Genomic DNA, 42,178 nt, shown 5'->3' on the forward strand with positions numbered 1-42,178 from the left:
CCCGACAACCCCCCCGTTGGCGTCGCCCGCCTGTTCTCCACGTTGGAGGAAACGGCACACATCGGCCGCATGGCTATTCTTCCGGCACACCGGGGCAAGGGTCTGGGTGAAGTCCTGCTACGCCATCTTGTCTCCGAAACCGCAGAGCGTTTCACCGAGCTGCAACTTTCCGCCCAGGAACACGCCATCCCCTTCTACCAACGCTCGGGCTTTCACGTGTGTTCCGACCTCTACGACGACGCCGGAATCCCCCATGTCGACATGCGCTGCCTCGCTCCGAAGCTGATGAACGACGCCTATTCAACCCGTGAGAATCCCATGTTGTTGGGTGAAGATCGGGACGCCTGGCTGTTTGACCGCGAGAGCACCATGGTAGATTTGATCGACTCCCTGACTGGCCAGGCGCGTCAGCGGATCTGGCTGTATGACCGGGTGCTGGACCATGATCTCTATGACCGCCTGCGCTTCCGGGAACTGATATCCGGCCTGGCCCGTCGACATCGGCTCAGTGACGTGCGGCTTCTGATTCACGATGACAAGCCGCTGGTCCAACGCCGTCACCAGATTGTTGAATTGATGCGCCGCCTGCCCAGCCGGATTGAACTGAGGCTGGTGAACGAGGATTATCCGGTGGACGACCAGCCCTTCCTGCTCGCGGACCGCGAGGGCGTGGTTTACCGGCATGACTTCTACAAGCCGGAAGGCTTTGCAACGTTTGCAAACAGCGGCCGGGTAAAACTTCTCGCTGAGTCGTTCCAGCGCATGTGGGATGCAGGAAGGAGTTCTCTGGAACTGCGAGAACTACCGCTCTGAGTGGCGGATACCGGGCACCCCGGTGGATTCAAACTGTGCTCCGAACGGGGCAAATTCCGCGTCTACCTCTTCCGCCACTTCGGCAATCAGCTTACGTAACCACTGGTGATCCGTGTTGTGTTGCAACAGCGGGCTCCAGGCCATTTTGAGCTCGAACGGCGGTATCTCGAACGGTGGCACTTTAACCACCAGGTTGGCGTTGTCTTTCTGCAACCAGGCCGCCCGGCATGGCAGCGTGGCGATCAGGTCGTGCTGCTCCGCCAGCAGCATCGCCACCTGGTAATGCCGCGTAAACACGGAAATCTGGCGTTTTCGGCCCATCAGTGACAAGGCCTCGTCCACCCACCCCAGGCGCTGGACGTCTTTCGGGTTCACCCCCACCCCGACACCAAACCCGGTCTTGCTGACCCAGATATGACTGGCGTCCAGGTAGGTATCGAGGGTAAACGGCTCCTTGAGTATCGGGTTACGTGCGTTCATCAGGCAGGCAAAGTACTCCGTCCACAGAGTTTTCTGGTGGAACGACTGGGGGATCTTGTCAAAACGGTTGATCGCCATATCGAGGCGCCCCTGCTCCACGTCGAGGAAGCTCACGTCACTGGGGGTAAGAACATCCAGAGTCACATGAGGCGCTTCCTGACGAATCCGGCGAAGTACCCGTGGCATCAGGCAGGATTCCGCGTAGTCACTGGCCATGATCCGAAACACGCGCTGACTTTCCATAGCCGCGAACGCGGTTTTCTCATGAACCGCCTGCTCAATATCGGACAGAATGCTCCGCACCAGTGGCTGTAGCTCAGTGGCACGCTCGGTTGCGGTCATCCCCTCACTGGTACGAACCAGCAGCGGGTCTCCGAACAGGTCCCGCAGTCGGCGCAGGCCGTTGCTCATCGCGGGCTGGGTAATCCCAAGATGATTGGCGGCTTTGGTGACGTTCCGCTCCCTCAACAGTACATCGAGATAAACAAGCAGATTGAGGTCTACCCGGGAAATGTCCATGACGTGGCCCCTATCGGAAGTAACACGTAAACGGCTTTTATTCACTAGAATAATGGTCAACAGGGTATCAATTCATCGGATTGATATGAAGCTGCAATCTTTCACATTTCAGAACGGAATCATCCGGGGTTTTCTGCTAATCTTCCGTATACTTGCTGGATTTCTCCGGATTTTTTCTGTGGCCGGAGCTGCCAGTGGCCTGTCCATTCAGCCGGAGTGTTTGCAACAAGATGGATACCACAATGATTGTGCTGCTACTGGCGGCTGTCGTTACCGTTTCGATCATTATTATTGTGGCCAGTCAGATGCGAGAGCGCGCACGTATCGAGCGTATTCGTAAAACAACGGCTCTGGAAGACAGCTACAAAAGAGCCGGCCGCCTGCTCTCCGAAATCCCGGGCCAGTATTTCACTGCAGATTTGAAACTGCTATTGATCAAGCGGATGGAGGAGTCTTGCAAAGACCTCCAGGCCCTGAAATCTGATCAGCCCGTTGAAGAACGACTGAGTGCTGTACAACAGCTGAAAAAGTCCGTAATGGACGGCGAAGACAAGCGCACTCCGATCAAGATCGACTCCCCCGAAAAGTCCACCTATGTCCAGGAGCTGCTGCAAAATCTGTTCAAGATGATCGAGGGCATGCACAAGGCCGGCAAGATTGATAGCGCCACCGCCAAGAAAAACCTGAAGTTCGTGTTGTTCCTGGTGCACAAGACCCACGCCGACCTGCATGTGTTCCAGGCACGCGATTATGTGAAGCAGAACCAGATTCGAAAGGCCATTCACGCCTATCATCTGGCCAGTACCGAAATGGGCAAGTCCAGGGACAACCCGATGGCCATGAAAGCCGTGAAAAGTTTCCGTACCCGCATCAAGGAACTGGAAGCCATCAAGGGGGACGAAGAACACAGTGCCGCGGCCGCGGGCCAGTCAAGCCTGGACAAGGAATGGGATACGTTCCTCCACGACGATGAGTGGCGCAAGAAAGCCGACTACGACGACTAGGCGCCAACTGGCGCCCCGCGAAAACCACCGAAACGTTACAACAGGGACCGTGAAACGCCGTGACAACTGCATTCCAAAAGCGGCTATCCTATCGCCTGACCCGTGACACCGTTTTAATCGCAATGGTATTGGGCCTTGTGCTCAACATTGTCCAGGTCACTCTCGATTATTTCAGCGCCAGGGACTCCATGGAGCAGGAGATCCGTGCGCTCATCGAAATCAGTCACAGCCCCGCTTCGCAGATCGCCTACAACATCGACATCCGGCTTGCGGAAGAGCTTCTTGATGGCTTGCTTCGCCATCCCGCAACCATCGACGCCCGTATTATCGATAACAATGGCCAAACCATGGCTGCGGCGAGCCAAAGCAGCCCGGATTCGCGCTATCGGTGGATCAGCGACCTGCTCTTTGGTGACAGCCGCGTATTCAGTCAGGAACTGGTGGTACCGCAGCTGAGTGACCTCTCCCTCGGGAGCCTCACGGTCACCATCGACACCTACCACTACGGCCTGCTGTTCCTCCAACGCGCGGGCTATACCGTCATCAGCGGCCTGCTGAAAAGCCTGGTGCTGACTGCTGCACTGCTGTTCATTTTCTTCTTTGTGCTGACCCGGCCCATGCTGAACGTCATCGGTGCTCTGAGCCGGGTCAAAGCTGAAACGCCTGAGAAGGTCCGGCTTCCTGTGCCGGAGAATCATCGTGAAGATGAGATCGGGCTGATGGTGGGTGTCATCAACCAGCATCTGGAAACCATCGATTCCAGCCTCGCACAGCTCAGGATGGCCGAAAGTGCGATGAAGAACTACTCCAGCCAGCTGGAACAGGAGGTGGAAGACCGCACTCGGGAAATTTCCGAGAAGAACGATGCCTTGCAGCGAGGCAACCGCGCCCTGGTTCGCGCCAAAGAGGACGCTGTACGCCGTGCCAGGGCCCGTGCCAATTTCCTCGCCAGCATGAGCCATGAGATACGCACACCACTCAACGGTGTTCTGGGGATGTTGGGCCTGGCGCTGGAAGGCGACATGGAACAGGCACAACGAAACCGGTTGGAAATTGCGCTCAATGCCGGCCAGAGCTTGCTCGGTCTGTTAAACGACATCCTGGACATCTCCAAGGTCGAAGCCGGGAAATTGAGCCTGGAGAACATCCCGTTTTCACTCCGCAACCTGGTGGAAGAATGTGCGACACTGCATGCCCAACAAGCCAGGCGCAAGAATATTGACGTTGTGGCGGACATCGACTGTGACCTGCCCGAAAGCTTTCTTGGCGATCCCACCCGAACTCGGCAGATCCTGAACAACCTGCTCAGTAACGCTATTAAATTCACCGAGCAAGGCTTCGTCCGCATCCACGCCACCCGCTACAACGGCAACGTACGCATTGACGTTGTCGACACCGGTATCGGCATGTCCAAGGAAGGGCTGCACAGGATATTCTCACCCTTCTCACAGGCTGACAGTGACACTACCCGGCTCTATGGCGGCACTGGTCTGGGCCTGACACTGTGTCGTCAACTGGTGGAGCGGATGCATGGCCAGATCCTGGTAGATTCCGAGGAGCACGAAGGCACACACTTCACTGTGAACCTGCCCCTGCCGGTTCACGATGAGCAGGAGAGCCAACCGTCGATGCCGGCTATTCCAGGCCTACTTCAGCAGGTAGGCGTCGATATCGGGATGCCCCGGGACTATCCGCACCGCACGCCCATCGAGCATCAACTGAGAGCCTGGGGCATTCCACTGCGCGAGGCGGCACCCGACGGAGAGGGAATTCTGATGATCGCCGCCAACGAAAGCGACGAGACCGCGGCACAACTGGCATCGTCCTGGTCCGGCACCGGCATTATTCTGGTGGACCGGGACGGCTCCGCCCATCCCACCAAAGATCGTCAGATACTGTCGATGCCACTCAGACGTGAGCAGTTGTACCGAACACTGTGCAGGGCAGCTGGGCTGGACACCGGGGACAGGGCAAGAATCATCGAAACCCCGGCTGGCGTGTCACGCACGCTGAATCTTCTTCTGGTCGAAGACAATCAGGTTAATCAGGTGGTCGCCAGCAGCATGCTGAAAAAGCTGGGCCACACTGTCACCCTGGCCGAAAACGGCAAGCAGGCACTGGAAGCCTTGCAGCAAAGCGAAAGGAGATTCGATATTGTACTGATGGATTGCCAGATGCCGGTGATGGACGGCTATGAGGCCACCCGCAATATTCGTGAAAACCCTGAGTGGCAGGATCTGCCAGTGATCGCGGTCACCGCCAACGTCATGCAGGGAGACCGGGACGACTGCCTCGAGTCCGGCATGAATGACTACATCACCAAACCTTACAATCGTGCCGACCTGAAATCCATTATTGACCGCTGGGCGCCTCCCCAGCCTCCAGAAGACTGAGGACAGATCGCAGCTCTTCCCTCAATTCCACAATGCGCTCCTGATCAATGCCCGTACCACACAGCAGGCGGCCGGGAATGTCCCGAGCCTGCTGGCGCATGGCACTGCCCTTCTCAGTGGGGGCGACCGTAACCACTCGCTCATCGGTGGTATCCCGCAAACGGGTGACCAGATCACGCTCAGCCAGACGTTTGAGCAGCGGCGTCAGGGTTCCGGAATCCAGGCGCAGTCGTTTACCCAGGTCAGACACCCTGACCGTCTGTCCGTTCTCCCCGGCTTCCCACAACACCAACATGACCAGATACTGCGGATAGGTCAGATTCAGTTCCGCCAGCAGCGGACGATAGCGGGCGGTTATTGCCCGGTTGGCGGCGTAGAGGGCAAAACAGAGCTGATTATCCAGCGCCAGGACGTCGTCTTCGTCAGTCATGGTTCACAGTAACGCTTCAATGTCGGCGCGAATGGCAGACGGCTTGGTGGTCGGCGGGTAACGACGCACCACCTCACCCTCACGATTCACCAGGAACTTGGTGAAGTTCCATTTTACAGCTTCCGATCCCAACAGCCCCTTGGCACTGTGCTTCAGGTACTCAAACAGCGGGTGGGCATTAGGGCCGTTGACGTCAATCTTTGCGAACATGGGAAAGTCCACGCCGTAGTTAAGGCTACAGAATTCGCTGATGGCCTTGTCGTCCGCCGGGTCCTGATTCCGGAACTGGTTGCAGGGGAAACCGAGCACTTCGAGGCCTTTTTCTTTCAGCTCGACGTACAGGGACTGCAAACCCTCAAACTGGGGAGTGAAACCGCATTTGCTAGCCGTGTTTACGATCAACAGAACTTTGCCACGGAACTCATCCAGGGAATGCTCCTCACCGCGAATATCGGCCGCGTTAAAGTCGTAGATGCTTTGGGTGCTCATTACATTCCTCCCTTGTATTTTTCGCTATTATATTTTGCACAACCCTATTTACAACTGATTCCGTCACGGTTGCCACGCTCAGTTCATGGAATCTGTGAGCTTTGGGCGTTAAATCTCCGCATTTGTGCCACAATTCATCACAATTGGCCTGTTGCCGCCGGCCGTTGCTCCGCTAGAATACAGGCTTGTCTTTGAAACATGGCACTTGTCATCTTACCGATCTAAGGAAATACCGGGCTTATGCAGAACTATCTCAAATCCGCCAAACTGGATAACGTGTGTTACGAGATACGTGGCGTGGTTCTGCGTGAAGCCCGTCGGCTGGAGGAAGAGGGCCACCGGGTTCTCAAGCTCAATATCGGCAACCCAGCGGCTTTCGAACTGGACGTTCCCGAGGAAATCCAGCAGGACGTTATTCACAACATGCCCCTGGCCCAGGGGTATGTGGAATCAAAGGGGTTGTTCTCTGCGCGTAAGGCGGTGATGCACTATTGCCAGCAACGTGGCATCGACAAGGTGGATATCGACGATATCTACCTGGGCAACGGCGTCAGCGAAATGATCGTGATGTCCATGCAGGCCATGCTCAATACCGGCGACGAGGTTCTGATCCCGGCCCCTGACTATCCGCTCTGGACGGCCGCCGTGACCCTGTCCAGTGGCAAGCCGGTTCACTACCGATGCGACGAGCAACAGGACTGGTTCCCGGATATCGACGATATCCGCAAAAAAATCACCCGCCGCACCCGGGCTATCGTGCTTATCAACCCCAACAACCCCACCGGCGCCGTGTACTCCCGCGAATTGCTGGAACAGGTGGTGGAACTGGCGCGGCAGCACAACCTGATCGTGCTGTCAGATGAGATCTACGACAAAATCCTGTACGACGGTACTGAACACGTCCCCACCGCGTCACTGGCGGATGACGTGCTGTTCTTTACCTATAACGGCCTGTCCAAGAACTATCGTGCCGCCGGTTACCGTTCCGGCTGGATGATTATCAGCGGCGCCAAACACCGCGCGCGGGACCTGATCGAGGGCATCGAAATGCTCTCCAACATGCGCCTGTGTGCCAACGTACCGGCACAGCTGGCCATCCAGACCGCACTTGGGGGCTACCAGTCAATTGAAGACCTGGTGGCACCGGGCGGTCGCCTGTTCGAACAACGGGAAACCGCCTGGAACCTGCTCAATGATATTCCAGGCGTCAGCTGTGTGAAGCCCAAAGGCGCTCTATATCTGTTTCCAAAGCTGGACCCGAAGCGCTTCCCCATCGTCAATGACGAAAAGCTGGTACTGGACCTGCTGCTGCAGGAGCGCATCCTCCTGGTTCAGGGTTCCGCCTTCAACATCGACGACAAGCAACACCTGCGCGTGGTCTTCCTACCCCGCGAGGACGCCCTTGAGGATGCCATGAAGCGTTTGGCACACTTCCTGTCGTCTTACCAGTTGTGAAGGGGGCTTGATGGCGGACATTCATATCGAAGAGTTCTACAAGGACGCCGCAATCGCCCTGGTTCAGCTCTACAATGCCTTTCCCCGCCGGGTGAACCTGTTTGTGGAAGACATTGCTGGCCCCGACGAACCAGACGAGTTCGGGCTCCACAGCAAGCGGCACATGGCCTGCTTCGGCACCCTGCTCTGGTTAGCTGAGGAAGGCCTGCTCCGCTACGTGGATACCATCCGCCAGGAAGCCCTGGACCAGGCCGTTCTGACCCAGCGGGCGTTCGTGCGCCTGAGTTCGCCTGCCAGCCCAGATCTGCATGAAGAAAACAACTCTGAAAGCAGCCAGAACCTGCCACCGGCTATCCGCGAGGATTTTTCCACGCACATACACATGCTTCGCAACGCCCTCCGAAGCGGTAGCTCCGCAAAAATCAGCCGCGTAATGCAGGCGACGTTCTTTTGCGACCGGTCCGATCATTAAATTGGCGTAAACCTGTTGAACATGGCCACACTGGCCACATATAAATACCCAGACACAAACCGCGGTCTGCGGCCGACGATTCAACAAGGGATTCAAGATGCGTATTCTGCTGTTTCTTGCCACCAACCTGGCCGTCATTCTTGTCGCCAGTTTTACCCTGAAACTTCTGGGTGTTGACAGCTATCTCGCCCAGAACGGTATCCAGTACGGTTCGCTGCTTGCCTTCGCTGCGGTCTTCGGCTTTGCCGGCGCCATTGTATCGCTGCTGATTTCCAAGCCCGTGGCTAAGTGGAGCACCAAGGCAAAGGTGATCGAGTCGCCGCGTACGCCGGCTGAGCGCTGGCTGGTAGACACCGTTCGCGAGCTTTCAGAAAATGCCGGCATCGGTATGCCGGAAGTCGCCATTTTCCCGGCTTCACAATCCAATGCTTTTGCCACCGGTTGGAACAAGAACAACTCGCTGGTAGCCGTCAGCGAGGGGCTGCTGCACCGCTTTAACAAGGAGGAAATTCGTGCGGTCCTGGGCCACGAAATAGGCCACGTGGCCAACGGCGACATGGTAACCCTCGCGCTGATTCAGGGTGTGGTGAACACGTTCGTGATTTTTGCGTCCCGCGTGATCGGCTCGTTTGTTGACCGCGTGGTGTTCAAGAACGAAAGCGGGCATGGTATCGGCTTCTTCGTGGTCAGTATCGTGGCGGAAATCGTGCTGGGCATTCTTGCCAGTACCATTGTGTTCTGGTTCTCGCGTCGCCGGGAATACCGTGCCGACATCGCTGGCGCGCAACTGGCAGGCCGTGGCGCCATGATCAACGCCCTGGCGCGGCTGAAACAGGAAAGCGAAGTGCCTGATCAAATGCCCGACAGCCTGCAGGCGTTTGGCATCAATCGAGGTGCAAGGGCGGGCATCAGCGCCCTGTTCATGACACACCCGCCGCTGGCCAGCCGGATCGAGGCTCTGAAGAGCGCGCAGCTGTAATCGGCGCGAACAGGCGCGTTCGAAGGAACGTCAGAGCTTCAGTTTGAAGCCAAGGGCCCGGAAAGTATCCTGCATGGATTTACTGGTGCCCTTGAGCTGGATCTTCAAACTGGAAAACTCCCGCCGGACCGGATAATCCCGGCGCAACCGGTCAAAGGCCTGCGCCCGATCCTCCGGCGGCAACGCCATTGCCAGCCGCATGCGAGCGTCATCCTGGCGCGGATCGTAGCAGGACCGTATGGCAATATTGGCTGACGCCATTTCTTCTGCAGCACTGGTAAAGGAGAGTTTGCTCAACGCTGGTTCTGGCAGGAATTGACCAGCCTTCTTGCGGGCGGGCAGTCCCATATAGCGACTCAGCGCCTGGTACACCACCTCACTACCCTGCACCTTGCCCTCCAGGCTATAGCCTGCGATATGGGGAGTGACAAGCCATACTTTTTCCACCAGTTCAGCGTTAACCCGGGGCTCATGCTCAAAGACATCCAGTACCACTGTAGGCGCGTTTGGCGCTTCCAGACGCGCCAGCAAGGAGGAGGTTTCAATAACTTCGCCCCGGCTGGTATTGATCAGCAACTGGTCTTCAGTCAACGAAGACAATCGTTCCTGCCCGAACATATGAAGCGTTGCATGCTCTCCCTCGCGGGTCAGTGGCGTGTGCAGTGTTACCACGTCGCACGCCATGGCCTCGTCAAGACTGACAAATTTCTCGCCTTCGTCGCCTTCCCTTTCGGCCCGTGGCGGGTCACAAAGGCGCACATTGAAACCGAGCCTGTCCAGCTTGCGTGCAAGCTCTCCACCTACATTGCCGGCACCCACGATACCAACACTGAGTTTTGACCAATCCGCCACGCCACGCTTTTCCGCGTGCAGTGAGATCACTGACAGCACGTACTCAACCACACTGTTGGCGTTGCAGCCGGGCGCCGCCGAAAACGCGATCCCACTGGATTCAAGCCATTTCTGATCAACATGGTCGGTACCGATGGTACAGGTTCCAACGAAGCGGACCCGGCTTCCTTCAAGCAACGCCTGATTGACCCGAGTGACTGAACGCACCAGCAGGATATCCGCATTCTGAACATCCGCAGCAGACATCGTGCGCCCGGACACTGGTCGTATCTCGCCGATATCGCCAAAAAACGATTCCAGTAAGGGTATGTTCTCGTCCGCTACTATCCGCATGATCCTGCTTCCCAACCTGTTAGTTCCTGCGTTGACGCTGGTTTCCGCCACGTCCACCCTGGCTGCGGTTGCCTTGGGGACGCCGGCCACCACGCTTGCGAGTGATCGGCGGTTTGGCGAGTTCGGTCATCAGCGCTTCATCCGGCACCGCCGTGGTCAGTTTCTGGCTGATGTAGGACTCGATAGCCGGCAGTGAAAAGGCATCGTCCTCACTGGCAAAGCTGACAGAGACACCGTGCTTCCCTGCCCGACCGGTGCGTCCGATACGGTGAACGTAATCCTCAGCGTTGTCCGGCAGATTATAGTTGAATACGTGGGTTACACCGTCAACGTGGATACCACGACCGGCGACATCCGTGGCAACCAGCACCTGAATGCTGCCATTCTTGAACTGTTCCAATGTCTTCAGCCGCTTGTTCTGGGCGATTTCCCCTGACATCAGCGCGACCTTTACGCCCTGGTTGCGAAGGTCCTCATCCAGGTCACGACACTGGTCACGACGGTTCGCAAAGACGATGGCTTTTTCCACCTCGGGGCGCTGAAGATAGTTGACCAGTACCGGCAGTTTTTCATCCTCGCCCACCAGGTAGACAGTCTGCTTAACTCGCTCGGCGGTCTTCTGTTCCGGTTCGATCTCGACGAATTCCGCACTTTTGGTCCACATCGAGGCGAGGTTGAGGACGTCCTGGTTAAAGGTGGCGCTGAACAGCAAGGTCTGACGCTCTTCCTTTGGCGTGCACTTGCGGATAATGCGCTTCACATCAGGAATAAAGCCCATGTCCAGCATCCGATCCGCTTCATCCAGAATCAGGATGTCGAGCTGGTCGAGAAAAACGTCCTGAGAGCCCAGGAAATCAATCAGCCGGCCCGGGGTTGCCACCAGTATGTCAACGATCTCGTTCTGGAGCTGATCGCGCTGTTTATCGTAGTTCATACCACCCACCACGGTGACCACATTATGGCCCGTGTAGCCGCATAGTTGCTCGGCGTCCTTGGCGATCTGCATGGCCAGTTCACGGGTTGGCGCCAGGGCCAGAACCCGGGGTTCCGAGGCGAACCGGTCCTCTTTCGGAATCGGCGTTTCCAGCATGCTCTGGATAGCAGTGATCAGGAATGCGGCGGTTTTACCGGTGCCAGTTTGAGCCTGGCCGATCAGGTCCTGGCACGCCAGGGTGAACGGAAGAGTCTCTGCCTGGATGGGTGTGCAATGCTCAAAACCGATATCGGTGATGGCATCGAGCACTCGCTGGTCAAGGTTGAGATCCTTGAAGAAGGTTTTGCCGGCTTCGGGTGCGTCAGATGTCATGTTGCTTCAATCTACCTCAGTGTCTGTGGCGGAATCGTCGGGCATCAGGCGCCTGGTCTCTTTCTTCCAGACTTCGTTAAAATCAGCCGCGGTTCCGTAAAATGTCTTGAGCGTCTCGAAAAACAGGCCCGCGCGGGCCGGCATGCCGTGCTCAAGGTAATAATCTGCCTGCGCCCGCACATTCCTGCGAAAGGCGTTCTCATCCCATGCCCCGCAACCGGAGAGATTGTCGACGCTGATGTGGAAACGTGTGCCCGATGCGGCAGAGAACAGCCATTCCAGGGCCTGCGGCTTGATTTCAGCCTTTTCAAAGGCTTGCTGCTGCGCCTCGTCGCGGCCATCGGGACAGTACCAGTAGCCAAAGTCCCGAAGTGTGCGCCGGTGCTCACCGGCGATACACCAATGACTGATTTCATGCAGAGCACTGGCATAATAACCGTGAGCAAAGATAATCTGTGCGTAACTGCCAGACGCCGTTGCGGGCAGGTATTCAGGCTCATCGCTGCCCTTGACCAGAACGGTCCGGTAATCCTCCCGGAACAGGTCACTGAACAGCATGATAAGATCATCAGGATCGTGTTTCATGGGACGGCTATTGTGCGACTTTAGACCGTTCAATACCAGAGGGAACTTTTGCCTGACAAATGAGTCCATTGCAACCTTGGGATGCAGGGTTTCAACAGACACTGAGACCACGCAGATATTTCCAGAACCAGCTACGGTAATCCATTGACTATGACCGGCAACAACACAGCCTCACGCAGTAGTGCTCTCCATCGGGTGCTGAGCCGCTTTTTAGTGTTTCTGGCACTGTCCGCCGTATCGCTGTTCGCGTCCGCGGCAGGCAATTCGCTGTTCGGCGGCAGCAACGATTTCCTTCCGGTGGACGAAGCCCTGCCGTTCAATTACACCGTCGATACCGGCGCTATTGTGCTGTCCTGGGACGTCACCCCTGAACACTACCTCTATAAAGGCCGCATCCAGGTAAGCAGCAAAACAGACGGCGTCACCCTGGGTGAACCTGATTTCTCCTACACAGGTACCGATACGGAGGATGAGTTCTTCGGCAAGGTCACGGTCTTCTACGACCCGGTTCAGGCACGCGTCCCGGTCAATCTTCCGGAAGGCGTCCGCGAGGCGGAGCTTCAGGTTACCTACCAGGGCTGTGCCAAGGCAGGCCTGTGCTACCCGCCGCAAAGCCGTGACGCGCTGTACTACGCCAGCGCCGGAAGCAACGACGCCCCCGTTCCTGCCGGCATGTCCGGCTCTTCGGGGTCATCAGGCAATGCCCAGTCATCGTCAACAAATGCACCCACGGATACATCCTCGGCGACTGGGCTCGCCGGCTTTTTGGCCAACCAGTCTGTCCTGGTCATCGCGGCCCTGTTTCTGCTACTTGGGCTGGGGCTGACCTTTACACCCTGCGTCCTACCCATGGTGCCAATCATTTCCTCACTGGTGTCCAGTCGCAACACCAGCACCACCGCCCACGCGCTGCTGCTTTCCGGCAGCTATGTCCTGGGTATGGCACTGACTTATGCCGCAGCGGGTGTGATTACCGGGTTACTGGGTGCCAGTTTCAACCTTCAGGCACACCTGCAGTCGCCGTGGGTGCTGAGCGTTTTCGCGGCACTGTTCGTGGTATTTGCCCTCTCCATGTTCAACCTGTTTGAGATCCAGCTTCCCCGGTTTATCCGGGAACCGCTCAACGATGCCAGCCATCGCCTGACCGGCAGCCGCGTGGTCAGCATCTTCGGCATCGGCGCGCTGTCAGCACTGATCGTTTCACCCTGCGTGTCGGCACCGCTTGCTGGCAGCCTGCTTTACATCAGTACCACCCAGGATGCCGTCATTGGAGGCGTTGCCCTGTTCGCCCTTGGGCTCGGCATGGGCATTCCCCTGATACTCGTGGCGGTGGGTGGCCGCAAACTGTTGCCTTCCACCGGTCCCTGGATGAACGTGGTTAAGGCCTTCTACGGCGTCATGCTGCTGGCGGTTGCAATCTGGTTGGTGGAACGGCTGGTACCAGCCTGGCTGGCGCTGACACTCTGGGGGTTACTGATTGCCGTGACTGGCGTGCAGCTCGGAGCCTTCGATGCCGCAAAGGCTGGCTGGGAGCGCACTCGCAAAGGCCTCGGCCTGGTGATGTTTGCCTACGGTATTGCGCTCTTGGCCGGCGCGGTGTCTGGCGCCAATGATCCAATGAAGCCATTAGCGCCGTTCACGGCAGCCAACCCGGCGGTTGCGGGTGGCTCTGCCTCCCAGATGGCCCACGCCCAGTTCCTCCGCCTGGAATCGCCCGCCGATATTCGCAATCAACTGGCCCAGGCCAAACGAAACGGCACCCCGGTCATGCTGGACTTCTACGCCGACTGGTGTATCTCCTGCAAGGTTATGGAGCGGAACGTTTTCAGCAATGACTCTGTGATCCAGGCGCTGTCACCCTACACACTGCTGCAACTGGACATGACGGACAACACGCCCGCCCAGCAGGCACTGCTTGAGGAACTGGGGCTGTTCGGCCCGCCAGCCATTCTGTTCTATGGCAACGATGGGGCTGAGCTGGAAACCGCCCGGATACTGGGCGAAATGGACCGCGAACAGTTCCTCGGCCATCTGAACGCACTGGACATGTCGGGCGGCTCCTGACAGCCTTCAGTCACTCCCCTCGTCGGATGAAGTAAACAAACTCCTGGTCATCCTCGGCGCTGTACACCAGCTCGTGATTCAGGAACTGGCAGAACCTCGGTATATCCCGGGTTGTTGACGGGTCCGTGGCAACCACCTTCAAGACGCCCCCTATACTGATATCCACGATTCTATTATGCAGCAGCATGACGGGTTCGGGGCAAAACAGTCCCCGGGCGTCCAGCTCTGCATCGTGTTCCGGTTGTCCCAATGTTCTTCCTCCTGCGATTCCACCTGAATTTTGGAAAATACGTGCTAAATTATTGTTTATAGATGTCAAAAAACAAAACGAGGTAAACAATGATCCGGGTGCTGATTGAACGTCATATTGCTGAAACACTCGAATCCGCCTACGAGGACAGATCCCGCAAGGTCCTTCAGAACGCCGTAAGCGCCCCCGGCTTCGTTTCCGGTGAAACGCTGGTCGATACCCACGACTCCAACCATCGCCTTACCCTCTCCAACTGGCGCTCCGAAGCCGACTGGCAGCGCTGGTTCCTCTCAGAGGAACGCCGGGAACTGATGGCGGAGCTGATTCCAATGATGGACCGGGACGAGATTATCACCGTGTGGCAGCATAGCTAAAGCACGCTATTTACAGGCGCTCAGTCCCTGCGTTCTATGAAGCAGGTGATCTCCTCACGATCGTGGTAGAGGTGACGGGCCCTCAGCAGGAAGTTCATTTCCGTCTGTGCAAGGCCTTCTTCCAGGATGTCCTTGCACACCAACCACTCGTCGTATCGTTTTTTCATCGGTAGTTTCAGATTGAAAACGGTATAGCGACAAAGCTTGGCAGACAGCCAATGCACGACCATCTCCGAGGTTCGGCGTGGATGGTCGACGATATCGCACACCATCCAGTCCACACCGCGCCGGGGCCTCCATTGATAACCATCTGCCTCAACATGCTCTACGTGTCCGGAAGCCATCAACTCAACATTCATGGGCCCATTATCAACGGCGGTCACCATCATACCCTGCCGGACCAGTTGCCAGGTCCAGCCACCGGGAGCCGCGCCCAGATCCACAGCCTGCTTGCCGCTTCCCAGGTAGTCCAGTTCCTGGCCCGGGGGCAGGAACACCTTCCACGCTTCTTCCAGTTTCAGCGCCGATCGGCTGGGGGCGGACGCGGGCAGTCGAAGCCTTGGTATACCACTGACGTAACGCGCACGATTGCTGGCCAGGCTGAACCCGACGATGGCGCGTTCAAACCCCGTCAGCAACACTTCAAGCCGTGCCGGCGACTCAGCTTTCGAATCCTTCTCCAGTAACCCGGCGCCCCTGAGCGCTTTCGACAGTGGGGAAACCCATTTGCGGGCGAAGTTGCCGAGGTCTGCGTCAGCGTTGTTTTCGGGAAGACGAATTTCAATACGGGCACAGACAGGAATCGCCCCATCAACGGACCGCAATGCGTCAATAACGGCGCCGACGCGATCCGACGTGGGCAGGGCTACGTCCGCTAAAACCACAAACCAGTCCCTGACAAACACCAGCTGGTCGATGGACAGCCGCTGGACCAGCATCTCCACCTGCCCGGGCCCCGGGCAGTGAAAGGTCAGAAATCCCTGGTTTACAGAGGGCTCGAAGTAACCATAGACCCCGCCGCTGGCAGCCGAGTCGGTTAACTCCCGCCCCGCTTCCGTCTCGAACCCGGGACGACAAATTGCAATCAGTTGTTCCATTAGGCACCTGGACAGGGCTTCTCACCAGAAACCCCAAATTTGAATCTATTTAACATATACACAGCCCGCATTTGTCTACACTATTGGGCTTTCCGCTGGCAGGAATACCTTAATGCCGCTGTACCTGCGCTTTCTGTTCCCACTGATCGGGCTATTACTGGTCACGGACCTGTCACTGGCGACCCATCCGGGAACGACACCTCATTGCCCGGCGCTGGACGCCAACGATCCGGTGCAACGGGAAGCGCTGATGAACCATGTCTGCTTCCTGAGCGCAGCACCCGACACGCCCGCACATCGGGCCGAATCCCCCCGTGAACTGCCGGCGGATATTCAATGGACATCCGCCAGGGGACACGATCTGGTATTCAGCCACACCGATTCGGTGTACTGGGTTCGCCTCAATGTTCGGAATTCCGACGATAGCCAGAAGCTCTGGTACCTGAAGCTCAATTACCCACTGCTGGATGAAGTAACGTTCTGGCGCTCCAGCGAACTCGTTGAACCAGCCTTGACCACGGGGGACCAGCACCCCTTTCTCTCGCGGGGCATAGATTACCGGTATTTCCTGCTCCCCGTCACGCTCGGCGCTGGCGAAACCCAAACCATCACCTTGCGGATTCAGAGCAGCGGGGCATTGAACGTTCCGCTGTCGCTGAAAACGCCGGAAACGACGATCGCGGAAAGCAACCACCTTACCCTACTGCACGGCTTCTTCTATGGGGCGTTGCTGGTCTTTGCGGTATTCAACCTGCTGCTCTTTTTCAGTTCCGGCACCGGCTACTACTTCTACAACGCCTTTTACATGGCATCCCTGGGGCTGTTCCTGTTCGCCATGGGCGGTTTCGCCAACCAGTATTTCTGGCCCGACAGTACCGGTTTCGCCAATACATCGATTCCCATGCTGATGTCGATCAGTTCGCTGGCCATGACCCTGTTCGGGCGCTCATTCCTCGAAATCCCCACCAACACGATTGCGAACAAGGTGTTGACGGGGCTTGCCCTGACCAGCGCAGGCCTGTTCATCATGGCATTCCTGTTGCCCTACAACAGATCCATCGTATTGAATACCGGGATTGCACTGCTGATCATTGCCTGCCTGTTTATCATTGGCATCATCCGCTGGCGCCAGGGATATTCTCCCGCCAAGTGGTACGTAGTGGCATGGTCTGGCATGTTGGCAGGCGCCCTGATCTATTCAATGGCTGCCTTTGGTTACCTGGCTGACTTCCTGGCACGGGAAATCTTTATGCAGGCCGCCGTTGGAGCGCAGGTTATTCTGCTCAATTACGCCATGGTGCAGCGTTGGCGGCTATTGAATAAAAAGCTTCTGGACGTAGAGCATAACGCCAGAACCGAGCTCGAGTTAAAGGTGCATGAACGCACCGCGCAGCTTCGCAGCACCATGAGAGAGCTGGAAAAGGCAAACCGGCAGCTGGCAACCCTAAGCCTCAATGACGCTCTGACCGGGCTCCATAATCGCCGTCATATGGACAACCTGCTGCCGGAACTCTGTGCCGAAGCCCGACGTACTGGTCAACCCCTGACCATTGCTCTATTGGATGCCGACCACTTCAAGGCTGTCAACGACTCCTGGGGGCACGAGTTTGGTGATCGTTGCCTGCAACACATTGCCGACATTCTCAGGCGCCACGTCAAACGACCCCGTGATGTTGCTATCCGCTTTGGCGGAGAGGAATTCGCCATCCTGTTACCCGGCACCGACGCGAATGGCGCTCTGGGTGTCTGTGAAGGGATTCTTGAGGATATCGCTGCGATACGCGTGCCTGCGGACGATGGCACACCGGTTACGCTGACCATGAGCGCCGGTACCGCCACGTTATCCCAGGGGGATGATGAGCGAGATCTGTTCCGGCGTGCCGATGAGGCGCTCTATCGTGCCAAAGCGTGCGGTCGAAACCGGACTGAGCAAGCGACGCCCGAGGTCTCCTGACTCATTCCTGCCCGATCATAAACCTCGCAGCTGCTGCCGCCGCCTGCTGAATCAGATCTTCCCGGCTCTCACTCTGTCGCGCCAGGGGCCGATAATCGTGGTCTCCACCTTCCAGCCACGCCAAATTTACGTTATCCAGGGTGTCCAGTGCACGCGCCTCAACCTCTGCCTGTTTGCCGAAAGGGTCCCGCGTTCCCTGAATGATCTGTATTGGCCGGCACAGTGACTGGAAATGATCCGTCCGCCACCGATCATTTTTGCCAGGAGGATGAAAGGGATAGCCGAAACACACAGCACCACGCACCGCGTCGTCAATGCCGGGCTCAGCAGCCAGAATGCTGGCCATTCTTCCCCCCATGGACTTGCCTCCGACAAAAACGCCGGCCTGCCCGTCGATGCCGGCGCAAGTTTCTGCAATGACCGTGCGGAAATGCCCAAGTAGTGTTGGCTGGCGGTCTGGTGGCCGCTTTTTGCCATCCTCCCGCCGCTTCTCCATATAGGGGAACTCAAACCTGACGATCGTCACGCCCTGCGCTGAAAGCGCTGCCGCCAGGAGCTCCATGAACGGCGAATCGGCGGGTGCACCTGCGCCATGTGCAAGGACAAGCACCGGCGCTGCCACACTACTTTTCGCCCTGGTTTTGAATACGGTTACAGAATTCACCAAACCTCCGAATTATGACTATCATTAGTGTTCCGGGAAGCAATGCATCAACCGAACATCAAAAACCGCTTTTGGAGCATTCGTGATTACCCTTGTAGATTCGCCATGTTACTGATTTAGACCCAGTTGACAGAGTTTCAGAGTTGATCTACGTCATTGCAAACAGCTAATCGTTTCTCCATACTTGCGCCCGCATATTTTCCCCACTCTAAACCCATTGGTAAGGCTATGAGCACAGTAAATGCTAACCTGACATACAACTACAAGGTGGTGAGACAGTTTGCCATCATGACGTTGGTCTGGGGCATTGTTGGCATGGGCATGGGTGTGCTGATCGCATCCCAGCTTGTTTGGCCCTCGATGAACCTGGATTTCTCCTGGACTCACTTCGGTCGTTTACGGCCGCTCCACACAAACCTCGTCATCTTCGGGTTTGGTGGTTCGGCACTGTTTGCCACCTCCTATTACGTTGTTCAGCGTACCTGTCAGGCGCGACTGATCTCCGATGGGCTCGCGGCGTTCACCTTCTGGGGCTGGCAAGCCGTGATGGTTGCGGCGATCATTACCCTGCCAATGGGCCTCACCTCTTCCAAGGAATACGCAGAACTCGAGTGGCCAATTGATATCCTTATCGCCATTGTCTGGGTGTCCTACGCACTGGTTTTCTTTGGCACAATCATGCGGCGCGCCACTGCCCACATCTATGTGGCCAACTGGTTCTACGGCGGTTTCATCCTGACCGTGGCCATTCTGCACATTGGTAACAACCTGGCCTTACCGGCGGGCGCCTTCAAATCCTACTCCGCCTACGCGGGCGTGACAGACGCGATGATGCAGTGGTGGTGGGGCCACAACGCGGTCGGTTTCTTCCTGACTGCAGGCTTCCTGGGGATGATGTATTACTTTGTTCCCAAACAGGCCAACCGCCCTATCTACTCTTATCGCCTGTCCATCGTTCACTTCTGGGCGCTGATTGCGACCTACGTATGGGCGGGTGGCCACCACCTGCACTACTCGGCGTTACCGGACTGGGCCCAAACCGCGGGCATGGTAATGTCTCTGATCCTGCTTGCACCCTCCTGGGGCGGCATGATCAACGGTATGATGACGCTGTCGGGTGCCTGGCACAAACTGCGTACCGACCCGATCCTCCGCTTCCTCGTGGTGTCTCTGTCGTTCTACGGCATGTCCACGTTTGAAGGCCCGATGATGGCCATCAAGACGGTTAACGCGCTGTCGCACAACACGGACTGGACCATTGGCCACGTACACTCCGGTGCACTGGGCTGGGTTGCCATGATCAGTATCGGCGCCATCTATCACCTGATTCCCAAGCTGTGGGGCCTTCAGGCCATGTACAGCGTCAGCCTGATCAACGTCCACTTCTGGCTGGCCACCGTGGGCACCGTACTCTACATCGTTGCCATGTGGGTGAACGGTATTATGCAGGGGCTTATGTGGCGCGCCGTCAACGAAGACGGAACCCTGACCTACAGTTTTGTCGAAGCCCTTGAAGCGTCCGAATCAGGCTATTTCGTGCGATTCCTTGGCGGTGTGATTTTCCTGACCGGTATGCTGGTGATGGCATACAACGTATACATGACCGTGCGTCAGAAGGAAGCCGTTGCTCAGGACAATACAGCAGCGCAAGCGGCGTAACGGGAGACAGAATCAATGAAACACGAAATTGTTGAAAAGAACCTGGGGCTGATGATCGTACTGATCATCTTCACCATCAGTGGTGGTTTCCTGGCAGAAGTGGTTCCGCTGTTCTTCCTGGACGAGACCAACGAGCCGGTTGAAGGCCTTGAGCCCCTGTCAGCACTGGAACTGGAAGGCCGGGACATCTATATCCGTGAAGGCTGTCACGTCTGCCACACCCAGCAGATCCGTCCGTTCCGCGCTGAAACCGAGCGCTACGGCCACTACTCCGTTGCGGGCGAGTTTGTCTACGACCGTCCGTTCCTGTGGGGCTCCAAGCGCACCGGTCCTGATCTGGCCCGTGTCGGTGGTCGCTACTCCGATGCCTGGCAGCGCCAGCACCTGTACGATCCCCGCAGCGTAGTGCCTGAATCCAACATGCCCGCTTTCCCGTGGCTGTTCGAAAATCGTATTGATCACACCAGCACCGAGTCCAAGCTGGAAACACTCCAGACTCTGGGCGTGCCCTATACCGACGAGCAGGTTGCCGGTGCGCCCGACGAAGTCAGGGGCAAATTCGAAATCGAAGCCCTGGTGGCGTACCTGCAGCAGCTTGGTACCGTGATTTCAGATAAACGGTGATCCCCATGGATATTAACGAGTTACGTGGCATTCACTCACTGGTCATTATGGCCATGTTCCTTGGCATCATCTGGTGGGCCTACAGCGCCCACCGGAAGAAGCCCAATGACGAGGCGGCCCATCTGCCCTTCGAGGATGACGACGTGGAAAAGCGTACTCTTGAACAGGAACAAACGGAGAAAAAGCAATGAGTACCTTCTGGAGCATCTGGATCAGCGTGATCGTGCTCGGTACCGTGTTTGGCTGTTGGTGGCTTCTGTATGCCACCCGCAAGGGCCAGACCACCGATACTGAAACCAACAAAACCGTTGGTCATTCGTTCGATGGCATTGAGGAATACGACAACCCGCTGCCCAAGTGGTGGTACTATCTCTTTATCGCGACCTGTGTTTTCGCACTGGGCTATCTCGCCCTGTACCCGGGCCTGGGTAACTACAAGGGTCTGTTGGGGTGGACTGCGGAGAACCAGTGGCAGGCCGAAATGCAGCAGGCCGATGCCCGTTACGGCGAGCTCTACGCCAAGTTCGGTGACACACCGGTGGCCGAACTGGCTGAGAACGACGATGCCATGAAGATGGGCCAGCGGCTGTTCGCCAATAACTGTGCCGTCTGCCATGGCTCCGCCGGGCGTGGTTCCCTCGGGTTTCCCAACCTGACGGATGACGACTGGCTGTATGGCGGCGACCCGGACACCATCCTGACCACTCTGCACCAGGGTCGTAACGGCAACATGCCCGCCAAGGGCACCATGCCGGGTATGACCTCTGAGCAGGTTGACCAGGTTGTTAACTACGTGCTCAGTTTCAGCGACCGGGCAAAGGACGAGGAAGCCGCTGCCAAGGGTGAGCAGGTATTCGCACAGGCCTGTGTGGCCTGTCACGGTCAGGACGGCAAGGGCAACCAGGCCATGGGCGCTCCGAACCTCACCGACAATACCTGGCTGTACGGCTCCACCTACGAGTGGATCAAGGAAACCGTGGTGAACGGTCGTGCGAACCAGATGCCCGCACAGGGCGACCGGCTCTCCGACGACCAGATCCAGATTCTGGCTGCGTACGTCTACAGCCTGTCCAACTGAGTAATCGGCCGGGATTCTGTCCCGGCCAGGTCTTCTCAAGCCTTGGCCTGCAGCTGCTGGCCAAGGCTTGAGAAGATCGCCTGCCCACAGTCAGCTGTGAATGAGGGCGCCACATCATCGGGAGGTAACGATGAGCAGTGAGATTCCGGTCAAACAGATTGACCCATCCTCTGACACCTCCGACAACAATAAAAACACCGGAACTGTCGAGCTATACGCCAGCCGCAAAAAGATCTACGTCAAAGGGGTCAAGAATGGCTTCTTTCAGCGTATCCGGAATATCAGCCTGACAGCCCTTATGGGCATGTACTTCCTGTTTGTCTGGTTTACCGTGGATGGTCAGCCCCTGATTCTTTTCGATCTCCCGGCCCGGGAATTCCACCTCTACGGAACCACATTCTATCCCCAGGATTTCATCCTGCTGTCGGGTATGCTGATCATCGCTGCTTTCGGCCTGTTCTTTGTCACCACGCTGTTTGGTCGGGTGTGGTGTGGCTACACATGCCCTCAAACCGTTTGGACGTTTATATTCATGTGGGTGGAGGAGCGTATAGAGGGCAGCCGCAATAAGCGGATGAAACTGGACAAGGCGCCCCGTTCCGCCGAGAAAATTGTCAAGAAATCCGTAAAGCATTCCGCATGGTTGCTGATTGCGCTGGCCACCGGCCTGACCTTCGTGGGTTACTTCTACCCCATCCGTGAACTCATCAGTGACCTGTTCACCCTGCAGGCCAACGGTTGGGCCTATTTCTGGGTGGCTTTCTTTACGGCTGCCACCTATCTGAACGCGGGTTGGCTACGTGAGCAGGTATGCCTCTACATGTGCCCCTACGCCCGCTTCCAGTCCGTCATGTTCGACCCCGACACCCGTGTGGTGTCCTATGACCCCAACCGGGGAGAACCCCGCGGCGGACGCAAGAAAGGCACTGAACCTTCGGAACTGGGTCTCGGTGACTGCATCGACTGCGGGCAGTGCGTTCAGGTATGCCCTACCGGCATCGACATTCGCGATGGGCTGCAGTACGAGTGCATTGGCTGCGCGCTGTGCATTGATGCCTGTGACGAGATCATGGACAAGATGGAATATCCGCGCGGCCTGATTCGCTATACCACTGAAAACGAACTGGAAGGCAAGACCTCGAAGCTGATGAGGCCACGCACCTTTGGTTACGGGTTGGTACTGTTGCTAATGATTGGCGCGATTGTATTCACAATTGCCACCCGGGTTCCGGCGCAACTCGATGTCCTGAGGGATCGAGGCGCCCTCTTCAGCTTTAACGGTGAAGGCCGGGTAGAGAACACCTACACGCTGAAGGTCGACAACATGTCGGAGGTGCCGCAAACCTTTACGATTTCGGTTTCAGGCCTGGAAGGCATCCGGCTGCTGACCGAGAACACCCTGACCGTGGCGAGCAGTGAAAACCGGGCACTGCCGACGGTGGTGGATGTCGCACCCGAGAACATCTCGGAAAGCAACAATGCCATTGTCTTCACGCTTGAATCACAATCCGATGAATCGCTCGTTCTTGAAACCGAAAGCCGGTTTGTCGGTCCAAATCGCTGATTCCCTGACACCAATCAGGGAAACCAGCCTTGAGAGACAGCACTATGAATGAAAACGCACCCATCATTCCCTGGTACCGGCAACCCTGGCTGTGGTTTCTGCTGATATTCCCCGGCGCCGCTATCATCTGGTGCTCCATTGCCATCACAGTCGCGATAAATACCGACAACTCCATGGTAACCGATGACTATTCCAAGGAAGGTCGCGGGATCAACATGGCGATCGCTCGCGACCAGAAAGCCGAGGACCTGGGCCTGACGGCGGACATGACATTTGGCGAACGGGAAATCACTCTCTCCATGGATACTGCCACCGGTCCTGCAAACTACCCTTACCTGATACTGAGCCTGTATCACCCGACCATGTCGGAGTTCGACCGCACCATACAGTTCCGGTCGATCGGAGAGGGGCTGTACAGCGCCACGCTGAATCAGCCGATTGAAGGCCGCTGGTATTTTGACCTGCGTGGCCCCGACAACCAATGGCGACTGAAGGGTGAGTCCAGCCTGCCATCGCAACGCTCCCTGAGCCTCAGTGCGGTCACAGAAGACCGCGGGTGACCCCCTTGGATTGTTATCATTGTGGTGAACCGGCACTCGGAGCACCAGCCATCACCCTGGAACTCGAAGGGGCGTTGCGACACTTCTGCTGTCTTGGTTGCAAGGCGGTCTGTGAGACCATTCGTGCCGAAGGGTTAACCGGGTTCTACCAGTTCCGTACCGAGCCGGCGGTCACTCCGAAGGCACTCAGCGATTCCGAGCGGAACCGGATCCTTGAAGTGGATCACCCCCTGGTTCAGAAGTCGTTTGTCTCTCCCGTTACCGCAGGCCAGGAAGCCACATTGCTGGTAAGCGGCATCACCTGTGCTGCTTGCATATGGTTGCTGGAGAACCACATGGCCAGGCAACCGGGCGTGGTGTCATTTTCCGTCAATCACAGCACCCAACGCGCGCGGCTGGTCTGGAACCCGGAGCACTCCAGACTCAGCCAGTTACTGATTGCCGTCCATGAATTGGGCTATCGTGCCCGCCCCTATCAGGCCGATGAGGCCGAAAAGGCTCTAAAAGCCGAACATCGCTCCGCGTTGATCCGCCTTGCCGTCGCGGGCATAGGCTCGTTCCAGAGCATGATGCTGGCCTTTCCGCTGTATTTCGAGCTGGTGAATGACCTGTCGCCAGAGTTTGTCAGTTTTTTCCGCTGGTTCAGCCTTCTGGTCGCCACCCCCGTTGTGTTCTATAGCGCTCGCCCTTTCTTCGCTAACGCGTTCAGGGATATTCGCAGCCGCCACCTGACCATGGACGTGCCGGTGGCCACGGCAATTGGCCTGGCCTATATTGCCAGCGCCTGGGTGACGGTGTTTGGCGGCGAGGAAGTCTATTTCGAGTCTGTCTGCATGTTCACCTTTTTCCTGCAGCTTGGCCGCTACATCGAAATGCAGGCCCGTTACCGCGCCGGGCTGACAGGCAACGCGCTGGCCGGCTTCCAGCCCATGGTCGCCAACCGCATCCAGGGGAACGGCAGTGATATCGTCGCCACCCATGACCTGGCTGCCGGCGACGTTATTCGCATCCGGCCTGGCGAAACATTGCCCGCAGACGGCGTCATCGTCAGCGGCCACTCCACCCTTAACGAAGCGGCTTTGACCGGTGAATATCTGCCGGAAACCCGTAGCGAGGGTGATCCCGTCCATGCTGGCAGCATCAACGGCGAGAACCCGTTGGAGGTTGAGGTTCGCCGCGCCGGCACACAGACCAGACTGTCCGGCATTTTGCGGGTACTGGATCGGGTGCAGGCTGAGAAGCCACCCGTTGCGCTGGCGGCCGATCGAATTGCCGGCGTGTTTGTCAGCCGTGTGCTGATCCTGGCCCCACTCATCTGGATTGGCTGGTGGATGGCCGGCGCCGATAATGCCTTCGACATTACGCTCTCGGTACTGGTAGTGACTTGCCCCTGCGCCCTGTCGCTCGCCACTCCAACGGCAATAACGTCGGCAACCATGAGACTTCGCAAGCTGGGCTTCCTTCCAACACGCGGACACACTCTGGAATCCCTGAACACCATCGACACGGTGATTTTCGATAAAACCGGCACCCTGACACGAGGTGAACTCAGCCTGGTGGATACCCGAACCTTCGGCAACCTTGATGCGGATCGATGCCGGCAACTGGCAGCCAGCCTGGAGAAACATTCGGAACACCCGATCGCCAGGGTATTCCACCAGATACCCGGTTACGCCGCCAGGCAGGTACAAAACCACTTGGGCGGTGGTCTCTCGGGACAGGTAGACGGGGCACCCCTCTATATTGGCCACCGGGATTTTGTGGAAGAGAAGGTGGGTAGCCCGGCGCCGGAAGCCGACACCTCCAAAGGCATGGAGATATGGCTGGCCACGGACCGTGGCTGGATGGCCAGGTTCACACTGGACGACGAGCCCAGACCGGATGCAAGAGAAGCCGTCCAGGCCCTGCAAAATGCAGGACTGCGCACCATTCTGCTCAGCGGCGACCGCTCAGGACACGTTGAGCAGATAGCAGGCAGACTCGGCATTGATGAAGCCATCGGCCAGGCCTCACCGGAAGAGAAACTCCGCGTACTGGAGAACCTCCGCGACCAGGGCCACCAGATCATGATGGTGGGTGATGGCCTCAACGACCTGCCCTCCATGGCCGGTGCTGGTGTGTCCGTGGCCATGGGAAGCGCTGCCGATCTGACCCAACTCAAGGCCGATGCAGTGCTGTTGAGCGGGCAGTTAACGCAACTGTCCGAAGCCCTGAAAGCCAGCCAGGACACACGCCGCGTCATCCGCCAGAACATGGCCTGGGCACTGGCCTACAACGTCTGCGCCCTGCCCCTGGCGGCAGCGGGTCTGGTTCCACCCTGGCTGGCGGCCATCGGCATGTCCCTCAGCTCACTGGTGGTGGTACTCAATGCCATGCGGTTAGGTAGGCAGCGAGGCAACCCGGTATCCCACGCCCCGGCGGTTGGCGCCGAAGCAACGTCCTGATACCGTGAACACTGAATCACCCAATACGTTTGAGGTAGCCCTGTGCAAATCGTAATGATCCTGGTTCCGGTCATGCTGATCCTGGTGGCACTAGGCATCCTGCTGTTCTCCTGGGCCGTCAAGAACGGCCAATACGATGACCTTGATGGACCGGCCCATCGCATCCTTTATGACGATGACAAAGACATGATCCCGGACGACGCCAAACAGCACAAGCAGGATGCCAACTCTGCCGAGGAGCCGGGCGACAGCCACAAATCCTGATGGGCGAAGAACTTTACCTGAGCTATTCCAGCGCCTTCCTGATTGGCCTGCTCGGCAGCACCCATTGCCTGAGTATGTGCGGAGGGATCAGCGCGTCACTGTCCATGGCACTGCCTGTTGGCCGGGGCTTCCGTGTTCGCCAGACCGCCATGCTGCTCGCCTTCAATGGCGGGCGGATTGGCAGCTACGCAGCGATTGCCGCCCTGATCGCGCTGCTGAGCACCAGCGCCTCGGCCTATTGGACGCAACTTGGCCCGATACTTCGAACAATGGCAGGGATACTGCTGATCCTGATGGGACTGTCCATGGGGCAGTGGTGGCAAGGCATCCGCTACGTGGAACGCATCGGTGCCCCGGTCTGGAAACGTCTGTCACCGCTCACCGCCCGAGTGCTCCCGGTGCATCATTTCCACCAGGCGCTCATCCTTGGCGCACTCTGGGGCTGGTTGCCCTGCGGGCTGGTCTACAGCACCCTGGGCTGGGCTGCCCTGCAACCCTCGGTGGGCAGCGCGGCCACCACCATGTTGTTCTTCGGCCTCGGTACCCTGCCATCCATGCTGGCCACCGGTTACGCCGCCACCTGGATCCGAAAACTGCGGGACCACCAGCGCTTTCGGCAGATCGTCGGACTGCTGCTGATTGGTTTCGGTATCTGGACCCTTCCTGTCACCGCCTTTTTGCATACCGGTCACGGATAGACAAGGGCTGGACTACCGGCTCGAACCGATCAGATATTAAGCACGTCCAACCGTCCGAAATCGGGTGTTTGGGGCTCGACCGTCCCGGCACTTTGGCCCGGTTCGGAATGGCGGTGACCCTCACGGAAGTTGTACAGGGAGGTATCGGCGAGGTGTGACGGCTCAACGTTACACATGGCCCGAAACATGGTTTCCAGGCGCCCCGGGTGCTGCTTGTCCCAGGTCTGGAACATGTCCTTGATCACCTGACGCTGCAGGTTTTCCTGGGAACCGCAGAGGTTGCAGGGAATGATCGGGAACTGGCGCAAGCTGGCGTAGCGCGCAATGTCTTTCTCCCGGCTGTATGCCAACGGGCGAATCACCGTGTTCCGGCCGTCGTCGCTGTGCAGAACCGGCGGCATGGATTTCAGCTTGCCACCATAGAACATGTTCAGGAACAGCGTTTCCAGCAGGTCATCCCGATGGTGCCCCAAAGCAATCTTGGTAACGCCGTGTTCTTCTGCAAAATTATAGAGAATTCCGCGACGTAGGCGGGAACAAAGTCCGCAGGTGGTCTTCCCTTCCGGTACTTTTTCCTTAACAATACTGTAGGTGTCCTTCTCGATGATGTGATACTCAATATCAAGAGCCGAAAGGTACTCAGGCAGCACTTCTTCCGGGAAGCCGGGCTGCTTCTGATCCAGGTTCACAGCAATCAGCTCAAAGCGCACCGGCGCGCTTTTCTGGAGATTCAGCAGGATATCGAGCATGGCGTAGGAGTCCTTGCCGCCAGACAGGCAGCACATGACTTTGTCACCAGCCTCGATCATCGAGAAATCAGCAATCGCCTGCCCCATTTCCCGGCGCAGGCGCTTCTGCAGCTTGTTCAGTTCCAGTTTCTGCTTGCGCTCCGCTTCAGGAGCCTGGGCGGTTTCGGAGTTGGCAGTTATTGCTTCGGGCATAGGAAAACGTCGTTCATAAGGTCAGTGAGCGTCGGATTATACGCGTGCAAAAGTTCCAGGGACAGGATACAGACATGGATATGTTAGACACAAAACCGGAAGCCACCGGTAAACGGGAATTCAACCGTATTCGCAACCGCAGTGCCATTCTTGACGCGGCGCGGGAGTGCTTTCGGGAACGGGGGTACGACAACTCCACCATCCGCGATATCGTACGCCGTACCGGCCTGGCGGCAGGCACCTTCTACAATTATTTTTCCAGCAAACAGGACATTTTTGCAGCTCTGCTGACAGATTTCCTAAGCGGCCTCAATCACAACCTTACCGAGTGCCGAAAGTCCGCCAATTCCGCTGAAGACTTCATCTACTTTGCATACCTTTCGCTGTTCCGGGCCACCGCCAGCGACCCCCTGGTTTATGAGCTGGCGCATCGTAACGATCGTGCCATCCGTGAACTGTTCGGCTCAGACATTCTCGGGCTTGCCATGCTCTCCCTGGAGGACGATGTCAGGAACGCCGTTGAGCGTGGCCTGTTGCCGGAGATGGACGAAGAGTACCTGTGCGCCGCTTTCTTCGGGGTAGGCTACGAACTCAGCTTGCGCCTGGCCTACCGTGCCCACAATCGGCCCGCCGAGGCCGAGGCCGAAGCCAGAAATGCCACCCGGTTCGCGACCAACCTGTTCCTGAAGGGGTTGGAGCGGGACATGCCTCTTCCGTAACGGCGCCCTGTCGCCTACCATTGGGGCATGAATCAACCCGATACCGCAACACAGGACGCCAAGGCGCTGGATGGTGAAGCGCCCAATGAGACGCTGAATTTTCAGATTCAGCACCTGCTGGTTGCCACCGAGCATATCCTTCGTCGGCACCCAGCCGGAATCAACGAGCTGGGCCTTATCAAAACCCTGCAAAAGCCGCCCTGGGAGCTGATTGGCGAGGTCAACTTTGGCGAACCGGACAAGCTCTATCCGGTCCATTTCCTGCTGTTCCATGTGCTGTACCGGCTACGGGATCAGCTCGCCACCGGCGGAGAAACCCTGACCATTTCGCCACTGGTGATTCAACTCCGCAAGAGTTCTGTGGTGGCGGGCGCAGGTGTGCCCGACCGCATGGACGAACTGCGGAATTTTTACCTGGACCTGTCCAAGTACGAACTGCCGGAAGACGCCATAAACCGGATGATGGACGATTTCTGGGCCGGGCGCAGCGGCAACCGACCCGCCGCCACAGAAGCGAGTGAAGCCGCAGCCGTCCTCGGTTTTGATGCCATTCCCCCTGGCTTTGACGACGTCAAACAACGCTTCCGGCGGGCAGTTATGCATGCGCATCCGGACCGGGGTGGCGAAACCGAAACCATCCAGGACCTAAACCAGGCCTTCGCCGTGCTCAAGGCACACTTTCGGACCTGATTGCACCGGAATTCCCGATTTCAAGGACACTCCAATGGCACCAAGAATGATGACCCGATCTCTCCTTCTCCTGCCCATCACGGCATTCACGCTGACTGCCAATGCCGATCTGGTAGTGCTTCAGTACCACCATGTCAGTGACTCGACGCCGTCCTCCACCAGTACCTCAGTGTCCCTGTTCCAGGGACAACTGGATATGATTGAGGATCTGGGACTGGAGGTCGTTCCGCTTGAATCGGGAACCCGCGCAGCACTGGCGGGTGAGCTGAGCGACAGGTCCCAGGTTGCCATCACCTTTGATGATGCCTACGAATCCGTCTACTCACAGGCAGCGCCAGCCCTGCAAGAGCGGGGGTATGAGTACACCATATTCGTCAATACCGAGGCCGTGGGCAGCCATGGCTATATGACCTGGGATCAGTTGCAGGAAGTCAGAGACCGCGACGGCGTGACCATCGCCAACCACAGCAAAGACCACGGCCACCTCGCAAAACGCCCAGGTGAATCCGATAACGATTGGGAGGCACGTGTCGATCGCAGCCTGGATGAGGCCCAGGAAACCCTCTCCGAAAAACTGGGGACCAATGTTCCGATGTTTGCCTATCCCTACGGCGAGTTTGACGACGCGTTATTACGCAAGATTGAGGCACGTGGCTGGCTCGGCTTTGGACAGCAATCCGGCGCCATCGGGGAGACTTCCGCCGCCACACGTCTGCCCCGATTCCCGGTGGCGAACGCCTACGGACAACTCAACAGCCTTGAAGACAAACTACGTAGCAAGGCGCTGCCAGTCGATGCCAGCCAACTGCCGGACGGCGTTATCTCGGAAAACCCGCCTACCCTTTCGTTTACCGTACCGGAAACCATCAGTGTCGATCGACTAAGCTGCTTTGCCTCAGGCCAGGGGCGCGTAGACTTCCAGGTATCAGGTGGAGATAACGTCATTCTCAAGGCGCCGAGAAGCTTTAACAGCCGCCGTTTTCGCTACAACTGCACCCATCCGGCCCCCGATGGCAGCTATTATTGGCTGTCACAGCAATGGCTTGATCTGAGCCAGCCGGAAGACTGAACGTCACTCGCCAGCCCGGGAGAGACTGAGTTCACCGGTACGGGTGTGCGGGATGGCCTTGGGCCCGTACTTGTCCTCGACAACCGTCTGCCCCGCCAGATCCGCCTCGCGCGTGAAGATCACCATCCAACGCTCACCCCGGCTCGGGAACACCGGAATGTAGGAGTGGAGGTAGCCGTACTGGTACCAGGATTCAGGGACATAGCTGGCCACCAGGTCGGTCACGATTCGAACCGGGGCGAACGAGGCATCAAGAAACGCCACCGAGGGCACAAACATTCCTTCGTGATTGAACGACCTGAGGTGGAGGATGAAGTCGGTAATTTGCTCCGCCGGCGGCAGTCTGACCAGACGGTAATGGCTTTCACCCGTGCTGAATGAATGGCGGGGGGCCTTGTCACCCATGGACACCCCGAATTCACGACCTTCCTGCCATTGCTCAGGCTCCGACCGTTCCAGCGCCTGACAGCATTGCCCTGCCCACTGCTGGAAAAAACGTTCCTCTCCGGGATCGATTCCCAGGACAGCCATGGCTTCGGGGTCAGCATCTTCCGGCAGGCCCGGCAGCCCGACCGTTTCTCCCGGTTGGTGGATACTGGCCTCCGTCAGTTGAATCGGCGGCTTGATGCGCCCCTTCTCGACAGCGGTCCGGGTATCCGGCTGGTAATAGCTGACACGAATATTGCCCTGGGCATCACGCCAGGTGAAATAAGGCTTGGGTTCGCCCGGACGAACATAGCCGTCTTTTTCGAGCTGATTGGCATCGGGATAATTTTCGAGATTGAATTCTTCGTGGTACCCGCTGGAAGAAGCATCCCCGGAAGCCGACGAGTCCGCAGAGCCAGTTGGGGGAGCATCCTCAGCGTTTGCCTCCTTGCCCTCGCCCTTATCTCTCTCACCGGTGCTCTGCGGTATTGGCGACTGTCTTACCCGCCCCTGCTCGTCCACCCAGGTAAAATAACCCTCGCGGCTGCCAGAGGCGTCGGGGCCAGACAACTGGCAGCCACTTATAACGACAGCCAGACAAGCGATAACCATAAAATGGCATTTGGACATCGGGGCGAAACACCCTGTTCGTAAACGCGTTTGCGTCAGAATTTGGTACGGAAACTGAGACCTGCCGTGACAACTCGTAGCGAGGTTTTCACATCCAGCCCCGCATAGGGGTTGTAGATGATATTGGTAATATTGTCACAGTTTAGGTTACAACTGCCGTTGGCAGGAACCGTTTCTATGGATTGCAGATAGCTCAGGTTCATGTCGATCTCAGTATCCTTATCCCACCGATACCCCATACCAATACTGTAGAGGTTTGCACCGCCGAACGGCGCCATAATCTGGCGCTGGTCATCGGGAATTACCGAATCCCGGATTTCCATACCCGCGCGAAGGTCCAGACGGGACGACGCATGGAACTCCAGCCCAAAACCCCAGTTCCACTGATCGGTAAAACCGAGAGGCAACCTCAGTGTGTTGGGAGTGGCGTTCTGCGGTGACAGAATCCGCGCGGCGTTCAGGAATTCCAGGTTACGATCGAAGCGAAACACAAACGCGTCCCACTGCTTGTAGTCCGTCCAGCCCACATCCACATTGACCGTCAGCTTGGGATGGACATCCAAGCTGATGCCGGTCTGGAAATGCTGGGGATAGGTCAGGTCCATGGAGACGTTGCCCGCTTCCCTTGGGGCACCGGACGGCAAGCTCAGGATAGCCGAGGTGATGGCACCCAGCACCGAGCCGTTGACGCTCTGCCAGAAGCCGGACCAGTCGTCGGTGTACTCTATCTCGAAAGTACCCTTCATATTCATGTCGGCTTCGGAGGTATAACTCGCCCCCCAGGCGAACCACTCATTGGGTTCCCACATCACACCCAGCGCGTAGGTGGGTGACAGGGTTTCCTGCACGTTGATACTCAAGGCGCCAATGTCGTCCCAGGGCCCGACATTACCCCCGCAAAGGGCCAGCCATGGCTGCAGAGGCTCATCCCCACTTTCGCAGTTGAAGGCATCCTGAAGAACCTCCGCAACGCCCAATAGCATGTTTGGGGCGCGCATGTACTGATCTGCGGCAACCCCCATATGCGACAGATGGATTCCGGCACCCACGGACCACTCGTCGTTGATCTTGTAACCAACGGTTGGCGACAGATAAGTTGTCCGCTGCAAGGCCGTTGCCTGTGGCATATAGCGCCCCGGGTCGTCCTTGTCGCGATAGAAGCCGGCGGCCAGGGGCAGGTAGAAGGCGTTGCCAAAGGTCAGTTTCGACCCGGGCGGGTTGATGCTGATACCGGCAGACGGGGCGACGGCGGGGCCAGGCGGCGCCCGCAATATGCCAAATCCCGGGAGATACAGGGCAACGTTGTTAGTATGGCTGTGTTTGTTTGCGACCGGGTCCCGCTGTTTGCCAGTGAGAGGGTCTGTTTCCAGGCCATCAATGCCGAAAATCTCGTAGCCATCCGGGGCGTGGAAATCGGCGTCAATGTCCAGGTAGACGCTCATCAGGTTAACTTCAAGCTGACGCCCATCCAGCTTGGTCAGCCCCGCCGGGTTGTAATGGATCGCCATAATACCGGGCGGATCGGCCGTCACGGCGTTACCCAGGGCCAATGCCTTGGGATGAATGGTCAGGTTCTGTGCCAGCTGCGCCTCGACACCACAGGTCACCGAGGCTGCCATAATGGCAGCGGCAATCTGTCTCTTGTGGCTGGTTATTCCCATGAAATCTTCCCTTCCCGTAAAACGTCAGAGGCTGAGCTCACTCTTTGAGACCTGAAAATCTGATGGGCAGGGACACGCCCAGCGAGAAATCAGGTGCGTCTTCGGTAAGGCCAATACCAAGGCTGGTGTTCACGATGGTGGTATCGCTCACGCGGGTACCCAGCGACATACTGAGGAAGCCACTCATCTGGTCCTGAGCAACGGCCTGAGTGCCATCACTGAAGGACAGGATGGTCTGGTCGCTGTAACTCAACTGGGCGGAGATGCTGAGGGAAATGTCGTAGGACAGCGAATAGGCGAAACCGGCGGAGCCGGAAAGCCCGAAGCCGGGTTCCAGTTCCTGTAACACCCTGGCGCCCCGGACTTGTTGGAGGTCCCTCTCAGGAAGGTTGTAGGTAGCGCTGGTAGACCCGAACACAACCACCGGGTCCAACACCTTTGAGAAACTTACGCCGCCGGCAACCGAATAGTAGCCGCTGCCGGTGGACAGTTGCTCGTCTATATCAATCTCATAGGGACTGACACCCGTCTTGGTTGTGAAAGTGCCGAAGACCGTCGTGGACATCTTGCCCGGCACGTAGGCAAAAGGCTGCCAGCGAGCGGTCGCGGAGATATCGCCAAAATCGTAGATGTTCAGTTCATCCTGGGTATCGTACTTAACCACCAGGGGTATCCGCGCACCGACAGTCAGGTTATCCAGCAGGCCATAATCGTAGGAAAACGCATTGGTGAAGTTGTGGGTCGCGGACGGCACCACATCGAGGTTGCGAACTGAACCGTCGGTGATCGCCAGGTCGAGACGCTGGTCACCGGTGTAGGAGTAATCGAACGAGTAGTTCAGGGAATGGGTGCCCTTCTTCTGCAACGAGTAGCTGGTCTCGGCTGCCTGGAACACCTCTTCCAACTGTTTGGATGAATCCTCGTCACCCTCCTGCCTGGCAAGTGCCTCCCTCGCCTCGTCTACGTTTCCTTCCTGCGACAATGCCATGGTTGGTAAAAGGCCAGTCACGGAAAAAAGGATAAAACCTCGCACTAACCAACGATTCATCCTGACTCCCTTATTTCTAATTGTATTGTTTCCTGTGTGCCGGCTTTGCGCCCGGCACGTTAATGGCGCCGGTAGAACAGCTGCTTCCGGGTATTCTCAACGCTGCCGTCCGGATTATTCTTCTGGCGTTCCAGCATGTTTCTGATCCGGCGTTCCGTGGATTCATGGAATTCGGGTAACTTCTGCAACGCCAGCAACGTCAATGTCTGGTCGTCCACAAACCGGAGGTCCTCCTCTTTCAACTCCAGGTAATCCAGCGGCTTGTCACTGCCGGGGAACACAATGAAGAGCACGTTGTCGTCCCAGCTCTCTTCAAACTGGGCGAGCGTGAAGGAGATATTGCCGACCGCCGGATCGGCGAGATACACCCGGCCGTCGCGGATGGTGCGCAGCACCACGAAGTGCTTGAAACCGGCGTGCTGGATGGGAACGATGGCCGGGTGATCGAGGTCAATCAGGTCATCAATCGTGGCGCGGAACCCGCCAGAGGGATAACCAAGGGCGGTAACGAGACGTTTCATGTCGAGCATGGAAAAGGCGCGGCGCTGCACAATCCGTTCACTCTCGCCGTAGTGAAGTAGCCCCTCCATGACTTGCCGCTCACCAAGGTTTCTACCGAGGTAGAAATTCAGAACCGTGGTCAAGGCGGCGCTACCGCAGCTGTAGTCGTAAGCCTGACGCACGATATTCCGGAACTTCTGCTCCACCAGAGGTTCCACCCGGGCGTCGGTTCTCAACTCAATGGGGCTGGTGTCGAAATCCTGCTCAATCACAATGGTGCCCTGTTCATAAGGCTCCACGACGACCGCCTCCTGGGCCATAGTGAAAGTGAGGATGGATCCGGCGAGTACCAGCAGCATGGTCAGACGAAGTCCCTGTTATTATTAGACATCACGTTTTCCGAGTTACATCTTGTTACGGTAAGATACCGAAATCGCTAACGCCTTAAAGATAACTGTGCCTCAAATCTGCCGCTGCAGAAGGGGCCCTCCCTGCCGGTTTTGAGAACTGGTTCATGCCCCTCAAATAGCGACAACGGGAAGTTGACGCAGAGCCACAAAGCCGGTATCACATTCTTTGCCACTGTCTGACACCAATTACTGAAGATCCTGATGACAACAACACTGAATCCGGGACAACTGACGTTCATCGCTGCCAAAAACCAGAGCCCACAACCACCACCCGCCCTTTTACACCGGGAAAAATTCAACGATCTTCTCCACGGCCTGGAACCGGTAAGCCTGCTGCTGGTGCATGCGCCCGCGGGCTATGGCAAAACCACCACGGTGGCGGACCGTCTTGAGGCACTGGAGGCCACCAGCGCCTGGTATCGCCTGGAGGTCGGCGACAACGACCCGGCTCGATTTGCAGGCTACCTGGCCAAGTCACTTGAGGTTGCAGCTCCCGGCAGCTGCAAGGCCACGCTGAGGAAATTGCAGGAGAAGGGGTACGACGATCTGGAGAGTTTTCTCACCGACCTCCTGGCCGAGCTTCCCTTGGACGGGCTGGACGGGGACCCGCTGTATCTGGTGCTGGACGACTATCACCTGATTGACAACGAGGTCATCCACAACGCGCTGCGCTTCCTGCTGCGGCATCAACCTGCCTGTCTGACGCTCGTCCTGATCACCCGGACGGTGCCCCCCATTGGCGTCGCGCAACTGAGGATGCAGGGACGGATGACCGAGATCACCTCACGGGATCTGGCCTTTGGTGCAGACGAAGCACAGAGCTACTTTGACAGCCGATTGCCGTTCGAAATTTCGCGGGAAAGCATCGAGCGGGCTGTCAGGCGGGTTGAAGGCTGGGTGTCGGCACTCCAGCTTCTGTCCGCATCGGCACTGACCAGCATCGAATTCAACGATTTTGTGGATCAGCTCGAGTACGGCAACCAGCACATCTTTGACTACTTTGACGAACTGGTTGGCCAGGGGCTGACGGAACAGCAGCGAACTTTCCTGCTGCGCACCAGCATACTGGACCGCTTCAACGCGCGAATGGTCATGCGGGTAATGGACGACAGCAACGGCCAGGCCTTGCTCAGCGGCCTTCTCTCCATGGGGCTGTTTATAACGCCCGTGGACAATTCCGCCCTGTGGTTCCGCTACCATCCGCTGTTTTCCGTCTACCTCCAGCACCTTTTGAGCTGCACGACTGAAGAGAACCGGCAACAGCTGCACCAGCGGGCCAGTGACGCCTGGTTGGAACTGGACCACGCCGAAGAGGCCGCCCGCCACGCCATCGCCGCCGACGACGCGGACCGTATCACCCGCGTACTGACCATTCACGGCCGCAAGTTTTTCACCGAGGGCCAGTTCATCCTGCTGCAGCGTTGCCTCGACGCCCTGCCCCAGGATGTGATTGCCCAGGATCCGACGCTGACACTGCTCAGGGCCTGGGTGGCCCAGGGCCAGTACAAGTTTGACGAAGTTGAAAACTGGTTGTCGGCTGCGGAAACCCGTCTGGAAGCATCCATGACGGAAGACACCCAGCGCGCCGTGCATGGTGAGTTCAGTGCCATTCGTGCCCAGGTCGCCATGAATTATGGGGATGGAGAACGAGCCCTGGCCCTCGCCCGCGAGGCCATCGACCAGGAAGCCCGCTACTTGCCCACCTCCCGGGTGGCGGCGGCCTCTGTCATTGGGGAAGCTCTGTTTGTTCAGGGCGAACTGGAAGAAGCCCTCGCCCGTATGCAGGAAACCGAACACCTCGCCCGGGCGCACCAGGCCCACCAGAACGTGCTCTGGGCACTGTGTCAGCAGTCTGAAATCAGCGTTGCGATGGGCTTGTTGCAGAAGGCCTACAACATCCAGGAACGGGGTTTCCAGTACGCCGAGGAAAACCACCTCAACCACCTGCCGATACTGGAATTCCTGTTCCGCATCCGCAGTCAGATCATGTGGGAATGGCACCATCTGGAAAATGCTGAGCGGTGTGCGCTCCAGGGCATCGAGATCCTGGAAGCCCAGGGCGAGCGCTGGTACGTGCAAAGCTATACATCGCTGGCCAAGGTGGCCCATGCCAGGGGCCGGCAAAGCCTGTGCGCGGACTACATCGCCAAGATGCAGAAAATGCTCGCCTCCGGTGACTATCATCTGGACTGGGTCGCCAATGCCCACGCCACCATGCTCGCCTACTGGGATGCGGTTCGGGACCGGGAAGCCATACAACGCTGGCTGACCATCGCACCGCCCGTCGACCCCACCACGGCGACCAACCACTTCAATCAATGCAACGGTCGCAACCGGGCTCGGGCGTACATGAGCCTGGGACTGTACAGCAAGGCGCAGCCTCTGCTGACAGGACTGCAAGCCGTCGCGGAACAGGTGGGTCTTAAAACCGACCTCAACCGCAACCATATCGCGCTGGCGCTGCTTTACTGGGACACTGAAGACCGTGAGAACGCCCTGAAGCACATGGTCGCCGCGCTCCAACTGGCCAGCACCACCGGGGCCGTCGGCAGCTTCCTGCGTATGGGCAAGGTGCTGATCGTGATCCTGAAAGCGCTGATCAATGACGAAGCGATTGACGGAATGGAACTGCAGCGCGCCGAACGCCTGATCCAGCTGGCTCAGCAACAACGGGATTTCAGCCGCGCCATCCGGATTTCACTGGACGAAGCCATCATTCAGGATATTATCGACCGGCCTGATGTACCCGAACTGATCCGCACATCTCCCCTTACCCGCCGGGAATGGCAGATACTCAGTCTGATCCACGCCGGCCTGTCGAATGACCAGATCGCCGAACACCTGAAAGTCGCCTCCACCACGGTGAAGACGCACATTCGCAGCCTCTACCAGAAGCAGAACATCAGCCACCGGTCAGAGGCCATTGAACTGGCCAAAGACCTGCTCAGCAAGATTCAGGGGGAGTGATAGGGGTTCAGTCTTCGGCGCACTTCACGCAGACTGTGGTGTAGGGCAGAACCTGCAGGCGCCGTGGATCAATGTCTTCGCCGCACCCCTCACATTCGTCCCCGAGCCCTTCAGCAAGGCGTTCAAGGGCGTGTTCGATCTGGGCCAGCTCGTTGCGGGTTTCCGTCTCCAGTGAATCGACCACTTCGTCGTTCTGGGTCTGTACGGCCTGCTCTTCGAAGTCTTTCTCCAGCGCGCCACCCTGGCGATGCTGGTGGGCTTCATACTTTGACAGGCGTGCCTTAAGGTCGGCACGCAGGGTTTCCAGTTCCGATTTGCGATTACTCATTGGGTGGGGCCTCCCCCGTCGGTTCAATTCCGAATGGTGACTTAATACAGTAAAGCATAAGACAGACAGTCAATCGCAGCACCGCGTGGAATATGTCACTATTCCCGGCTTTATGATTAACGGAGAAACACACCATGCTCTACACCACGGTAGCTGCCCTGGCGGCTGCACTCGTTCTGTTCACCTGGCTCGGGCTGCGGGCTCGCCTGGCCGATGGCGGCCTGGATGATTTCGTGACGGCCCGCAACAGTCAGGGCGCCCGGGCACTTGGGCTATCCTTCCTGGCGTCGGGTATGGGCGGCTGGATACTCTTCGCGCCCCCGGAAGTTGGCGCCCTGGTGGGGCCGGTGGCATTGGCCGGTTACGCCCTTGGCGCCGCCCTGCCCTTTATCGTGTTTGCCTTCTGTGGCCCGGCCATCCGGCGCTACCTGCCACAGGGCCGCAGCATTGGTGAGTTTGCCCAAGCCTGTTATGGCTCATCGGTTCGCCGCTACGTGTCGCTGATCTCCGTGCTCTACATGCTGTGCTTCCTCACCGCCGAACTCACCGCCATCGGCGCCATCACCTCATTGCTGTCGGGCGTGAATGGGAACCTTGCGGTGCTTGGCGTGGCCGTTGCCACACTCATATACACCACCTGGGGTGGCCTGCGAGCCAGCATCGTCACGGACCAGTGGCAGGCGTTCCTGCTGATCGGGCTACTGGCCATTGTCGGATTCGTGGCAATGGACCGGCTACCGGAACTGCAAATGGCTGACGCCCCCTCCGCGCCAGTAGGCAGTGCCCTGGGCGTTGCCCTGACACTGGTGATCGCCGTAACCGCCGCTAATCTGTTTCACCAGGGCTACTGGCAGCGCCTGTGGTCCGCCCGCGATACTTCGGCGCTGCGCAGCGGCGCCCTGTTGGGCGGCCTGGTGACTATTATCGTGGTTGCCGTAGTCGGCGGCCTGGGCATTGCCGCCGCCATGAGCGGTGCAGATCTCGGATCTCCACCCATTCCTTTCTTTGCACTACTATCCGGCGCCCCCGCATGGCTGACCATTCCCGCCCTGGTACTGGCCCTCACACTAGTCGCCTCATCCGTGGACACACTCCAGAACGCCCTGGCCTCCCTGGCAGTAACTGAAAAACAAGGGCTCTCCATCATATCGGCACGATGGGTGACCGTCCTCCTTATGATTCCCGTGGTGATAGTCGCACTCCAGGGCGTCTCGGTACTGAGATTGTTCCTGATCGCCGACCTGCTCTGCGCCACGGCAGTGATACCGGTATTGATGGGGTTGTGGAAACGCATGACTACCACCGCAGCCGTATTCGGTGGCCTTGCTGGTCTCGCGGGCGCGATCATTCCTGGATGGGTGACCGGTGGCAGCCTGACGGCAGGTGTCCTGGCCGCCAGCTTCCCCGGTGGCATTCCCACCTTGGAGCCATTCCTGGGTGCCCTGGCCGCTTCGGCTGTGGTCAGTTTGGCGATAACGCTGGTTTGGGGGCGGAAAAGCAACTGATCGCCTCTTAGTCGACTCACCGAAAGCAGGGAAAGTGGTCGACACGGCCACTTTCCCAACACTCCACCCTGGATGAGAATTCAGGAACTGATTGACCCAACGAGGTTTTCTGCCTAATTTGAACAGAAGTCAAATTGAAGTTAAATACTGCCCAGCAGAGTCGGTAATGGGAGAACGAGAATGGGGTTCTTTGGCATTTTAGCCATTGTTGTCATTGTAATATTGCTCATTCCGTCAAACTCGTTCGAGTCCAAGGCCATCCGGCTGGCTATGGATGCGTTACAAAGGACGAGCAGCACGGTACCTGAGAGTTCAGCTGAATACTTTCCGCCGCCCGGGGTAATGAAGGCAACGCTAAAGGAAAACTTTTGTCCCAGCCAAATGAAATTGTCACTACAGCGAGATTACGGTGCAGCCAAAGCTGAACATGCTGCCTATCATCTACTCGACATTGTGGGCCACTTATTCCTGCAGAATTCAAAGCCTGACATGAGTACATGGTGCCTTTCTGCAAGAGATACTTTAGGGGCCCACTTCGAGTAGGTATTTAACAAACTGTTGTAGTTCGGGCCTCCGACCCTACACCGGACTCCCATTTCGCTTCGCTACATGTACGCAGCTAAACGAAGGCGATAAGAGTTGCTGGGAAATTGGTTGTGGAGACCAAATCCAAATGTTCGCCAGGGGAAACTATGAAGCGTTACACCGCGCCCATGTCCAACACACTTCCGGATAAGCACGGTGATCGCCTCACCAAGGAAGCTCTAGAACAACTTGCGGCATCGGTCCGGATGTCGCTCATCCCGATTAACATAGAGCACGATCCTAGGGGTGGTCCGTGCGGTAGAGTGATATCAGCGGAAGTACGCGAAAGGACAGATGGCGAATATGAAGTCGTAGCCGAGATGGAAGTATTCGAAGGTCAGATTGAAGAGCTGTCGGACGGTCGGGAGATCGTGCAGAACCGCGTGGACAAATCTGAAAGCGTAAGCATCATTTGGGACAGAAGCTACTTGAGTGATGTAGATCAGAGCACGATCCAGGAACTGACGCACATCTTGAAAGGATCCTCAAGCCAAGAGCACAAGAAGTCTGTAGAGCCGCTTAGCATTTTCTGGGTGGTGGGCGGCTTTATGGGATTGGTTGGCTCATCCCTTGCGGCTGGTTTTTTCGGGAAGATGGGGGCGGATGCTTGGGATGCATTGAGAAGCAAGCTATCAACGCTCATGAAGCGGAAGGCGGAGTCGCATGACGAGTATCTTCTGATATTCGCATTTCAAGTGCGCCAGTCAGAAGGAGAGCATATCGTCGAGGTGGAGGTATGCATCGAAAATCCTCAAGGGCAAGATATTGATAACTTTCTAGGGGAAGGTATCAATATTCTTGATACTGTAGTGCCTGCATACATAGAAGCTGAGACTAAGCTCCGGAAGCTGTTTTTTGTGTATGGGAGCGGTGGGTTAGAGCTGCAGTATGGCGTCAGACGCGACTGCGCCTCCATTAAATTCAACCGTTCGACAAGGCAAGTGCTTGAAAGGCAACTGCTGCGGGGCGCACAAGATTATGCAGCCGACACTCGTACTTCGCGCGGCTGATGGAGTGCGTCAGGCACTATGTATGGACACTGACCAGATGGTTCAAAAGGTCCTTGAGGAACTGCGGGAGAATGCGACAGCTAGCGAGGGTGGATCAATTTATGACGAGCGGGACAGGGCGCTCCAAGATATAGAGCATTCGTTAAATCCAAGGAAGTATCGTGCGAAATATTGACCTGTTTAACCTACATGTTGCCGAAGTGCTCGGAATTTGCTTTGAGAGCTTTCCTGTGAGGCCAGATATAAGGTACGAGGATCTTGGTGTCAACGCCGGTTTAAAAGTG

39 protein-coding genes are annotated in these 42,178 nt (G+C 57.5%); 24 read left to right on the plus strand and 15 right to left on the minus strand.

Features of this window, described 5'->3' with window-relative positions:
* Positions 1 to 813: GNAT family N-acetyltransferase (locus tag B3M52_RS11315; protein ID WP_286749600.1), on the plus strand; the 813-nt coding region annotated here is incomplete at its 5' end.
* Here the strand turns inward: B3M52_RS11315 and B3M52_RS11320 are convergent.
* Positions 802 to 1,812, minus strand: a complete 1,011-nt coding sequence (locus B3M52_RS11320) for a LysR family transcriptional regulator (protein ID WP_007153713.1) — start codon at positions 1,810 to 1,812, stop codon at positions 802 to 804. The two genes, B3M52_RS11315 and B3M52_RS11320, sit on opposite strands and share 12 nt — an antisense overlap.
* A gap of 230 nt (positions 1,813 to 2,042) precedes the next feature.
* On the opposite strand from B3M52_RS11320, the gene B3M52_RS11325 reads away from it, so the two are divergent.
* Both B3M52_RS11325 and B3M52_RS11330 read left to right on the plus strand, forming a co-directional pair.
* Positions 2,043 to 2,816, plus strand: coding sequence for a hypothetical protein (locus B3M52_RS11325; RefSeq protein ID WP_041336667.1), 774 nt, complete (start codon positions 2,043 to 2,045; stop codon positions 2,814 to 2,816).
* 122 nt (positions 2,817 to 2,938) lie between these two features.
* Positions 2,939 to 5,209 (plus strand): hybrid sensor histidine kinase/response regulator, encoded by a 2,271-nt coding sequence (locus B3M52_RS11330; protein WP_256713629.1) that lies wholly within the window; start codon positions 2,939 to 2,941, stop codon positions 5,207 to 5,209.
* Here the strand turns inward: B3M52_RS11330 and B3M52_RS11335 are convergent.
* Positions 5,169 to 5,639, minus strand: a complete 471-nt coding sequence (locus B3M52_RS11335; protein ID WP_036205291.1) for a MarR family winged helix-turn-helix transcriptional regulator — start codon at positions 5,637 to 5,639, stop codon at positions 5,169 to 5,171. The two genes, B3M52_RS11330 and B3M52_RS11335, sit on opposite strands and share 41 nt — an antisense overlap.
* A gap of 3 nt (positions 5,640 to 5,642) precedes the next feature.
* Positions 5,643 to 6,128, minus strand: a complete 486-nt coding sequence (locus tag B3M52_RS11340) for a glutathione peroxidase (RefSeq protein ID WP_075196229.1) — start codon at positions 6,126 to 6,128, stop codon at positions 5,643 to 5,645.
* 240 nt (positions 6,129 to 6,368) lie between these two features.
* On the opposite strand from B3M52_RS11340, the gene B3M52_RS11345 reads away from it, so the two are divergent.
* The 3 genes from B3M52_RS11345 (at position 6,369) to htpX (ending at position 9,034) form a co-directional block, all read left to right on the plus strand.
* Positions 6,369 to 7,583, plus strand: a complete 1,215-nt coding sequence (locus B3M52_RS11345; RefSeq protein ID WP_036205287.1) for a pyridoxal phosphate-dependent aminotransferase — start codon at positions 6,369 to 6,371, stop codon at positions 7,581 to 7,583.
* 10 nt (positions 7,584 to 7,593) lie between these two features.
* Entirely contained in the window at positions 7,594 to 8,055 is a 462-nt protein-coding gene (locus tag B3M52_RS11350; RefSeq protein WP_075196230.1) for a hypothetical protein, read from the plus strand.
* A gap of 97 nt (positions 8,056 to 8,152) precedes the next feature.
* On the plus strand, positions 8,153 to 9,034 hold the full coding sequence (gene htpX / locus B3M52_RS11355) for a protease HtpX (protein ID WP_075196231.1): 882 nt from the start codon (positions 8,153 to 8,155) through the stop codon (positions 9,032 to 9,034).
* Between the two features lie 30 nt (positions 9,035 to 9,064).
* Here the strand turns inward: htpX and pdxB are convergent, their stop codons facing one another.
* From pdxB to B3M52_RS11370, 3 genes are read right to left on the minus strand one after another with little or no spacing between them, the layout of a single operon-like run.
* Entirely contained in the window at positions 9,065 to 10,219 is a 1,155-nt protein-coding gene (gene pdxB / locus B3M52_RS11360) for a 4-phosphoerythronate dehydrogenase PdxB (RefSeq protein ID WP_075196232.1), read from the minus strand.
* A gap of 19 nt (positions 10,220 to 10,238) precedes the next feature.
* Positions 10,239 to 11,525 carry a DEAD/DEAH box helicase gene (locus B3M52_RS11365; protein ID WP_041334245.1) on the minus strand — a complete coding sequence of 429 codons (1,287 nt, stop codon included), beginning with the start codon at positions 11,523 to 11,525 and terminating at the stop codon, positions 10,239 to 10,241.
* A 6-nt stretch (positions 11,526 to 11,531) separates the two neighbouring features.
* Positions 11,532 to 12,110, minus strand: coding sequence for an elongation factor P hydroxylase (locus tag B3M52_RS11370; RefSeq protein ID WP_041336666.1), 579 nt, complete (start codon positions 12,108 to 12,110; stop codon positions 11,532 to 11,534).
* A gap of 150 nt (positions 12,111 to 12,260) precedes the next feature.
* Here B3M52_RS11370 and dsbD point away from each other — a divergent pair, with 150 nt between their 5' ends.
* Positions 12,261 to 14,174: a protein-disulfide reductase DsbD gene (gene dsbD, locus B3M52_RS11375; RefSeq protein ID WP_075196233.1), complete on the plus strand. Its 1,914-nt coding sequence runs from the start codon at positions 12,261 to 12,263 to the stop codon at positions 14,172 to 14,174.
* Positions 14,175 to 14,184: 10 nt separating this feature from the next.
* Here the strand turns inward: dsbD and tusA are convergent, their stop codons facing one another.
* Positions 14,185 to 14,424, minus strand: coding sequence for a sulfurtransferase TusA (gene tusA / locus B3M52_RS11380; RefSeq protein WP_041334240.1), 240 nt, complete (start codon positions 14,422 to 14,424; stop codon positions 14,185 to 14,187).
* 89 nt (positions 14,425 to 14,513) lie between these two features.
* Here tusA and B3M52_RS11385 point away from each other — a divergent pair, with 89 nt between their 5' ends.
* Positions 14,514 to 14,798: an antibiotic biosynthesis monooxygenase family protein gene (locus tag B3M52_RS11385; RefSeq protein WP_041334237.1), complete on the plus strand. Its 285-nt coding sequence runs from the start codon at positions 14,514 to 14,516 to the stop codon at positions 14,796 to 14,798.
* A 20-nt stretch (positions 14,799 to 14,818) separates the two neighbouring features.
* Here the strand turns inward: B3M52_RS11385 and rlmM are convergent, their stop codons facing one another.
* Positions 14,819 to 15,895: a 23S rRNA (cytidine(2498)-2'-O)-methyltransferase RlmM gene (gene rlmM, locus B3M52_RS11390; protein WP_075196234.1), complete on the minus strand. Its 1,077-nt coding sequence runs from the start codon at positions 15,893 to 15,895 to the stop codon at positions 14,819 to 14,821.
* Between the two features lie 112 nt (positions 15,896 to 16,007).
* On the opposite strand from rlmM, the gene B3M52_RS11395 reads away from it, so the two are divergent.
* Positions 16,008 to 17,849, plus strand: a complete 1,842-nt coding sequence (locus tag B3M52_RS11395) for a sensor domain-containing diguanylate cyclase (protein ID WP_075196235.1) — start codon at positions 16,008 to 16,010, stop codon at positions 17,847 to 17,849.
* Position 17,850: 1 nt separating this feature from the next.
* On the opposite strand, the gene B3M52_RS11400 is transcribed toward B3M52_RS11395, so the two are convergent.
* Positions 17,851 to 18,513, minus strand: coding sequence for an alpha/beta family hydrolase (locus tag B3M52_RS11400; RefSeq protein ID WP_075196236.1), 663 nt, complete (start codon positions 18,511 to 18,513; stop codon positions 17,851 to 17,853).
* A 228-nt stretch (positions 18,514 to 18,741) separates the two neighbouring features.
* On the opposite strand from B3M52_RS11400, the gene ccoN reads away from it, so the two are divergent.
* The 9 genes from ccoN (at position 18,742) to B3M52_RS11445 (ending at position 27,404) form a co-directional block, all read left to right on the plus strand.
* Positions 18,742 to 20,172, plus strand: coding sequence for a cytochrome-c oxidase, cbb3-type subunit I (gene ccoN, locus B3M52_RS11405; protein ID WP_007153696.1), 1,431 nt, complete (start codon positions 18,742 to 18,744; stop codon positions 20,170 to 20,172).
* A gap of 15 nt (positions 20,173 to 20,187) precedes the next feature.
* Positions 20,188 to 20,796: a cytochrome-c oxidase, cbb3-type subunit II gene (gene ccoO, locus B3M52_RS11410; RefSeq protein WP_286749603.1), complete on the plus strand. Its 609-nt coding sequence runs from the start codon at positions 20,188 to 20,190 to the stop codon at positions 20,794 to 20,796.
* A gap of 5 nt (positions 20,797 to 20,801) precedes the next feature.
* Positions 20,802 to 20,987 carry a CcoQ/FixQ family Cbb3-type cytochrome c oxidase assembly chaperone gene (locus B3M52_RS11415; RefSeq protein WP_036205261.1) on the plus strand — a complete coding sequence of 62 codons (186 nt, stop codon included), beginning with the start codon at positions 20,802 to 20,804 and terminating at the stop codon, positions 20,985 to 20,987.
* Positions 20,984 to 21,874: a cytochrome-c oxidase, cbb3-type subunit III gene (gene ccoP, locus B3M52_RS11420; RefSeq protein WP_041334233.1), complete on the plus strand. Its 891-nt coding sequence runs from the start codon at positions 20,984 to 20,986 to the stop codon at positions 21,872 to 21,874. The genes B3M52_RS11415 and ccoP overlap by 4 nt, the downstream gene beginning before the upstream one ends.
* A 130-nt stretch (positions 21,875 to 22,004) precedes the next feature.
* Entirely contained in the window at positions 22,005 to 23,438 is a 1,434-nt protein-coding gene (ccoG, locus tag B3M52_RS11425; protein WP_286749604.1) for a cytochrome c oxidase accessory protein CcoG, read from the plus strand.
* Positions 23,439 to 23,482: 44 nt separating this feature from the next.
* Positions 23,483 to 23,998: a FixH family protein gene (locus B3M52_RS11430; RefSeq protein WP_286749605.1), complete on the plus strand. Its 516-nt coding sequence runs from the start codon at positions 23,483 to 23,485 to the stop codon at positions 23,996 to 23,998.
* Positions 23,995 to 26,442 carry a heavy metal translocating P-type ATPase gene (locus B3M52_RS11435; protein ID WP_286749606.1) on the plus strand — a complete coding sequence of 816 codons (2,448 nt, stop codon included), beginning with the start codon at positions 23,995 to 23,997 and terminating at the stop codon, positions 26,440 to 26,442. The genes B3M52_RS11430 and B3M52_RS11435 overlap by 4 nt, the downstream gene beginning before the upstream one ends.
* Before the next feature lie 54 nt (positions 26,443 to 26,496).
* Positions 26,497 to 26,706 (plus strand): cbb3-type cytochrome oxidase assembly protein CcoS, encoded by a 210-nt coding sequence (gene ccoS / locus B3M52_RS11440; RefSeq protein WP_266101213.1) that lies wholly within the window; start codon positions 26,497 to 26,499, stop codon positions 26,704 to 26,706.
* Positions 26,706 to 27,404 (plus strand): sulfite exporter TauE/SafE family protein, encoded by a 699-nt coding sequence (locus B3M52_RS11445; protein ID WP_228209739.1) that lies wholly within the window; start codon positions 26,706 to 26,708, stop codon positions 27,402 to 27,404. The genes ccoS and B3M52_RS11445 overlap by 1 nt, the downstream gene beginning before the upstream one ends.
* A gap of 29 nt (positions 27,405 to 27,433) precedes the next feature.
* On the opposite strand, the gene ttcA is transcribed toward B3M52_RS11445, so the two are convergent.
* Positions 27,434 to 28,345 carry a tRNA 2-thiocytidine(32) synthetase TtcA gene (gene ttcA, locus B3M52_RS11450; RefSeq protein ID WP_126812329.1) on the minus strand — a complete coding sequence of 304 codons (912 nt, stop codon included), beginning with the start codon at positions 28,343 to 28,345 and terminating at the stop codon, positions 27,434 to 27,436.
* Positions 28,346 to 28,419: 74 nt separating this feature from the next.
* On the opposite strand from ttcA, the gene B3M52_RS11455 reads away from it, so the two are divergent.
* Genes B3M52_RS11455 through B3M52_RS11465 form a run of 3 tightly spaced genes read left to right on the plus strand, consistent with a single transcriptional unit; the run spans position 28,420 to position 30,823 of the window.
* On the plus strand, positions 28,420 to 29,064 hold the full coding sequence (locus B3M52_RS11455; RefSeq protein WP_041334226.1) for a TetR/AcrR family transcriptional regulator: 645 nt from the start codon (positions 28,420 to 28,422) through the stop codon (positions 29,062 to 29,064).
* Between the two features lie 27 nt (positions 29,065 to 29,091).
* Positions 29,092 to 29,754, plus strand: a complete 663-nt coding sequence (locus B3M52_RS11460; RefSeq protein WP_286749608.1) for a DNA-J related domain-containing protein — start codon at positions 29,092 to 29,094, stop codon at positions 29,752 to 29,754.
* 46 nt (positions 29,755 to 29,800) lie between these two features.
* Entirely contained in the window at positions 29,801 to 30,823 is a 1,023-nt protein-coding gene (locus B3M52_RS11465; protein WP_228209955.1) for a polysaccharide deacetylase family protein, read from the plus strand.
* A gap of 3 nt (positions 30,824 to 30,826) precedes the next feature.
* Here the strand turns inward: B3M52_RS11465 and B3M52_RS11470 are convergent, their stop codons facing one another.
* The 4 genes from B3M52_RS11470 to B3M52_RS11485 all read right to left on the minus strand — a co-directional run bounded on the left by B3M52_RS11470 (position 30,827) and on the right by B3M52_RS11485 (position 35,448).
* Positions 30,827 to 31,819, minus strand: coding sequence for a MalM family protein (locus tag B3M52_RS11470; RefSeq protein WP_286749609.1), 993 nt, complete (start codon positions 31,817 to 31,819; stop codon positions 30,827 to 30,829).
* 95 nt (positions 31,820 to 31,914) lie between these two features.
* Positions 31,915 to 33,540 carry an OmpP1/FadL family transporter gene (locus tag B3M52_RS11475; protein ID WP_075196246.1) on the minus strand — a complete coding sequence of 542 codons (1,626 nt, stop codon included), beginning with the start codon at positions 33,538 to 33,540 and terminating at the stop codon, positions 31,915 to 31,917.
* Positions 33,541 to 33,577: 37 nt separating this feature from the next.
* Positions 33,578 to 34,588: a hypothetical protein gene (locus B3M52_RS11480; RefSeq protein ID WP_041334221.1), complete on the minus strand. Its 1,011-nt coding sequence runs from the start codon at positions 34,586 to 34,588 to the stop codon at positions 33,578 to 33,580.
* A gap of 59 nt (positions 34,589 to 34,647) precedes the next feature.
* Entirely contained in the window at positions 34,648 to 35,448 is an 801-nt protein-coding gene (locus B3M52_RS11485; protein ID WP_085680181.1) for a C39 family peptidase, read from the minus strand.
* Between the two features lie 252 nt (positions 35,449 to 35,700).
* Here B3M52_RS11485 and malT point away from each other — a divergent pair, with 252 nt between their 5' ends.
* Positions 35,701 to 38,466, plus strand: a complete 2,766-nt coding sequence (gene malT, locus B3M52_RS11490; RefSeq protein WP_085680179.1) for an HTH-type transcriptional regulator MalT — start codon at positions 35,701 to 35,703, stop codon at positions 38,464 to 38,466.
* Positions 38,467 to 38,473: 7 nt separating this feature from the next.
* On the opposite strand, the gene B3M52_RS11495 is transcribed toward malT, so the two are convergent.
* Positions 38,474 to 38,794 (minus strand): TraR/DksA family transcriptional regulator, encoded by a 321-nt coding sequence (locus B3M52_RS11495; RefSeq protein WP_041334219.1) that lies wholly within the window; start codon positions 38,792 to 38,794, stop codon positions 38,474 to 38,476.
* Between the two features lie 134 nt (positions 38,795 to 38,928).
* Between B3M52_RS11495 and B3M52_RS11500 the strand changes: the two genes are divergently transcribed.
* Both B3M52_RS11500 and B3M52_RS11505 read left to right on the plus strand, forming a co-directional pair.
* Positions 38,929 to 40,299, plus strand: a complete 1,371-nt coding sequence (locus B3M52_RS11500; RefSeq protein WP_286749612.1) for a sodium:solute symporter family transporter — start codon at positions 38,929 to 38,931, stop codon at positions 40,297 to 40,299.
* 692 nt (positions 40,300 to 40,991) lie between these two features.
* On the plus strand, positions 40,992 to 41,894 hold the full coding sequence (locus B3M52_RS11505; RefSeq protein WP_286749613.1) for a hypothetical protein: 903 nt from the start codon (positions 40,992 to 40,994) through the stop codon (positions 41,892 to 41,894).
* Positions 41,895 to 42,178 lie beyond the last annotated feature (284 nt).

Origin of the sequence: Marinobacter sp. UBA2688, from assembly GCF_002352785.1 — a bacterium.
Lineage (GTDB): Bacteria > Pseudomonadota > Gammaproteobacteria > Pseudomonadales > Oleiphilaceae > Marinobacter > Marinobacter salarius.

What these genes read in the sequence shown, in the direction of transcription:
- B3M52_RS11320 (WP_007153713.1), bottom strand. Translation starts at nt 1,812, where the DNA reads ATGGACATTTCCCGGGTAGACCTCAATCTGCTTGTTTATCTCGATGTA.
- B3M52_RS11325 (WP_041336667.1), top strand. Translation starts at nt 2,043, where the DNA reads ATGGATACCACAATGATTGTGCTGCTACTGGCGGCTGTCGTTACCGTT.
- B3M52_RS11330 (WP_256713629.1), top strand. Translation starts at nt 2,939, where the DNA reads ATGGTATTGGGCCTTGTGCTCAACATTGTCCAGGTCACTCTCGATTAT.
- B3M52_RS11335 (WP_036205291.1), bottom strand. Translation starts at nt 5,639, where the DNA reads ATGACTGACGAAGACGACGTCCTGGCGCTGGATAATCAGCTCTGTTTT.
- B3M52_RS11340 (WP_075196229.1), bottom strand. Translation starts at nt 6,128, where the DNA reads ATGAGCACCCAAAGCATCTACGACTTTAACGCGGCCGATATTCGCGGT.
- B3M52_RS11345 (WP_036205287.1), top strand. Translation starts at nt 6,369, where the DNA reads ATGCAGAACTATCTCAAATCCGCCAAACTGGATAACGTGTGTTACGAG.
- B3M52_RS11350 (WP_075196230.1), top strand. Translation starts at nt 7,594, where the DNA reads ATGGCGGACATTCATATCGAAGAGTTCTACAAGGACGCCGCAATCGCC.
- htpX (WP_075196231.1), top strand. Translation starts at nt 8,153, where the DNA reads ATGCGTATTCTGCTGTTTCTTGCCACCAACCTGGCCGTCATTCTTGTC.
- pdxB (WP_075196232.1), bottom strand. Translation starts at nt 10,219, where the DNA reads ATGCGGATAGTAGCGGACGAGAACATACCCTTACTGGAATCGTTTTTT.
- B3M52_RS11365 (WP_041334245.1), bottom strand. Translation starts at nt 11,525, where the DNA reads ATGACATCTGACGCACCCGAAGCCGGCAAAACCTTCTTCAAGGATCTC.
- B3M52_RS11370 (WP_041336666.1), bottom strand. Translation starts at nt 12,110, where the DNA reads ATGAAACACGATCCTGATGATCTTATCATGCTGTTCAGTGACCTGTTC.
- dsbD (WP_075196233.1), top strand. Translation starts at nt 12,261, where the DNA reads ATGACCGGCAACAACACAGCCTCACGCAGTAGTGCTCTCCATCGGGTG.
- B3M52_RS11385 (WP_041334237.1), top strand. Translation starts at nt 14,514, where the DNA reads ATGATCCGGGTGCTGATTGAACGTCATATTGCTGAAACACTCGAATCC.
- rlmM (WP_075196234.1), bottom strand. Translation starts at nt 15,895, where the DNA reads ATGGAACAACTGATTGCAATTTGTCGTCCCGGGTTCGAGACGGAAGCG.
- B3M52_RS11395 (WP_075196235.1), top strand. Translation starts at nt 16,008, where the DNA reads ATGCCGCTGTACCTGCGCTTTCTGTTCCCACTGATCGGGCTATTACTG.
- ccoN (WP_007153696.1), top strand. Translation starts at nt 18,742, where the DNA reads ATGAGCACAGTAAATGCTAACCTGACATACAACTACAAGGTGGTGAGA.
- ccoO (WP_286749603.1), top strand. Translation starts at nt 20,188, where the DNA reads ATGAAACACGAAATTGTTGAAAAGAACCTGGGGCTGATGATCGTACTG.
- B3M52_RS11415 (WP_036205261.1), top strand. Translation starts at nt 20,802, where the DNA reads ATGGATATTAACGAGTTACGTGGCATTCACTCACTGGTCATTATGGCC.
- ccoP (WP_041334233.1), top strand. Translation starts at nt 20,984, where the DNA reads ATGAGTACCTTCTGGAGCATCTGGATCAGCGTGATCGTGCTCGGTACC.
- ccoG (WP_286749604.1), top strand. Translation starts at nt 22,005, where the DNA reads ATGAGCAGTGAGATTCCGGTCAAACAGATTGACCCATCCTCTGACACC.
- B3M52_RS11430 (WP_286749605.1), top strand. Translation starts at nt 23,483, where the DNA reads ATGAATGAAAACGCACCCATCATTCCCTGGTACCGGCAACCCTGGCTG.
- ccoS (WP_266101213.1), top strand. Translation starts at nt 26,497, where the DNA reads ATGATCCTGGTTCCGGTCATGCTGATCCTGGTGGCACTAGGCATCCTG.
- B3M52_RS11445 (WP_228209739.1), top strand. Translation starts at nt 26,706, where the DNA reads ATGGGCGAAGAACTTTACCTGAGCTATTCCAGCGCCTTCCTGATTGGC.
- ttcA (WP_126812329.1), bottom strand. Translation starts at nt 28,345, where the DNA reads ATGCCCGAAGCAATAACTGCCAACTCCGAAACCGCCCAGGCTCCTGAA.
- B3M52_RS11455 (WP_041334226.1), top strand. Translation starts at nt 28,420, where the DNA reads ATGGATATGTTAGACACAAAACCGGAAGCCACCGGTAAACGGGAATTC.
- B3M52_RS11460 (WP_286749608.1), top strand. Translation starts at nt 29,092, where the DNA reads ATGAATCAACCCGATACCGCAACACAGGACGCCAAGGCGCTGGATGGT.
- B3M52_RS11465 (WP_228209955.1), top strand. Translation starts at nt 29,801, where the DNA reads ATGATGACCCGATCTCTCCTTCTCCTGCCCATCACGGCATTCACGCTG.
- B3M52_RS11475 (WP_075196246.1), bottom strand. Translation starts at nt 33,540, where the DNA reads ATGGGAATAACCAGCCACAAGAGACAGATTGCCGCTGCCATTATGGCA.
- B3M52_RS11480 (WP_041334221.1), bottom strand. Translation starts at nt 34,588, where the DNA reads ATGAATCGTTGGTTAGTGCGAGGTTTTATCCTTTTTTCCGTGACTGGC.
- B3M52_RS11485 (WP_085680181.1), bottom strand. Translation starts at nt 35,448, where the DNA reads ATGCTGCTGGTACTCGCCGGATCCATCCTCACTTTCACTATGGCCCAG.
- malT (WP_085680179.1), top strand. Translation starts at nt 35,701, where the DNA reads ATGACAACAACACTGAATCCGGGACAACTGACGTTCATCGCTGCCAAA.
- B3M52_RS11495 (WP_041334219.1), bottom strand. Translation starts at nt 38,794, where the DNA reads ATGAGTAATCGCAAATCGGAACTGGAAACCCTGCGTGCCGACCTTAAG.
- B3M52_RS11500 (WP_286749612.1), top strand. Translation starts at nt 38,929, where the DNA reads ATGCTCTACACCACGGTAGCTGCCCTGGCGGCTGCACTCGTTCTGTTC.
- B3M52_RS11505 (WP_286749613.1), top strand. Translation starts at nt 40,992, where the DNA reads ATGAAGCGTTACACCGCGCCCATGTCCAACACACTTCCGGATAAGCAC.